The organism is Hominiventricola sp. (genome assembly GCF_057604405.1).
The window spans coordinates 1-52,737 of record NZ_DBLYVB010000017.1 but is presented as its reverse complement, the minus strand read 5'-3'; the positions used below and the strand labels follow the sequence as shown (position 1 = coordinate 52,737).

The window sequence follows — 52,737 nt, the reverse complement described above, 5'->3', positions numbered from 1 at the left end:
AAATACAGGAGGAGAAATCCATGAATATCATCGCAACTGAAAAAGCACCAGGTGCAATTGGTCCATATTCTCAGGGATACGAAGTAAATGGAATGATTTTTACATCTGGCCAGATCCCGGTAGATCCGGCAACCGGAAATATTGCAGAGGGAATTGCTGCTCAGGCTGAGCAGAGCTGTAAGAATGTAGGAGAGATTCTAAAAGCAGCAGGAAGCGGCTATGAAAAAGTTGTGAAGACAACTTGCTTTTTGGCAGAGATTGCAGATTTCGCAGCATTCAATGAAGTATATGCAAAATATTTTGTCTCTAAACCGGCAAGAAGCTGTGTGGCAGTGAAAGATCTTCCGAAGGGAGTTCTCTGTGAAGTAGAAGCGATTGCTGTTAAATAGGTGAAAAAATAAGGACCCTGCATTTTATGCAGGGTCTTTTCAGGTGTAAATTTATTTTACTTCGTTTGGAGATTCCTCACCTCGTTCGAAGCAGCGGATATTTTCCAGAGTGGTCTGTGCGATGGCTCCCAGTGCTTCGTGAGTAAAGAATCCCTGATGGGATGTGATCATCACGTTCGGGAAGGACAACAGTCTTGCAGTAACAGAATGTTCCAGGATTTCATCAGAACGATCCTCGAATACGTTCGGAGTCTCTTCCTCATATACATCAAGACCAACACCGAAGAATTTATGCGCACGGATACCTTCGATTAGATCCTCCGTTTTAACCAGAGCACCTCTGGAGGTATTAACCAGAATAACGCCATCTTTCATTTTCGCAATGGTCTCGCGATTAATCAGGTGATAGGTGTTGTCCATCAGCGGGCAATGAAGGGAGATCAGATCACTCTGAGCAAGCAGTTCATCCAGCGTTACATAGGTAGTGAAATCTTTGATGGACGGATTCTCAAACACATCATAAGCAATGATTTTCATTCCGAAACCATGGCAGATTCTTGCCATAGCAGCACCGATTTTACCGGTTCCGATAATACCGGCAGTTTTACCATGGAAATTAATTCCCATAAGACCGTTCAGACTGAAGTCATTTTCACGGACTTTTACATATGCTTTGTGCAGATGGCGGTTGACTGCCAGAGCCAGAGCCATGGCATGCTCAGCAACTGCTTCCGGAGAATACCCGGGTACACGGAAAACACGGATTCCGAATTTCTTTGCGGTTTCCATTTCAACATTGTTGAAACCAGCGCAGCGGAGAAGAATCAGTTTTACGCCGCACATATTCAGAACCTCGATGGTATCGTTGCTGATATCAGCACTCACGAAAGCACATACCGCGTCATATCCATGTGCCAGTTCGGCGGTGAATGGGGTCAGTTCAGTTTTTAAAAATTTTACTTCAATGTCAGGATAGTTTACCAGTTCTTTGGTAAAGGACTCTTTGTCATAGGCTTTGGAATCAAAAAAAATAACTTTCATGATGTATAACCTCCTTGGAGAAAATTAAGTTCTGTTTCATTTCTGATGTTAGTATATGCTATCGTTAAAAAAATATCAATTAACAAATTGTCAAAAAAATATCAATCCGAAAACTATTATTCGTCAAATTTATATTTTGAAATTTGAAAAAAGAAGACCGGAGCAGATTTTTCTCTGTTCCGGTCTGAAAATTGTCAGATGTGCTTAAAAATTCGTCATACCAATTTAGTATTCATTTTGCTCAATTTGCTCAGTCTGCTCAGTAGAACCGGCAGAAAGAGCGGCCCTGATGGGGACACCGTTTACTTCAATCTGGTCATCAATCTGAATGAGCAGGTAAGAATGCCCATCGATCACGCGGGTTTCCAGAAGAGCTGCTTTTTCCGGACTTACTTTTACGATGACATCCGGAGTTTTCACTTCCATGGTTTTGGAACTTGTCAGATTGGTAGCGAGAAACTCGGTTTTGTCGCCTGCAGTTTCATTGTAATGCTCCTCAAAATGCTCAAGAGATTCTTCCGATGCACCACTTCTGGAAAGCAATTCGCGAACTTCAGGTTTGCTTAAAGTCGGTGGCTCCGGAAGATCTTTTTTCTCTTCGATTAATTCGTTGAGATTTTCGTGGATATTAACGACGGTTTCATAATCACAGGTGTTTCCGAGGGTTTCAGTTACTAATTCCTGAAATGTTTCTTTCTGGCCTTTGGCTGACAGAGGAGTCTGACAGCCAAAGACTTCTTCTAAAAGTGCCGGCTGAAGAATTTCCGGGTTCCGAGTATAGTAGAGCATACTATGCAGGTCAGTGTTCCGATCGTTAAAGGCAGGAAACAGGAATCCGGCATCAGGAGCCTGTACGATCCAGTCCCGGGAACGATCTTCAATACTGTTTTTTTCTGCATTGTAGCAGAGTCCGGCTTTGTCCAGTTTGACCGGACAGATACTGCACATAAGATATTCATAGGTATCGTCGGAAGCATCAAACATTTCCATGCCGTCTTCTGCTTTTTTCGGAATATCATAAGCGGCATGAATGAGGATGATATAGTAGTTTTCTCCATAAGCATAATGATTAATGATTTTCTCATAGAATTCTTCCAGCATGACATCGTCAGTGAGACGGCTGTCACGAAGCTTTAGAAGCCAGCTTTGGGTTCCGTCCGGCATTTCCTGAGCCAGCGGAAAATCCATATTTAGAAGATTTTTACCGATCGTTCCGGATAAAGTTTTACGGAAAATTTCAAAATATTTGAAAATCTCTTCTTCCGGGAGGGAGAGAAAGGCTTCTTTTAGTTCGGTACGGATCTGCTTTTCAGCATCTACATAGCATCCGCAGATACGGGTAATAGCGCAGTTCTCGTTCGTGAACTGTTTTCGGATTTCAAGGGTTTCTTTTTTATTCATAGACGTTACTCACTTTTCTTCAGACTTATTTTTCCTGCTTACTACCATACCATAAATCCGAAAATGCGACAAGTACACGGTTTTTTCGATATTTTTCTTGCAGGGGCAGTCGTGGGATGGTATTCTTTTGTATAGAAAAAAGGATGTATGTCTATAAGGATAGAGTTAGGAGGAACATTATGATTTCGAATCGATTACTTCAGGGCTGCCTGGAAGATTTTTCTGATATTGTGCGTCTGAATATGGCATTATACGATCGCAATGGCGCCTGTATAGCTGGTGAAGAGGATGAAGCACCGGAGGCGGGAGTGATCACGACTTTTTGCGGATCTGCAGCTGATATGCAGGCACTGGGAAGCAGGTATCTGTTCAAAGTAGGGGGACAGGAGAACGAATATGTGTTATCAGTCAGCGGAGACAGCAAGGATATTTATCCCATGGGTCAGCTGGCAGTGAGACAGCTGGAGCGGATTTTGGAGATTGGCTATAACCGTGAGGATCGAAATCAGTTCATCCATAATCTACTGCTGGATAATCTGCTCCCGGTTGATATTTTAAGCTATGCAAAACAAATGCATATTGGACCGGAATGCCGCTGGGCAGTGCTGCTGGTAGAAGGAAAGGAATGCGAGGTGTTCCGGATTCAGAGCATTGTAAAGAACCTGCTGTCAAACCGGAGTCTGGATTTTATTGTTCCTATGGAAGAAGATTCTGTTGTTGTGGTACGAAGACTGGAAGAGCATGAAGCAGAAAAAGATATTGAAGAGCTGGCGCGGCTGCTGTCTGATACTGTGGGAGCAGAGACCGGCTGCCGCATTCGCAGTGCGTGCGGAACCATTGCGCTTTCTTTGAAAGAGGTTTCACGTTCCTATAAGGAAGCTAAAATGGCGTTGGCAGTGGCAGAGATCTTTTTCGATACCAAAAACGTGATTGTCTATGAGGAACTGGGAATTGGCCGTTTGATTTATCAGCTGCCTATTCCACTCTGCGAGATGTTTTTGAAGGAAGTGTTTGGTGACTACAATCCGGAGAGCCTGGATGAAGAAGTGTTGACGACGGTTTATCAGTTTATGGAGAATGACCTGAATCTGTCAGAGACCAGCCGTCAGCTGTTTGTCCATAGAAATACACTGGTATATCGCCTGGAAAAACTGCAAAAGACCATTGGTCTTGATATTCGGAAATTTGAGGATGCCATGACCTTTAAGATTGCCATGATGGTATTTGATTATATGAAATATCTGAGAGAAAAACAGGGGTGACATAATTGAAGGGGAAAAGGAGAAGGCAAACGGAAAAAACGAAAGTTTTGCTAGCCTCCTTATGCTTGACGCTGCTGGCAGTGGTTATTCTGCTGGTGGCGTTCTGGCTTTTTTTCGGAGGAAGTGCACATACCGGGCAGCAGGATAGGGAGACTCCCGGAACGATAGATGCAGAACAGTATCCGGCAGAGACTTCAGGTGACGGAACGGATCCGGAAACACTTTATCAGCCGGAAGAAGACGGCGCGAAAGTAACGGTTAGTACGGTGAAGGAGATTGCCGGGGAGACAGATGAGATTACAGTCGGAATGGATGTGTCTGAGTTTCAGGGAACCATTGATTGGGAAAAGGTGGCAGAGTCCGGCATTGATTTTGTGATGGTCCGTGTAGGCTATCGTTCTCTGGGAAACGGAGAGATCCGGGAGGATGCCTGTGCCAGATATAATTTGCAGGAAGCAGATGCCAACGGAATCAAACTTGGCGCTTATTTTTTCTCAACAGCTGTGACGGAAGAGGAAGCCCGGGAAGAGGCGGCATGGACTGCGAATTTACTGGGGGGATATCCGATTACGTACCCGGTGGCCTACAACTGTGAAGGTTTTCAAAATGCGGGCAGCAGGCAGTATGGCTTGAGTATAGAGGAACGGTCAAATTTGGCGCAGACATTTCTGGATGAGTTGGAAGCGCAGGGATATACAGGAATGTTTTATGCGGCAAAAAATGAACTGGCAGAGAATAGCCTGTGGCTGACGGATGAGCTGGAATTGAAATACCGGATCTGGGTAGCCAGATATGGACTGACCGGTGCCGACCGGCCAGATTATGACGGATCCTATGTCATGTGGCAGTATACCAATCAGGGAAGTGTTCCGGGAGTAGATGCTTACGTGGATCTGGATATGGCCTACTTTGGATACAGCAATACAGCATTCGCACAGCAGGAGGGGGCTGCGGAACATGTGGAAGCGGATCCGGAGGTGGGCGTGACGTTTGAAGAAGTAGAGGAACAGGTGACTTCCAAGGACGTAACGAATCTACGCAGTACTATGGAGCAGACGGATGACAGTAATGTGGTAGTAAAACTGCAGAACGGAGAGACAGCTACCCGGACGGGAATTGGCAATAATGGCTGGTCCCGTGTGGAATACGATGGACAGCGTCTGTATGCGGTGTCCAGTTATTTGACAACAGATTTATCCTACAAGACGCCGGCGAAAGCGGCAGATGATGGATTTAAAACAAAATTTACTGCGGTCAGTGAGCAGGTGACAGCGAAAGATGTAACGAACCTTAGAAACAGACCTAGTGTGGAAGAACCGTCAGAAGTGATTGTTCAACTCCACAATGGTGAGATGATTGTAAGGACGGGCATATCTGACATGGGCTGGTCCCGTGTGGAATACAATGGCCAGACATTGTATTGTATCAGCAGTTATCTGCAGATTGTAGAATGAGGAGAGTAACAAAAGATGGAATTAACTTGGAGTATGTTTCTGATTGTATGCCCGCTGGTATTTTTGGCGGGCTTTGTAGATGCCATTGGAGGAGGCGGTGGACTGATTTCCCTTCCGGCCTATTTTCTGGCAGGGGTTCCGGTACACCATGCACTGGCAACGAATAAAATGTCTTCTGCGTCCGGCACATTGATTTCAACTATCCGGCTGTGCCACAATACGGTAATCCGCTGGAAACTGGCAATTCCGGCAGTACTTTGTGCACTGACAGGCTCCTATATCGGAACCAGACTGACCATGCTGACGGATGAGCGGATTTTGAAACATGTACTGATGATTGTGCTTCCGGTCGTTGCCTTTTTTGTATTTCGGAAAAATTCTCTGATCACCGAAAAAGAGAATCGATTGGAAGAACGGAAAGAAATGATCATTACCTGGATCGGTTCACTTTTTATAGGATGTTATGACGGATTTTACGGACCGGGAACCGGAACTTTTTTGATTCTGGTATTTATGGGGCTTGCGCATATGACATCCATGGAAGCGGCAGCCTATACAAAGATTGTGAATCTGAGTTCTAATATTGCTTCTCTTGTGACCTTCCTCTATGGTGGACAGGTAGTGCTTGTTCTGGGACTGGCAGCTTCGGCATTCAGTATTGCTGGACATTATACAGGAGCAGGTATGGTGCTGAAAAATGGATCCAAAATTATCAGGCCTATTATTCTTGTGGTGCTGATGCTGTTGTTTATTAAAATTGTGACCGACTTATAAATAAGAAATAATAAGACCGGGGCAGACGTTTTGTCTGTCCCGGTTTTGTGTACGTATAGAAATTTGTCATCGATCCCATTTGTCGCAGAGAGAATTGATCTGACTGATAAATTTGGCGAGATCCTTGTTGGCTCCGCCTTCGTTGTGGTAAATGACCTGCATAAGCCGTTTGCCTGCTTCGATAAGCCTTGTGTACATATCAGATTTGCGTCTGGCAGCAGGTTTCTCGGCAGATACTGGAATCTTCAGACCTTCCTTGATCCATAAGCCGGTGGCAAGGTCGAACAGGGCACCGGAGAAGGGAGCGAAAGCAGGAATCTGGTATTCTTCATTGAGGCATGTGGTAAAATCATCACAAACCGTATCTTCGCCGTGTACGACGAATACCATTTCTGGTTTGGGTGAAAATGCCTTAACCCAATTTAACAGACCGTTTTTGTCGGCGTGGCCACTGATACCCTGAAGCTGTTTGATCTCGGCTCTGATTTCGATCGTCTCACCGAAGAGCTTGCAGTATTCGGCTCCTTCAATGAGGGAACGTCCTAGCGTATTGTAGGCCTGATACCCTACAATCAGGACGGTACATTCCGGACGCCACAGATTATGTTTCAGGTGGTGTTTGATACGGCCGGCTTCGCACATACCGGAAGCGGAAATAATGACCTTCGGCTCAGCATTAAAATTGATGGCCTTGGACTCATCACTGGAGACTGCCAGATGAAGGTTCGGGAACCTGATCGGGCTGATACCGGCATTGATGAGTGCCATGGCATCATCGTCAAAGCAGGACTGAAAGTTCTTATTAAAAATAGAAGTCGCTTCAATGGCCAGAGGACTGTCCACATAAACAGGAAAATCAAAATCCAGAAGCTTCCGCTCTTTGATATCACGGATAAAATACAGGAGCTCCTGGGTTCTGCCGACTGCAAATGCCGGGATGACCAGATTGCCTCCGCGCTTCAGTGTGGTATTGATGACAGAAGCCAGTTCTGCTGCATAATCAGGTGGTGCATCGTGATAACGGTCGCCATAAGTGGATTCCATGACCACATAGTCTGCAGTGTCCGTAGGAATCGGGTCCTTGATGAGTGGTTGATTGATATTTCCAATATCACCGGAGAAAACAATCTTTTTTGACACTCCATCTTCTTCAATCCACACTTCGATGGAGGAGGAACCGAGAAGATGGCCGACATCGCGAAATCTTACATGGATACCTGGGCAAAGTTCGATTTTCTGCTCGTAATCGCAGGGATGGAAGAGACCGATGGCACCGAGAGCATCAGCCATGGTGTAGAGGGGTACATATTCTTCCAAACCGGCACGTTTTCCTTTCCGGTTACGCCATTCTGCCTCAAATTCCTGAATGTGGGCACTGTCGCGGAGCATGATACTGCACAGATCGCTGGTGGCGAAGGTGGAAATAATATCTCCGTGAAATCCGTTCTTATATAAAAGTGGTAAACGGCCCGAATGATCGATGTGGGCATGTGTCAGCAGAACATAATCAATCTGGTTGATGGGTACTGGGATATCCTGATTCACGTAGATATCTTTGCCCTGTTCCAGACCACAGTCTACAAGGATATGTTTTCCACACGCTTCCAGATAGTGACAGCTTCCGGTGACCTCATGGTCTGCGCCTACAAAACCTAGTCTCATAAAACAACCCCCTTACAATTTTTCTTATCAATATGATATCAAGTTATGTGTGCAGATGCAACAAACAGAAGAGAAATATTTGTAAAAATATGTAATAAAAAACGGAATAATACAAAAAAAGTATACAATATGCATAAAATCTCGGAATTTTTAGTGCTGTCTTGTGCTGAGGAGGCAAAGCAGATATAATTATTTATATTATATATAAGGAAGAGAAAGGTTTTAAATATATGTTCATAGCAGATAACTGGAAAGATTACGAAGTCATTGACTGTTCCGCAGGTGAGAAGCTGGAAAGCTGGGGAGGCTATCTCCTGGTGCGCCCGGATCCTCAGGTCATCTGGGATACGCCGAAGAAACATAAGGGTTGGAGAAAGATGAATGGACATTATCATCGCAGTGCCAAAGGCGGTGGTGAGTGGGAGTTCTTTGATCTGCCGAAGCAGTGGGAGATTGGATACGCCCTTCCATCCGGAAAGAAGCTCACCTTTAACCTGAAGCCCTTCAGCTTTAAGCATACAGGACTGTTCCCGGAGCAGGCGGCAAACTGGGACTGGTTCTCTGAGAAGATTCGGAATGCAGGGCGGCCGGTCAAAGTGTTGAACTTGTTTGCTTATACGGGTGGTGCAACATTGGCAGCAGCGGCAGCAGGTGCTTCGGTTACCCATGTGGATGCTTCTAAAGGAATGGTGGCATGGGCGAAGGAAAATGCGAAGAGCTCAGGATTGGAAGATGCACCGATCCGCTGGCTGGTGGATGACTGCCAGAAATTCGTAGAGAGGGAGATCCGCCGCGGCAATCATTATGACGCGATTATTATGGATCCACCTTCTTATGGAAGAGGACCGAAAGGTGAGATCTGGAAGATTGAGGATGCGATTCATCCACTGGTGAAACTGTGTACCCAGATTTTAAGTGATGATCCGCTTTTCTTCCTTATTAATTCCTACACAACCGGTCTTCAGCCTGCGGTACTGTCTTATATGCTGGGAACAGAACTCAAAAAGTTTGGCGGCCATGTAGATTCCCAGGAAGTGGGCCTCCCGGTAACCGAGAGCGGACTGGTACTGCCCTGCGGTGCCAGCGGACGGTGGGAAGCATAGAAGAAAGATATACAGGAGAAGAACGATGGGATACTTAATTGCAGAAACAACGCGAGAAGAACGCGAAAAAATCGTGGCAGAGTCTCTTGGCAACATCGAAGCGAATTGTGATGGATGCATGTCTGGACTTGCAGAAATGTATCAGGATTATATTGATGGAAAAAAAGAACTCCGTGAGATTAACATGGAGTTTAACGCCAGATATACAAAAGAAGATATCCGTCCGGAAAGAATGGGTTGCTTCTATAAATAAGGCTGCTAGGAAGGAAAAAACGGCGCAACTGGGTTGTGTACAAGTTGCACAATTCAGATGCGCATATTTCATTAAATTTCATAAAAAAATATTTCGCATATATTTCAAAAAAGTCTTGCCAAATCGAGCATTTTCCTATATACTAATTCATGTTGTGACATGATAGCAATGAAGCGCGAGGTTGCCACATAGCAATATACATGTGGGTTTTCCGTGGAGCGAATGTCAAGTTAGCAAACTGGCGACAAGTCACTGTACAAGTAAAGAACTTCTTGTGTAAGAGGTAAAATCGTGTGAGTATCCACGTGATACGCACGGATGAGTGTACAGTCACCGCTTGTCGTACTGGTAGTCTAAAGTACGAATAAGGAGGCGACTTTTTTTATGGCAAGTCAAGTAATGAGAATCACAATGAAAGCATATGATCATCAGCTGATCGATGCATCCGCCAAGAAAATTATCGAGACGGTAAAGAAAACGGGATCTAAGGTGAGCGGACCGGTGCCGCTGCCGACTAAGAAGGAAGTAGTAACTATTCTTCGTGCAGTACACAAATACAAAGATTCCAGAGAGCAGTTCGAGCAGAGAACTCACAAGAGACTGATCGACATCATCGCACCGACGCAGAAGACGGTTGACGCACTGTCCCGCCTTGAGATGCCTGCAGGTGTGTATGTTGATATTAAAATGAAAAACAAATAATTCCTGCGGCTAGAATGAATTCCTTAAAAGAAGGTATTCCGCTGTAGAGAGAACAGGAGGAAACGTAAGAATGAAGAAAGCTATCTTAGCTACAAAAGTCGGAATGACTCAGATCTTCAACGAAGACGGAGTGCTCACTCCGGTTACCGTGCTTCAGGCCGGACCGTGTGTTGTAACTCAGGTTAAAACCGTAGAGAACGACGGATATGCCGCTGTTCAGGTTGGTTTCGTTGATACCAGAGAAAAACTGGTGAACAAAGCAGAGAAAGGACACTTTGACAAAGCAGGCGTTGCTTACAAGAAATTTGTCAGAGAGTTTAGATTAGAGAATGCTGCTGAGTACGCACCGGCACAGGAGATCAAAGCAGACATCTTCGCTGCAGGCGATAAGATCGATGCAACTGCTGTATCCAAAGGAAAAGGTTTCCAGGGTGCTATTAAGAGACTTGGCCAGCACAGAGGACCGATGGCTCATGGTTCCAAATTCCATCGTCATCAGGGTTCCAACGGCGCTTGCTCCGATCCGAGTAAGGTATTCAAAGGAAAAGGAATGCCTGGACACATGGGCGCTAAACAGATTACTATCCAGAATCTGGAAGTAGTCAAAGTTGACGCAGAGAACAACTTACTGTTGGTAAAAGGTGCGGTACCAGGACCTAAGAAAGCCTTAGTTACCATCAAAGAGACCGTTAAGAGCGGTAAATAAGGTTTAGGGAAAGGAGGAACACATAAATGGCAAACGTATCTGTTTATAATATGGAAGGCAAAGAAGTTGGCGCAATCGAGTTAAATGATGCAGTATTTGGTGTTGAAGTAAACGAACATCTGGTACACATGGCAGTCGTTGCACAGCTTGCAAATAAAAGACAGGGAACTCAGAAAGCAAAAACCCGTTCCGAAGTTTCCGGTGGTGGAAGAAAACCGTGGAGACAGAAAGGAACCGGACATGCTCGTCAGGGTTCAACAAGAGCTCCGCAGTGGACTGGCGGTGGCGTAGTATTCGCTCCGACTCCGAGAGATTACACGATCCGTCTGAACAAGAAAGAGAAGAGACTTGCTCTGAAATCTGTTCTGACCAACTGTGTAAATGAGAATAAATTCATCGTTCTCGATGAACTGAAATTCGACGAGATCAAAACTAAAAAAATGCAGGCAGTTCTGGATGCACTGAACGTATCCAAAGCGCTGGTAGTTCTCAACGAGAACGACACTAACGTTGTTAAGTCTGCAAGCAACATCGCAAACATTCAGACAGCTCTGACCAACACCATCAATGTGTATGACATTCTGAAATACAACACGGTTGTTGTTACCAAGGATGCTGTTAAGACCATCGAGGAGGTATATGCATAATGGCTGATATCAAATACTATGATGTAATCCTCAAACCGGTTATCACTGAGAAGAGTATGGCAGCTATGAGCGAGAAAAAATACACTTTCCTTGTTCATACCGAGGCTACCAAATCTCAGGTGAAAGAAGCAGTAGAGAAAATGTTCGCTGGTACTAAAGTACAGAGCGTAAACACCATGAACTGCGACGGAAAGAATAAGAGACGTGGCATGGTTGTCGGCAAAACCGCAAAAACCAAAAAAGCCATCGTTCAGCTGACTGCAGACAGCAAAGACATCGAGATCTTTGAGGGACTGTAAGTCGTAAGCGATTTAAAACTATGTGCATACGAGCACGACAATTTCGTAGATATTGAAAGGAGATAAAGTAATGGGAATCAAAACATACCGCCCATATACACCTTCCAGAAGACATATGTCCGGTTATGATTTCGCGGAGATCACCAAAAGCACTCCGGAGAAATCTCTGGTCGTTTCTCTTAAGAAAAACGCAGGACGTAATGCTCAGGGTAAAATCACTGTGAGACACCGTGGAGGTGGATCCAGAAGAAAATATAGAATCATCGATTTCAAGAGAAGAAAAGATGGAGTTCCGGCAACTGTTGTTGGTATCGAGTACGATCCGAACAGAACTGCTAACATTGCACTGATCTGCTACGCAGACGGTGAGAAAGCTTACATCCTTGCTCCGCAGGGACTGAAAGTTGGAATGGTTATTATGAATGGACCGGAGGCAGAGGTTCATGTAGGAAACTGCCTGCCGCTGGAGAATATTCCGGTTGGTACTATGGTTCATAACGTAGAGTTATACGCTGGTAAGGGCGGACAGCTGGTTCGTTCTGCTGGTAACAGCGCTCAGCTGATGGCTAAGGAAGGCAAATATGCTACCTTGAGAATGCCGTCCGGCGAGATGAGAATGGTTCCGCTGAACTGCCGTGCAACCGTTGGTGTTGTAGGTAATGGCGAGCACAACCTGATCAACGTTGGTAAAGCTGGTCGTAAACGTCACATGGGAATTAGACCTACTGTCCGTGGTTCCGTCATGAACCCGAACGATCATCCGCATGGTGGTGGAGAAGGAAAGACTGGTATCGGTCGTCCGGGTCCGTGCACACCTTGGGGTAAACCGGCTCTTGGTCTTAAGACTAGAAAGAAGAACAAGCAGTCCAACAAGCTGATCGTTAGAAGAAGAGATGGCAGAACATTCAAATAAGGAATAGGAGGTTTCACAATGGCTCGTTCATTAAAAAAAGGACCATTTGCAGATGCTAGCCTGCTTAAGAAAGTAGACGCTATGAACGCAAGCGGAAGTAAGGCCGTGATCAAGACCTGGTCTCGCCGTTCCACCATTTTCCCGCAGATGGTTTCACATACAATCGCAGTACACGATGGAAGAAAACATGTTCCGGTATATGTTACTGAGGATATGGTAGGACACAAACTCGGAGAGTTCGTTCCGACCAGAACTTACAGAGGACATGGAAAAGACGAGAAGAAGTCCAGACGTTAGTCGTTGATATATTGGAAGGAGGTTACATCGAATGGCAAAGGGATCCAGAAGTCAGATTAAGAGAGAAAGAAATGCCCAGAAGGATACCAGACCGTCTGCTAAGTTATCTTATGCACACGTTTCTGTCCAGAAGGCTTGCTTCGTTTTAGATGCCATCAGAGGTAAAGACGTGGAAACTGCACTTGGTATTGTTGCTTACAATCCGAGATATGCATCCACACTGATTGAGAAATTATTAAAGTCCGCAATCGCAAATGCGGAGAACAATAACGGAATGCACGCTGAGAATCTTTATGTAGCTGCCTGCTATGCAGACAAGGGACCGACCATGAAGAGAATCAGACCGAGAGCACAGGGCCGCGCTTATCGTATCGAGAAGAGAATGAGCCACATCACGATCGTGCTTGACGAGAAGAAATAAGGAGGACAATCATGGGACAGAAAGTTAACCCGCACGGCCTTAGAGTCGGTGTTATTAAAGACTGGGATTCCAAATGGTATGCGGAAGCAGATTTCGCAGACTGCCTGGTTGAAGATTATCAGATCAGAAAGTTCCTGAAAAAGAAACTGTACAGCGCTGGAGTTTCCAAGATTGAGATCGAGAGAACCTCCGACCGCGTTAAAATTATCATCTCTACTGCAAAACCGGGTATGATCATCGGTAAAGGCGGAGCAGAGATCGAAAAAGTAAGAGCTGAATTACAGAAGATGACTACTAAGAAAGTAGTTGTAGATATTAAAGAAGTTAAGAGACCGGACCGTGAGGCTCAGCTCGTTGCAGAGAACATTGCACAGCAGCTGGAGAATCGTATCTCCTTCCGTCGTGCTATGAAATCCTGCATGGGACGTGCTATGAAGTCTGGTGCAAAGGGAATTAAAGTTACCTGTTCAGGTCGTCTTGGCGGCGCTGATATGGCTCGTACCGAGACTTATTCAGATGGTACAATCCCGCTGCATACTCTGAGAGCAGATATTGACTATGGTTTCGCAGAAGCAGATACTACCTACGGCAAAACTGGCGTAAAGGTATGGATCTACAGAGGCGAGATTCTTCCAACAAAGGCAGCAAAGGAAGGGAGCGATAAATAATGTTAATGCCAAAGAGAGTAAAGCGCCGTAAACAGTTCCGCGGTACTATGACCGGTAAGGCGCTTAGAGGTAATAAGATTACAAATGGTGAATATGGTATTGTTGCTCTTGAGCCGTGCTGGATCAAATCCAATCAGATCGAGGCAGCCCGTATCGCTATGACCCGTTACATCAAACGTGGTGGTAAAGTTTGGATCAAAATTTTCCCGGATAAACCCGTAACCAACAAGCCGGCTGAGACCCGTATGGGTTCCGGTAAAGGAACGCTGGAGTACTGGGTGGCAGTTGTTAAACCGGGCCGTGTTATGTTTGAGATTTCCGGAGTATCCGAAGAGATCGCAAAAGAGGCACTGCGTCTGGCTACCCACAAGTTACCCTGCAAATGTAAAGTCGTTTCTCGCGCAGACTTAGAAGGCGGTGATAACAGTGAAAATGAATAAATATGTTGAAGATTTAAAAGCAAAATCAGCTGCAGAACTGAACAATGAGTTAGTAGCTGCAAAGAAGGAACTTTTCAACCTGAGATTCCAGAATGCAACCAATCAGCTGGATAACACGGCAAGAATCAAAGAGGTTCGTAAGAATATTGCCCGTATTCAGACTGTTATCGCACAGAAGAATGCGTAAGCCTGGAAGCTGCAGTTTGAGAAAGGAGAACAATCGTGGAAAGAAATCTGAGAAAAACCCGTGTCGGTAAAGTGGTTAGCAATAAAATGGATAAGACCATCGTAGTTGCTGTAGAGAACCATGTAAAACATCCGCTCTACGGAAAGATCGTTAAGAAGACTTATAAATTAAAAGCGCACGATGAGAATAATGAGTGCGGAATCGGTGATACCGTAAAAGTTATGGAGACCAGACCGCTGTCTAAAGACAAGAGATGGAGACTGGTTAGCATTATTGAGAAAGCCAGATAGGAGGATGCCGCAATGGTACAGCAGGAAACAAGACTGAAAGTTGCTGATAACACCGGTGCAAAAGAATTACTCTGCATCCGCGTTATGGGCGGCTCTACAAGAAGATATGCAAACATCGGCGATGTGATCGTTGCCAGCGTTAAAGATGCAACACCAGGCGGTGTTGTTAAAAAGGGCGATGTAGTGAAGGCTGTTGTAGTCCGCACTGTTAAAGGCGCTCGCCGTAAAGACGGCTCCTACATCAAATTTGATGAGAATGCCGCAGTTATTATCAAAGAGGATAAGAACCCGAGAGGAACTCGTATCTTTGGGCCGGTAGCGAGAGAGCTTCGTGAGAAACAGTTCATGAAGATCGTATCCCTTGCTCCGGAAGTATTATAGGAGGTATCGGAATATGTCTACAATGAAAATTAAAAAAGGCGACACCGTCAGAGTCATTGCCGGTACTGACAAAGGAAGCGAAGGCAAGGTTATCGCTGTAAATCATAAAAACAACACCGTTCTTGTTGAAGGTGTAAACATGATTACAAAACACACCAAACCGTCACCGGCTAATCAGGAAGGCGGAATCATTCATCAGGAAGGACCGATCGACGCTTCTAACGTTATGTTCGTAAGCGATGGAAAAGTTTCCAGAATCGGTTTCAAGATGGACGGAGACAAGAAAGTCCGCGTTGCAAAAGCAACCGGTAAGGTTATCGACTAATATTTGAGGAAGGAGGTCTGGAGAAGTTGAGTAGACTCAGTGAGCAGTACAAAAATGAGATCGTAGACGCTATGATCAAAAAATTTGAATATAAAAACATTATGGAAGTGCCGAAGCTTGACAAAGTTGTTATCAACATGGGTGTCGGCGAGGCTAAAGAGAATGCTAAAGTGCTGGATTCTGCAGTAAAAGATCTGGAGACCATCACCGGTCAGAAAGTAGTTCTGACCAGAGCAAAGAATTCCGTAGCAAACTTCAAAATCCGTGAGGGTATGCCGATCGGATGCAAAGTTACCCTGCGTGGTGAGAAAATGTACGAGTTCGTGGATCGTCTGGTAAACCTGGCGCTCCCGCGTGTACGTGACTTCCGTGGTGTAAATCCGAACGCTTTCGATGGCAGAGGAAACTATGCACTCGGAATCAAAGAACAGCTGATTTTCCCGGAAATTGAATATGATAAAGTGGACAAAGTAAGAGGTATGGATATTATCTTCGTTACTACCGCTAAGACAGACGAGGAGGCTCGTTATCTGTTAAGCTTATTCAATATGCCATTCGCTAAATAGGAGGGAATTTCATGGCTAAGACATCGATGAAAATCAAACAGCAGCGCAAACAGAAATTCTCCACCAGAGAATACAGCCGCTGCAGAATTTGCGGTCGTCCGCATGCTTACCTTAGAAAATATGGAATCTGCAGAATTTGCTTCCGTGAGCTGGCTTATGCAGGCCAGATCCCGGGCGTAAAGAAAGCAAGCTGGTAGAAAGGAGACGTCAAAATGACAACGAACGATCCAATCGCAGATATGCTCACTAGAATCCGCAATGCGAACACTGCAAAGCATGACACTGTAGATGTTCCGGCATCCAAGATGAAACTTGCAATCGCAGACATCCTGGTTGATGAGGGATATGTTGAGAAATACGATCTGGTAGATAACGGAAACTTCAAAGATATCCGTATCACCTTAAAATATGGAAAAGACAAAAACGATAAAATTATCGCTGGTCTGAAGAGAATTTCCAAACCGGGTCTGCGTGTATACGCAGCAAAGGATGAGCTTCCGAAAGTTCTCGGTGGCCTTGGAATCGCTATCATCTCCACCAATAAAGGTGTGATGACTGACAAGAAAGCTAGACAGCTGAATGTTGGTGGCGAAGTTCTTGCATTTGTTTGGTAGTAAATATTTATTTACCATATAACTCACTGAAAACAGAAGGGACAAAGTTGTCCCTTCCGAAAATCTAAGTAAGGAGGATTTGAATTATGTCCCGTATCGGAAGATTACCGGTAGCGATCCCGGACGGAGTAACCGTGACCGTAGCCGAGGGAAACAAAGTGACCGTAAAAGGCCCGAAGGGAACTCTGGAAAGAGTACTTCCCGCAGAAATGACAATCAAAGTTGAGGATGGACACGTAGTAGTGACCAGACCGAACGATCTGAAGAAGATGAAATCTTTACACGGATTAACCAGAACTCTGATTTCTAACATGGTAACTGGTGTTCACACTGGTTATGAGAAAGTTCTTGAGGTAAACGGTGTTGGTTATCGTTGCTCCAAATCTGGAAAGAACCTGACTCTTCATCTTGGATACTCTCATCCGGTTGAGATGACTGATCCGGAAGGTCTTGAGGCTGTTGTAGACGGCAACAAGATCACCGTTAAGGGAATCGACAAGGAAAAAGTTGGCCAGTACGCTGCTGAGATTCGCGATAAGAGAAGACCTGAGCCGTATAAGGGCAAAGGTATCAAGTATGAGACCGAAGTTATCAGACGTAAAGTTGGTAAGACTGGTAAGAAATAAATAAGGAGAGTGTAAAGATGGTTAGTAAGAAATCAAGAAGCGAAGTTCGCGCTAAAAAGCATTACAGACTGCGCAACCACATCAGCGGCACCGCTGAGAGACCCCGTCTGGCAGTGTTCAGAAGTAATAATCATATGTATGCTCAGATTATTGACGACACCGTTGGAAACACTCTGGTATCTGCTTCTACCCTTCAGAAGGATGTAAAAGCTGAGCTTGAGAAAACCAACAACGTTGATGCAGCAGCATATCTTGGAAAAGTTATCGCAGAGAAAGCCCTTGAAAAAGGAATCAAAGAGGTTGTATTTGACCGTGGCGGATTCATTTATCAGGGTAAGATTGCAGCACTGGCTGAGGCAGCCCGTGAAGCAGGACTGGAATTTTAGAGGAGGAGGAGACATAACATGAGACATGAGATCATTGATGCAAGTCAGTTAGAACTGACTGATAAAGTCGTGTCAATCAAGCGTGTTAGTAAGACCGTAAAAGGCGGACGTAGCATGCGTTTCACGGCTCTGGTAGTCGTTGGTGACGGAAATGGTCACGTAGGCGCTGGTCTTGGAAAAGCCACTGAAATTCCGGAAGCTATCCGCAAAGGAAAAGAAGATGCCGTTAAGAAACTGGTGACCGTCGCACTGGATGAGAATAAGAGTATTCCGCATGACAACTTTGGTAAGTTCGGAAGCGCTTCCGTGCTGCTGAAGAAATCCCCGGAAGGTACCGGTATCATCGCAGGAGGTCCTGCACGTGCCGTTGTAGAGCTTGCTGGTATCAAGAATATCCGTACCAAATCTCTTGGATCTAACAACAAACAGAACGTAGTTCTGGCTACTATCGATGGACTGGCAAAACTGACTTCTCCGGAGGAAGTTGCTAAGAAGCGTGGTAAATCTGTAGACGAGATCATGGCATAAGGAGGAGAATGAAAATGGCAGAGAAATTAAAAATCACATTAGTAAAATCTCCTATCGGCGCCATCCCGAAGCAGAAGGCTACGGTAGAAGCACTTGGTCTGAAGAAAGTAAACAAGACCGTTGAAATGCCGGATAACGAAGCAGTTCGTGGAATGATCTGGCATGTAAGACACTTAGTAAAAGTGGAAGAAATCTAATTATCAGAAAGTAAGGAGGTGTCACAATGGACTTATCTAATTTACAGTACGCTGAAGGCTCCAGACAGAGCAACAACTTCAGAAGAGGCCGTGGACATGGTTCAGGAAATGGTAAGACTGCAGGTAAGGGCCACAAAGGTCAGAAAGCTCGTTCAGGAGCTCCGAGACCGGGCTTTGAGGGTGGTCAGATGCCGTTATACAGAAGACTCCCGAAGAGAGGCTTTACCAATCGTAACAGCAGAGAGATCGTTGCGATCAACTTAAGCGCTCTGGAAGCTTTCGAGAATGATAGCGTTGTTTCTGTAGAGACTCTGATTGCAGAAGGAATCGTTAAGAACCCGAAAGACGGAGTAAAGATTCTTGGAAATGGAGAATTAACCAAGAAACTGACTGTACAGGCAAATGCTTTTTCTGCAAGTGCAGCAGCTAAAATTGAGGCTCTTGGTGGAAAAGCCGAGGTGATCTAATGTTCAAAACCTTGCGGAACGCATTAAAAATTGAAGATATTCGTAAAAAGTTAATCTTTACATTTTTTATGCTGATCGTTGTACGGTTCGGTTCACAGCTTCCGATTCCGGGTGTGAATAGAAGCTACTTCCAGCAATGGTTTGCACAGCAGACCGGTGACGCATTCAACTTCTTTGATGCGTTCACCGGTGGTTCTTTTACGAGCATGTCTCTCTTTGCGCTGGGTATTACGCCGTACATCACTTCTTCCATTATTGTCCAGCTTCTGACTATTGCTATTCCTAAACTGGAAGAGATGCAGAAAGATGGCGAGGACGGAAGAAAGAAAATACAGACCATTTCCCGTTATCTGACCGTTGCCTTGGCGCTGATCGAAGGTATTGCCATGACGATCGGATTCGGTGGAAGAGGATTGCTGGAATCTGCAACGATTCCGAATATGATTGTTGTCGTGGCTGCCATGACAGCAGGAAGTGCATTCCTTATGTGGATCGGTGAAGAGATTACACAGTATGGTGTTGGTAATGGTATTTCTATTGTATTGTTAATCAACATCGTATCCAGAATCCCGGACGATTTCGTAACACTGTTTGATCAGTTTATGAAAGGTAAGACGATTCTGAATGCAGTGCTTGCAGCTTTGATCATTATCGGGGTTGTACTTGTAACGGTTATTTTTGTTGTTATCCTGCAGGATGGAGAGCGCAGAATTCCGGTACAGTATGCAAAGAAAATGCAGGGCCGCAAGATGGTTGGCGGACAGTCCACCAACATACCTTTGAAGGTAAATACTGCAGGTGTAATTCCAGTCATCTTCGCATCTTCGCTGATGAGCTTCCCGGGAGTGATCGCATCACTTCTTGGAAAAACGGGTGGAACTGGAATTGGTTCCAAAATTCTGACTGGATTAAGTCAGTCCAGCTGGTGTGATCCCAGCCGGCCGATTTATTCGATCGGACTTTTGATTTACATTGTATTAGTTGTATTCTTTGCATACTTCTATACATCCATCACGTTTAATCCGATTGAGGTTTCCAATAATATGAAGCGCCAGGGTGGATTCATTCCAGGTATTCGTCCGGGTAAGCCGACTACGGAATATCTCAGCAAGATTTTAAATTACATTGTATTTATCGGTGCAGTAGGACTGATTATAGTATGTGTGATCCCGATTGTATTCAATGGCGTTTTCGGCGCTGATGTTTCCTTCGGCGGTACATCCATCATCATTATTGTCGGAGTTGTTCTGGAGACATTAAAGCAGATCGAATCTCAGATGCTGGTACGTTACTATAAAGGTTTTCTGAACGATTAGTCGATGAAGAAAAAAGCCTGTACGGAAATGCCAATCTGGTAATTTTGTACAGGCTATTTTAAAATGTATAAACTGGTATAAATTGGAGAAACTATTATGAAAATCATTATGTTGGGAGCTCCTGGTGCAGGAAAAGGAACTCAGGCAAAGAAAATTGCAGCGAAATGTGAAATCCCGCACATTTCTACAGGAGATATTTTCCGCGCAAACATTAAAAACGATACAGAGCTTGGAAAGAAAGCAAAGACATACATGGATCAGGGACTGCTGGTTCCGGATGAACTGGTATGTGACCTGGTAGTTGACAGAATTCAGCAGGATGACTGTAAGAAGGGATATATTCTGGATGGATTCCCACGTACGATCCCGCAGGCAGAGAGTCTTGATAAGGCGCTCGCAGCCATTGGTGAAAAAATGGATTATGCTATTGACGTGGAAGTACCAGATGAAAATATCGTAAAAAGAATGGGCGGACGCCGCGCATGCGTTGGCTGCGGAGCGACCTATCATCTGGTTTATGCACCGACAAAAAAAGAAGGTATTTGTGACGCGTGCGGAGGAGATCTGATTCTTCGTGACGATGACAAGCCGGAAACCGTACAGAAACGTCTGGGTGTTTATCATGAGCAGACCCAGCCGCTGATTGATTATTATAAGAAACAGGGTATCCTGAAAGAAGTAGACGGATCCGTTGATATGGAAGATGTCTTCAAGGAGATCCTGAAGATTCTGGGAGTATAAAAAGATGGCAGTTACGGTTAAATCTGCAAGAGAAATTGAATTGATGCGGGAAGCTGGAAGACTTCTGGAAATTGTTCATGACGAGATGGCAAAAATCATCCGTCCGGGGATTTCCACCATGGATATTAATGAGAGGGGAGACAAGGTGATCCGCGAACTTGGATGTAAACCGAATTTCCTGAATTACGGTGGTTTTCCGGCATCCATCTGTGTTTCCGTGAATGAAGAGGTTGTTCATGGAATTCCGCGCAGAGATCATTTCCTGAAAGAAGGAGACATTGTCAGCCTGGATGCAGGATTGATTTACAAAGGATATCATTCCGATGCAGCCAGAACTCATGCAGTGGGAGCCATCAGTCCGGAGGCACAGAAGCTTCTGGATGTGACGAAGCAGAGTTTCTTTGAAGGAATTAAGCAGGCGAAAGCAGGCAATCACCTTTTTGATATATCTGCAGCCATCGACGACTATGTGAGCGGTTTTGGATATGGAATCGTTCAGGATCTGGTCGGTCATGGAATTGGCACTAATCTCCATGAAGATCCCCAGATTCCGAATTTCCGTCAGAAACGCCACGGCATCAAACTGGTGCCGGGTATGACACTGGCCATTGAACCTATGGTCAATATGGGTACCTGGAAAGTAAAATGGCTGGATGATGAATGGACGGTAATATCCGAAGACCATTCGCTCTCTGCTCATTATGAGAATACCATTCTCATAACGGATGGAGAACCGGAGATCCTGACACTTCATATGTAGATTCGAGAGGAATCATATCTATGGTAAAAATGGAAGTGGGCATGCTGGCCAGAAGTAAGGCTGGACATGACAGGAACAGACTCTATGTCATAGACCGTATAGATGCAGAATATGTATGGTTATTAGATGGGGTTCACCACACAACGGAGAATCCGAAAAAGAAAAAACGCAGACATGTGCAGGTCATTCACCGGTATGTGTCGTCAGATAGCCAAAACTGGCAGGAGGATAAGAATGTCTAAAGCAGATGCAATTGAAATTGAAGGAACTGTAATCGAAAAGCTCCCGAATGCAACTTTCCAGGTAGAACTGGAAAATGGTCATAAAGTGCTTGCACATATCAGCGGAAAACTCCGTATGAATTTCATCCGTATATTACCGGGTGATAAAGTGACCATCGAGCTTTCTCCGTATGATCTTTCCAAGGGAAGAATTATTTGGAGAGATAAATAAGAAAGTTAATATGATTGTAAAAGACAGGTCTGTAACGGATCTGTCTTTTTTTGAAATTTTCAAAAAAACTCTTGCAATTTGAAAATTGATATGCTACTATACTCTAGTATGATTTTCACGGAGTCTTTGCGCCTGTTTTTGTGCGCTTTTCAATGATTTTTGTGGGGATCGGAAACAAGAAACGCCTTGTTTTCCTGATAGTTTCGCTTCAGAACCCAGTGGCGAGGCAAGAAGGAAAACGCAAGATGTGAAAGGAGGATTTTTACGATGAAAGTAAGATCATCTGTAAAGCCCATTTGCGAAAAATGCAAAATCATCAAAAGAAAAGGCAGTATCAGAGTAATTTGCGAGAATCCGAAGCATAAACAGCGTCAGGGCTAATTTCGCAAACTGTGATTCTTGTGAAAATTTTTTTGTGCGGCTGCATGAACGCATCTTTGATGATGTTGCATGATTACAAAATAGATTTGACCAGGATTATTCACAATGATATTGCTTAAAACGGAGAAATGCGGATGCAGAGTATCTGAAAGGTCGGGTATTTATCCGGCTGGATGTACCGAATGTGTATATCCCATTTAGGAAAGTGTCAGCGGGCACCTATTAAAAAACGCCCGGAACCCAATTTTTTATTAGGAGGAATAATCACAATGGCTCGTATTGCTGGTGTAGATTTACCGAGAGAGAAACGTGTAGAGATCGGTCTGACTTACATCTTCGGAATCGGAAGAGTAAGCTCCAACCGTATTCTTGCACAGGCTGGGGTTAACCCGGATACCCGTGTCAGAGATCTGACTGACGATGAGGTAAAGAGAATCAGTGCAGTTATCGACGAGACTCAGACCGTCGAGGGTGATCTGAAGAGACAGATCGCAATGGATATCAAGAGACTTCAGGAGATCGGATGCTATAGAGGTGTTCGTCATCGTAAGAGCCTTCCGGTTCGTGGTCAGAAAACTAAGACCAACGCAAGAACCAGAAAGGGTCCGAAGAAGACTGTTGCTAACAAGAAGAAATAAGTTTCCCGTTAATAGATAGAATTTAAGAAAGTAGGTTAGTTTAGAAATGGCTAAAGTTACGAAAAAAGTGACAAAAAAGCGTATCAAGAAAAACGTTGAACGCGGACAGGCACATATCCAGTCATCTTTCAATAACACAATCGTTACCCTGACCGATGCAGAAGGTAACGCACTGAGCTGGGCAAGTGCCGGTGGTCTTGGTTTTAGAGGTTCAAGGAAATCTACTCCCTATGCAGCTCAGACTGCTGCAGAGACAGCTACCAAAGCAGCTCTTATTCACGGTCTTAAGACTGTAGACGTATTCGTAAAAGGACCTGGTTCAGGAAGAGAGGCAGCTATCCGTGCGCTTCAGGCTTGCGGACTTGAGGTTGTCAGCATCACAGACGTGACTCCGGTACCGCACAATGGATGCCGGCCGCCGAAACGCAGAAGAGTTTAATAGGAGGGTATGAAAGATGGCAGTAAATAGAACACCTGTCCTTAAAAGATGCCGGTCCCTTGATCTGGACCCGATCTATTTAGGAATTGATAAAAAATCTAACAGACATTCTCAGAAAGGCAATAAGAAGATTTCCGAGTACGGACTTCAGCTGAGAGAAAAACAGAAAGCAAAATTCATTTACGGCGTACTTGAGAAACCTTTCCGTAACTACTACGAGAAGGCTGATCGTATGAAAGGTATGACCGGTGAGAACCTGATGGCTATGCTTGAGACCAGACTGGATAACGTAATTTTCCGTCTTGGATTCGCAAGAACCCGTAAAGAGGCTAGACAGATCGTTGATCACAAACACGTTCTCGTAAACGGCAAACAGGTAAATATTCCGTCTTACCTTGTTAAAGCTGGTGATACTGTAGAGATCAAAGAGTCCTGCAAAGGATCTGATCGTTACAAATCCGTACTTGAGACTACTGCTGGAAGACTTGTTCCGGAGTGGCTTGAGTCCGATCAGGAGAACCTGAAAGGTGTAGTTAAAGAGCTTCCGACCAGAGACATGATTGATGTCCCGGTTAACGAGATGCTTATCGTCGAGCTGTATTCTAAGTAATTTGTCGCCTAACACAGAACAGGAGGGGCTTTTCGTGGTGGTATTTAATAAACCCAAAATTGAAATAGCAGATATTTCAGAAGATAAAAAATATGGTAAGTTCGTAGTGGAACCATTGGAAAGAGGCTATGGTACGACCCTCGGCAACTCCCTGAGAAGAATTATGCTGTCCTCCCTGCCGGGTTCCGCTGTGAGCCAGGTAAAGATTGATGGCGTGCTTCACGAGTTCAGCTCTATCCCTGGCGTCAAAGAAGATGTAACTGAGATCATTATGAACATCAAGAGCCTGTCAATTAAGAACAACAGCGACTCTGACGAGCCGAAGGTTGCTTATATTGATTTCGAGGGCGAAGGTGTTGTAACCGCAGCTGATATTCAGTGCGATCCGGATGTAGAGATTCTGAATCCGGAAGTAGTGATTGCACATCTGAATGGCGGTGCAGACAGCAAACTTTACATGGAGCTGACCATTACCAAGGGCAGAGGCTATGTGAGCGCTGACAAGAATAAGAATGACGAGCTTCCTATCGGTGTGATTGCGGTGGATTCCATCTACACACCAGTGGAGCGTGTAAACCTTAAAGTAGAGAATACCCGTGTTGGGCAGATTACAGACTATGACAAACTGACTCTGGATGTGTACACCAATGGCACACTGGCTCCGGATGAGGCTGTCAGTCTTGCAGCAAAGGTTCTGAGCGAGCATTTAAGCCTGTTCATCGACCTTTCTGAAAATGCAAAATCTGCTGAAATTATGGTAGAGACTGAGAATGACGAGAAAGAGAAAGTTCTTGAGATGAATATTGATGAACTGGAACTGTCCGTACGTTCTTATAACTGCCTGAAGAGAGCGGGAATCAATACAGTAGAAGAGCTTTGCAACCGCACTTCTGAGGATATGATGAAGGTTCGTAATCTTGGTCGTAAGTCTCTGGAAGAGGTACTTGCAAAACTGAAAGAACTTGGTCTGGAGTTAAACCAGAGCGAGGAGTAAAGAATGATAACTGCCCGCATTAGTAAGTCCGATGAGCGTAATGCGGGTAGATGTATGTAAGTTGAAGCCAGACCCCTGGACAGTAAGTCCGATGAAGCGTGTGCAGGGGCGCAACCAAATGGAGGAAAATTAAAATGGCAAAATATAGAAAACTGAGCAGAACTGCTTCTCAGAGAAAAGCATTACTTAGAGGACAGGTAACCGCACTGCTGGCTAACGGCAAAATCGTTACCACCGAGGCTAAGGCTAAAGAGATCCGTAAAATCGCAGAGGGTATCATCGCTCTGGGCGTAAAAGAGAAAGATAACTTCGAGACTGTAAAAGTTACCGCTAAAGTTGCTCGTAAAGACAAAGATGGTAAGAGAGTCAAAGAAGTTGTTGATGGAAAGAAAGTAACTGTTTATGATGAAGTTGAGAAAGAGATCAAAAAAGATCTTCCGTCCAGACTTCATGCAAGAAGACAGATGCTAAAAGTTCTCTACACCGTTAAGACTCCGGTAGAGGGAAGCAAAAAGACCAAAGAAGTAGATATGGTTGCTAAGATCTTCGATGAGATCGCACCGAAATACGCTGGAAGAAACGGCGGATATACCCGTATCGTTAAAATCGGCCAGAGAAAAGGTGACGCAGCTATGGAAGTTCTTCTGGAGCTCGTTTAATTTAAGTTTGAACCTTTTGAACCGCAGGAATTTGTTCCTGCGGTTTTTTTATGATACAGGAATTGCCATCTAAGTAGAAATCTTCTATAATGGATACAAACAGGGAAAGGCAGGTATCTCATATGGATATTCTTTGGAGCGATCGGAAAAGATGGACGTTTTTAGGACTTCCGTGGACATTTACAAAATACACTTGTACGTCGGAAAAATTTATTGTAGAATCCGGAGTTTTTTCTAAAAAAGAGGAGGAGATCCGGCTGTACCGTATTATGGATCTGACACTGGAGCGGTCTTTCGTACAGAGACTGTTTGGAATGGGAACCATTACCTGCGATACGGTAGATAAATCTACCCCAAAACTGTGCATTATAAATGTAAAGGACTCCAGACGGGTCAAAGAACTGATTTCAGAGGCGGTAGAAAAAGAACGTGTGAAAAAACGGGTATCTTCCCGCGAATATATGACAGTGGATGATGATTGTGATTGCGACTGTGACTGTGATCACGATCATGAGGAGGATGAATCAAAATGATAAACGAGACCATGTATGGCCTTGGAAGTAAGAGCTCCGTGATTCGCGAGCTCTTTGCTTATGGTCTGGAGAGAAAAAAAGTTGTAGGAGAGGACAAGGTATATGATTTCAGTCTGGGAAATCCCAGCATTCCGGCACCCCATGAGGTAAAAGATGCATTACTGAAGCTTCTGGAAGAACCAGCAGAGGTGCTGCACAGTTATTCTCCGGCATCCGGTGATCCAAAAGCAAAGCAGATGCTGGCAGAATCTGTAAACCGCAGATTTGAAACCCATTTCAGCGGGGATAATTTCTATATGACAGTGGGTGCTGCGGCCTCTCTCAATATCAGCATTCATGCCATCACCAATCCAGGGGATGAGTTTATCACCTTTGCACCGTTTTTTCCGGAATACACGGTTTGGGTGGAAAATGCAGGGGCAAAGCTGCTCATTACTCCGGCTGATACAGAGAGTTTTCAGATAGATTTTGAAGCTTTTGAGAAACTTTTGAGCCCGAAGACGAAGGGCATTATTATTAATTCTCCGAATAATCCAAGCGGCGTCGTTTATTCGGAGGATACGATTATCAAATTGTCTAAAGTGCTTTGTAAGAAAGAAAAAGAGTATGGACATACTATTTATCTGATTGCCGATGAACCTTATCGTGAGATTGTGTATGATGGACTGAATGTACCATATATTCCGAAATATTATAATGACACATTTGTATGTTATTCTTACAGCAAATCCCTGTCTTTACCGGGTGAGCGCATTGGTTATATCATCGTGCCGGATGAGATGGCAGATTCCAAACGTGTGATGGCTGCGGTAAATGGTGCAGGACGTGCGCTGGGCTTTGTATGTGCGCCGGTGTTGTTCCAGAAAGCGGTTGCCATGTGTGCGGATGTACCAAGTGATATTGAGGCTTATGCTCGAAATAAAGATCTTCTTTACAATGGTCTGACAAGACTCGGCTATGACTGCGTACGGCCTCAGGGAGCATTCTATCTTTTTGTGAAATCTCCGGAGAAGAGCGGAGATGCAGGAGAGTTCTCTGAGCGCGCAAAGAAGCATGATGTACTGGTAGTTCCCAGTGACAGCTTCGGATGCCCCGGGTATGTAAGAATCTCTTACTGTGTGGCAGAGAAGACAATTCTGGATTCCCTGCCGGTATTTAAGGCGATTATGGAAGAACTGAAGGCAGAAAATTAGAGAATGATGGATGATACAGAAAAAAACCGGATTTGGCAGAAAATAACGGAATATGCAGAAGCTTCCGCATCAGAATTGTCAGAACTTCGGCGAGACTTTCATCGGCATCCGGAACCGGGCTGGATGGAATTTCGGACATCTGGCAGAATTGCGGATTTATTACATCTATATGGCTGCGATGAGGTGCTGACGGATCAACAGGTATGTAAAGCAGAAGCGCGTATGGGCGTACCGGAAGGCGGTGGCATGACAGGTGTGATCGGTATGCTGCATTGTGGAATGGGTCCCACGGTAGCGTTGCGATTTGATATAGATGCACTTCCTGTAAGGGAGTGTGAAGAACTGGATCATTTTCCTGCTCAGGAGGGCTTTCGATCTGAGCAGGCGGGGTATATGCATGCCTGCGGACATGATGGGCATATCACCGTAGGTTTAGGTACTGCGAAACTATTGTGTCAGATGAGAGAACAGCTTCACGGAACGGTAAAGTTTATTTTCCAGCCAGCAGAGGAAGGTGTTCGAGGAGCCCGGGCAATTGTGGAGAATGGTCACCTGGAGGATGTAGACTTTCTGCTTGGTGCTCATATGTATGGAGGGCCTGAGCAGCATCCGTGTGGTATCTGTATAACAGCGGGTCATGGACTGGCTACCACAAAGCTGGATGTGGATTTTCATGGGAAAGCATCCCATGCGGCGGCAGCGCCAGAACAGGGAAATAATGCATTGCTGGCAGCAGCGACCGCAGTATTGAATTTACAGGCCATTCCACGACATGGGAAGGCGGATACGAGAATCAATGTAGGAAAGCTGGTCGCGGGAAGCGGGCGAAATATTATCTGTGATGCTGCTCACATGGAATTGGAAGTAAGGGGAAAGACGTCGGAAGCCAATCAGTATATGCAGACCTATGCAGAGCGAATTGTCAAGTGTGCAGCGGAAATGCATGGTTGTACGGTAGAGACACATCTCATGGGTACAGCACTGAGCAGCAGTAATTCATCGGAGCTGAACGAACGATTGGAACAGGTATGTGCTGAGCAGCTGAAGATTCCGGTATGGCGCGACCCGGAAGCCTTCTCTAATGTGAGTGAAGATTTTTCCTGTATGTCGGAAGCGGTGAGATCCCATGGCGGACAGGCTTGTTATTTCCTGAATGTGAGCAGATGCTCAGCACCTCTTCACAATGACCGGTTTGATTTTCAGGAAGAAGCACTGGTAAATGGCGTGAAAGCGTTCTGCGGCGTGACAGCAGAACTGCTGAAAGCTTAATAGAACATAAAAAAGGCGATTTCCCCGATAAGAGGAAATCGCCTTTTTGAAAACATGATTATTTGGTTTCCGGTTCCGGATAATCCACGCCAAATGTCTCCACGGTGACAGTTTTCATCACCTGCGGAACGATGGGCTTGTCACGATAATCGGTGTCGCATTCTGCGATCTTATTTACCACATCCATGCCCTCGGTTACTTTACCGAAAGCAGCGTATGCGCCGTCCAGATGCGGAGCATCCTTATGCATAATGAAGAACTGGCTTCCTGCACTGTCCGGATGCATGGCTCTTGCCATGGAAAGGACGCCTGCGCTGTGCTTCAGGTCATTTTTGAAACGGTTCTGGTTGAACTCTCCTTTAATGGAGTATCCAGGACCACCCATGCCGGTTCCGTCCGGGCATCCGCCCTGGATCATGAAGCCTTCGATGACGCGATGGAAAATCAGACCGTTGTAGAAGCCTTTGTTTATCAGGCTGATAAAGTTATTCACGGTGTTCGGAGCGATCTCCGGATAAAGTTCTGCTTTGATGATATCACCATTTTCCATTTCGATGGTAATAACAGGATTCTGTGCCATATGAAAAATCTCCTTTAAAATAAATAGTCTCCGGCGGATTGAAAATCCTCACGGGTTCATTTAGTATTATTGTAACGGATTTTGAGCGGAAGGTAAAGGACAGATATGAAGGAAAATGAGAGCGACTGGGAACTGGACCCGGAATTTGAAAAAAGAGATGCACTTCGAAAAGCGGGAATTCCGGTGGAGATCGCAAGAACTGACCAGCTGCTGATCAGAGAAACCATCGATTCGGATATTTCGGAATTATATCGGATCGGGACAGATCAGGCTGTGAGAAAATATATTGCGCCCATGCAGCCGACACTGGAAGAGGAAATAGTCTATACAAAAGCTTATGTAAGGCATATGTATGCCTTTTATGACTTTGGCCTGTGGACGGTGCTGGAAAAGGATGTTTACGGACAGGAACGTGTCATTGGCCGGGCAGGACTTTTCCCATCAGAACGGCTGGCCGGGCAGATTGAGATGGGATATATGATTGCCCCCGAATGTCAGGGAAATGGATATGGAAAAGAAGCAGCGGAGATAGTGCTGCGCTATGCATTTAACGTGCTGGATCTGGAGGAAGTGCATCTCTTTGCGGAGAAAGAAAACAAAGCTTCTGTGAAACTGGCAGAAACCCTGCTTATCAAAGTCCCTGGCGGACAAAAGGAAAAGTGGCAGGATCTTGCGCATTTTTGGTGGGAGAATCAGAATTTTTCTTGAATTTTCAAGGTTTCTTGATATAATGTAATGAGCGCAAAAGAAAAGAAAGCACCACCGCAGGTGGTATTTTCTTTTCTTGCGCCATTAGCGAGTGAACCGCCTGCGTAGCAGGCAGCAAGCGCGACAGCGCGGGTTCACGAGGCTGTAAAAGAAGAATTTTATTGGGAGGCAGTATGATCAGGGCAGAGAACGTAACATTTGATTATGAGAGTATGGACGAAGAGGGCAACGTAGAGTCCAGAAAACGTGCGGTAAACCATGTGAATCTGGAAATACAGTCCGGGCAGTTCATCGCGGTACTGGGACATAACGGTTCCGGTAAGTCCACGTTTGCGAAGCATATCAATGCCCTGCTGACCCCGACAGAGGGAACGCTCTGGGTAGAAGGAATGAATACCAGGGATGAGAGTGAACTTTGGAACATTCGGCAGAATGCGGGAATGGTATTTCAGAATCCGGATAACCAGATTATCGGAACAATCGTAGAAGAAGACGTGGGATTTGGCCCGGAGAATCTGGGCGTGCCTACCGATGAGATCTGGCAGCGGGTGGAAGAAAGCTTAAAAGCAGTTGGTATGTATAAATACCGAAAACATTCTCCTAATAAACTGTCTGGTGGACAGAAGCAGCGTGTGGCAATTGCAGGCGTTATGGCCATGCATCCTCGCTGTATCGTGTTGGATGAGCCGACCGCTATGCTGGACCCCCACGGCAGAAAGAGTGTCATAGAGACCGTCAAAAAGTTAAATAAGGAAGAAGGCATCACGGTTATACTCATTACCCACTATATGGAAGAGGTCATTGAGGCAGACCATGTCTTTGTCATGGATGACGGAAATCTTGTCATGGATGGAACTCCAAGAGAAGTATTCTCACAGGTGGAGAAGCTGAAAGAACTTCGTTTGGATGTACCGCAGGCAACCTTGCTTGCATATGAATTGCAGAAGAAAGGATTCCCTCTGCGCGATGGCATTCTGAGTAATGAGGAACTGGTGGAAGAATTATGTCAATTAAAGTTAAAAATGTAAATTATACCTATTCCGAGGGAACTGCGTATGAGATGCATGCGCTCAAAAATATCAATCTGGAAATTCCGGATGGGCAGTTTGTGGGTCTCATTGGCCACACCGGTTCTGGAAAATCCACGTTGACACAACATTTGAATGGATTGACAAAGGCGACCAGCGGAAAGATTTATTTTAATGGAAAAGATATCTATGGAGAAAATTTTTCCATGAAGGAACTGCGCAGCAAAGTCGGACTGGTGTTCCAGTACCCGGAGCATCAGCTTTTCGAGATCGATGTGCTGACGGATGTGTGCTTTGGTCCGAAGAATTTGGGGTGCAGTAAAGAAGAGGCTGAGGAACGGGCGAAGAAAGCCCTCCGTATGGTTGGCATGGGAGAAGAATATGATAAATGTTCTCCTTTTGAACTGTCCGGCGGTCAGAAGCGTCGTGTGGCCATTGCCGGCGTACTGGCTATGGATCCGGAAGTGTTGATTCTGGACGAGCCGACGGCAGGACTTGACCCAAGAGGCCGGGATGAAATTCTGGATCAGATCAGTTATCTTCAGAAAGAGAGAGGAATCACGGTAATTCTGGTCTCCCATAGTATGGAAGATGTGGCCAGATATGTGGATCGCCTGATTGTTATGAACCAAGGAGAGGTACGTTTTGACGGGACACCCAAGGAAGTGTTTCGTCATTATAAAGAATTGGAGGAGATCGGACTTGCGGCGCCGCAGGTAACGTATCTCATGCAGGAGTTGAAGGAAAAAGGTGCGTCTGTGGATACGGAGGCAACCACAGTAGAGGAAGCTGCGGAGACCATTGAAAAATGGCTGCGACAGAGGTGAAAATAATATGATTCGAGATATAACATTAGGACAGTACTATCCGGCAAAATCCGTGATCCATCAGCTGGATCCACGGGTGAAGTTGGTAGCAACTATGCTGTATGTCATTTCCCTGTTTGTGGCGAAGGGAATCTTAGGCTATGTCATTGCCACGATTTTTCTGGCCATTGTGATCAAAACATCCAAAGTGCCATTTAAATTTATTACAAAGGGTCTGAAAGCAATCGTCATGCTGTTGATGATTACCGTGGTATTTAATCTGTTTTTGATTGATGGTGATGTAGTACTCTGGCATTTCGGTTTTTTAAAAATTACAGATAAAGGTCTGAAAACCGCCGTTTTTATGGCAATTCGTCTGATTTACCTGATCATCGGTTCTTCGATTATGACGTTGACGACCACGCCGAATGATCTGACAGACGGTCTGGAAAAATTACTGGGGCCGCTGAAAAAGGTCCATGTACCGGTGCATGAAGTGTCTATGATGATGTCCATCGCACTTCGTTTTATTCCGATTTTACTGGAAGAGACGGATAAGATTATGAAAGCGCAGATTGCCAGAGGAGCAGATTTTGAATCCGGTGGTCTGATTCAGAAAGCAAAGGCTATGATTCCGCTGCTGGTACCGCTGTTTATCTCCGCATTCCGCCGGGCAAATGATCTTGCCATGGCTATGGAAGCGCGCTGCTACCACGGAGGGGATGGGCGTACCAAGATGAAACCACTACATTATGAGAGCTGTGACAGGATGGCTTATGTGGCAGTCTGGGCTTACATGGCAGCCATGGTGGTATTTGGGAGACTGATCTATCACTATATTCCGTTTATATAGGAAAGGAATCCGTATGAAACGTGTGAAACTGGTGGTGGCCTATGACGGCACCAATTACCGGGGATGGCAGATTCAGAACAATGGTGAGACCATTGAGTCTATGCTGAATCGTGCTATCAGCAGTCTGACCGGGGAGGATATCCATGTGATGGGATCCAGCCGGACAGACTCCGGTGTTCATGCCATGGGAAATGTGGCAGTATTTGACACAGAGGCCAGAATGGCTGCAGACAAATTTTCTTATGCGTTGAATCAGCGCCTTCCGGAGGATATCCGGATTCAGAATTCCTGTGAAGTGCCTCTGGATTTTCATCCAAGATACCAAAAAACAGTGAAAACTTATGAATACCATATTCTGAACAGGGAGTTCCCGCTTCCTGCCTATCGATTGAATGCACATTTTACGTATCGGCCACTGGATATTGCACGGATGCAGGAGGCAGCGCGTTATCTGGAAGGAGAGCATGATTTTCAGAGTTTTTGTGCAGCAGGCGCCCAGGTGAAAACTACGGTTCGAACTATCTATGAATTAACTGTGGAAAAAGAGGGCGATCTGATTGTGATTCGAATTACGGGAAATGGATTTCTCTACAATATGGTTCGAATTATTGCAGGAACACTAATGAAAGTCGGTATGGGCGAATGGGAGCCGGAGCGGATGACTGAAATTCTGGAAGGCCGTGACCGGAAGCTGGCAGGACCGACGGCGCCGGCCAAAGGTCTGACGCTTATGGAGATACATTTTAAGGGAGAAAAAGAATAATGGAAGAAAATAAGATGGGCGTCATGCCCATAGGGAAACTGATTGTTACGATGTCCCTGCCTATCATGATATCCATGCTGGTGCAAGCATTGTATAATGTAGTGGACAGTGTTTTTGTGGCACGGATTGATGAATATGCCCTGACTGCAGTGTCCATGGCATTTCCAATTCAAAATCTGATGATTGCAGTCAGTGTAGGAACGGCAGTGGGTGTCAATGCACTGCTGGCTCGTTATCTTGGGGCGAAAGATTATGAAAAGGTAAATAAGATTGCAGAAAATGCTGTTTTTCTGGCAATCATGAGTTACCTGGTGTTTTTATTGATAGGACTGTTCCTGGCAGAGCCGTTTTACAGAAGCCAGACAGATATCGAAGAAATCGTGCAGTACGGCCGACAGTATATTTCCATCTGCTGTTCTCTGTCTTTTGGTGTCTTTATCCAGATTATGTTTGAACGTCTGCTTCAGGCAACAGGAAAGACGGTTTATACCATGTGTACGCAGGGAGTAGGAGCGCTTACCAATATTATTCTGGACCCGATCCTCATTTTTGGTATGTTTGGTCTGCCGCGTATGGGAGTGGCCGGAGCCGCCGCAGCAACAGTTGCAGGACAGATGGTGGCAGCAGTGCTGGCTGTGAGTTTGAATCATTTGAAAAATAAAGAAGTACGGATTCAGATGAAAGGTTTCCGTCCGAATCCGGAGATCATTGGACAGATCTATGAGATCGGGCTGCCGTCTATCGTCATGCAGGCAATTGGCTCAGCCATGAACTACGGTATGAACCGGATTCTCATCACGTTTTCCTCTACAGCAACAGCAGTCTTCGGCGTGTACTTCAAACTGCAGAGTTTTGTCTTTATGCCGGTATTCGGACTGAACAACGGAGTCACTCCAATTATTGCCTATAATTACGGTGCACAGAACAGAGAACGTGTGGTAAGTGCCATTCGTCATGTTGTGACTTATGCAGTAATTGTCATGCTGCTTGGACTGGCTGCCTTTCAGTTGTTACCGAGACAGCTTCTGTTCATGTTTGATGCGTCCGAGACGATGCTGGCTCTTGGTATTCCGGCCCTTCGGATTATCAGCCTGAGTTTTGTGCTGGCAAGCTTCGGTGTAGCAGCAAGTGGTGCATTCCAGGCACTTGGCAAATCCATCTACAGTATGTATGTATCTGTGGCCAGACAGCTGGTAGTATTGCTTCCGGCAGCATTCCTTCTGGCACAGACAGGAAGAGTGGAACTGGTGTGGTGGGCATTCCCCATCGCAGAACTTGTTTCCTTTGCAATGTCCGTAATTTTCATGGTGCATATTAACCGGAAAATCATCTCTAAAATTGGCAAAAAAAGCTGAAAAAACGGTTGACACAAGTCACGGTCTATCATATAATAATTAACTGTGACAACGCGAGAAAATATCTGATCCAATGCCCCGGTAAGATGTTTTTACGTATAAAAGCTACAAAACTTTGAATTTTAACAGGAGGTACACCTATGAACAGTTTCATGGCTAATCCAGCAAAAGTGGAAAGAAAATGGTACGTAGTTGACGCTACCGGATATACATTAGGCCGTCTGGCTTCTGAAGTAGCAAAAGTGCTGAGAGGAAAGAACAAACCGATCTTTACTCCGCATATCGATACTGGTGATTATGTAATCATCGTAAACGCAGAGAAAATCAAAGTGACCGGCAAAAAGCTGGATCAGAAGATTTACTATCATCATTCAGACTATGTAGGTGGTATGAAAGAGACCACTCTGAGAGAAATGCTTGCAAAGAAACCGGAGAAGGTTGTTGAGCTCGCAGTTAAAGGAATGCTTCCGAAAGGACCGCTCGGAAGAGAGATGTTCACCAAACTTCATGTTTATGCTGGTGCAGAGCATCCGCATACCGCTCAGAAACCGGAAGTTCTGACATTTTAATCAGGTAGGAAGAAGGAGGTAAATTATCATGGCTAAGACAAAATTCTATGGAACCGGAAGAAGAAAGAAATCCATCGCCAGAGTTTATCTGGTACCGGGAACCGGCAACATTACTGTAAATAAAAGAAGCATCGATGAGTATTTCGGACTGGAGACTCTGAAAGTTATCGTTCGTCAGCCGCTGGCAGCTACTGAGAACACCGAGAAATTCGACGTTCTGGTAAATGTTCGTGGTGGTGGTTACACCGGACAGGCAGGTGCTGTAAGACACGGTATCGCTCGTGCACTTGTACAGGCTGATCCGGAGTACAGACCGATCCTGAAAAAAGCAGGATTCCTGACTCGTGACCCGAGAATGAAAGAGCGTAAAAAATACGGTCTCAAAGCAGCTCGTCGCGCTCCGCAGTTCAGCAAGAGATAATTTGCAATTTTATAAGAATTTTTGGAAAGTCCTTAAAACCCAGTGTTTTAGGGACTTTTTTTATATCTAAGTTTTCTTAAATTTTTGAAAAAAGTAGTGAATTTTTAACGGTAGCACACACGTAGCACACAGGTAGCACACAAATCCGTTTGACAAATTTGGAAAAAGCTGATATTATGCGGACAATCTCATATTGTGCTTTTCTGTAGGGGCAACTAGGAAGGTTTAAGGGGCTAAAACCGGAGTAGATACAAAAGAGCAGACAATAAAAAGGGTACGCAGTCCGGCATACCCCTTGATGGTTGTACTCTTTTTCGAGTAGGTTCTAATTAGATCAAATTTAATTCTTTGAAATTGCGGTTGTAATCATAACCGAATACTGTAAATAATTCGTTATTGCATCTTAAATCAATTTCTAAACTTTTAAGAAGAAATAACAAACTATGTTCTCCGCCTAGTTCTGATAGTCTGATATTATGGTTTATATTTGCGTGAAAATCAATGATAGCATCAAGATTTTTAACTTGATTTTTTAATCTTTTGTATAGTTCTAATATTAGAGCATCTCTTACAATATGGTTTATAGATAGTAGTATTTGTTCGTGAGCATGTAACATTTATTTATAAATTTTATATCTAATTTTCGATTATCCGCATAAACACTATACTTTCAAGTATTTTGAAGTATAGAAAACCATTCATTTTACCACGAATTTACCACGATTGAATGAGCCTTGATATGATGATAAAACGACTAAGGGAGATAGCACAAATAACTGTGCCTCTCCCTATATTTTCTTTGTTTATTCCGTTGATTACTTCATTTGATTTCAAACTTTAACGCCTTTTTATATCTCGTTTTTTTATTCCTATTATATTCATACCTCAATTCTACTTTTTAAAGCTAATAAGTTTTCCGTTGTATTTTACAATGATGAATATGATATAAAACACTCCTACAACAATCAAAGTAAGCCCTATGTAGTAGCCTAATTCAGAATGAGAGATTAAATTGATAATCGGCATAGCAATAACGCCAATGCTAACCAGCAGAGAACCTATTCCTATTCTTTTTGTAAACGCTTTTTTATCTTTTGGGTTGAGATGTGTATAATGATAACTATGTAAGAAAGTAATATTTTCTTTTATACCCACTTGATAAGATAAAAATAATAAAAACAATCCCATAACTATTTCAACAACCACTTCTTCTATTTCCATAATCATACACTCCTTAATCAAAATAAAATAATTCCTCAAATTTTTTATCTAAAGCTATACAAAGCACTAATGCTAATTTTGCTGTTGGATTGAACTGTCCTGTTTCAATAGAACTTATTGTGTTACGGGAAACTCCAACCATTTCTGCTAATTCCGTTTGCGATAATTTTTTTTCTTTTCGCACCTCTTTTAATCTATTTTTTAAAATTAAATGTTCGTTCATATTACAAACCTGCTGTCAAAAATTTATAAAAGTAATACAACATAAATAGGACAAAGAATAGGGCAGTAACAAATTTAGGTTTACTTCTTGAAAGATATGCTTCATAACTCATATATCCAAATGCTACCGACCAAATAATTGTCATTATGTCATTGTAAGGTTCTTTACAAATAACCTTAATAACAAAGATTAAAATGCAGACAAGCAACACAAACATTAGCCCAAAAGATTTCCCTTTAAGTTTAATGTGTTTTTCATACTCATCAAGATATAAGTTATCTTTTTTGTTTTGTGACAGTATTTTTTCTTTATCCATTTATATTACCCCTTTCCAAAAATACCAAGTATACTTGTCATTTTTATTATAATACTCAATCTCTAAAAGTCAATGTTTTTATACTGTTTTCTTATTATTTTATGACGGCGTATTTTTTTCCATGAGATTATACGCCGTCAATAATTATGTTACAATTTTCCAGTTACTATCCTTATGGAGCATAAGCTCATACTGTGATACTTGCGTCGCCTTTGTCTGATTGTCGATAAACTCATGACACTACACCTTGTTTCCTCTTGTCTGCCAGAAACAGAAAAGAAAAAGCCCTGTCAAGAGCCTTGCCACCATTGGTGGTGCTTTGCACTCTTTACTGGGCTTTTTGTTTGCTGTATCTTCTACAAAGAGGAAAAAAGCTATTCGTCCTCATCATCAAAATGGTTATTTTTCAATACTTCCCGTAATAATTCCATATCTTCTTTTGAATTGGGGTTTATCATTTTTACGACTTGATATGGTGTCCTATATTTATGCCCCTCTATGCTTTCCCCGAACATATCCATGCTGTATAAATCATCATAGCGGTCTAACAGTTTTTGAAATTTCAAATGCTGGATAAATTCTTTGATTGGGTAAAGGTCGGACGCTACAATGCTTTTCCCGTTGATGTAGTCGGTAATATATTCCCGTAACTTCTCTAACTCATATTCCAGCCATTCTTCCTCGCTGTCAAAGAAATTGTCATAATGCCCATGTTTCAGTTCTGCATTTAGTCTTTCTTCAATTCTTAAAAACTGACAGACTTCCTTTTCGGCTTGATTAACATACTTCCATTCTCCCGATAATAATTCATTGGGCGTTACACCCAGCACGTCCATTATCTTTTCTAATGTATCAAAGGTAGGATAATTCACACCTCGTTCAATCTTGGAAAGGCTCTGCATATTGATACCGATTTTGTCCGCAAGTTCTTGTTGTTTCATTCCTCTGTGTTTTCTTATGGTCTGTATGTTCTCTCCTAAGAAACTGATTTTCTTTTCGTAATGCTCCATGACTTAGTATAAACACTCCTTTCATTGCTTTTATTGGTATTTATAAGCATATCATACTTAATATATATCTAAAAGTCAACAAAAACTTCTTGACAAGTAATTCTAATGGCGTTATTATCGTGTTAGATAGAGTGATTAAGCACGCTAGGGTTAATCACACGCTTGAGTAAGCATAGAAAAGATATATTTTCACTTTGATAGCATGAATAAGCATGGACTATCAGACCGAAAATAAGGTTTCTGACTGGGGCTGTTCCGTTTAGCCACGAGCCTTACAAGGCTCGTGAGCGTTAAGAACGGATCAGACACAGGAAGAAAGGGAACGCCTTTAGGCGTTCATAAAGGGCGTATATGTAACACCGCCCTGCGTATACATGTCATAGTACCTAGAAACTGTGATAAATAAAGGAAAAAATGCAATTTATACCCCGCAAAAAATCGGGGCATACGAAAGGAGTAATGAAGTATCGCAACACACGAAAATTTATCCGTTAAGATTGATTACATCAGCATTGTATTTGAAACCGCAACCGCAGAAGATGTCATCATGCACATTTTAGGTTTACCGACTGACATTTTCAATGTCTATCCGGCAAGCGTTAAATTCAAGACTTATCAAGCACGCTGGCAGATTGGAGATATTTATGTATCGGGGGACGCAAGAAAGACAGAGGACAACCCACAAGGGTTAGGCTGTTATCTTGTTATGACCGGCAGAGGTTGTGATGATATTTTCCGTATTCTCGACAGTAGGAATTATACCTTTGGGGATATGTTCAAACATTGTGAGCGAAGATACGGACTGGATAATTTCCATTTCACAAGGCTTGATATTGCCATTGATGATAAGAACGAAAAGCCATTCTTTACCATAGAGCAGATAAAGAAGAAATGCGAAAAAGAGGAATTTATCTCGAATAGTGAGGGCTACCACTTTGATGAAAGCAAGTTTGATGATTTCGACACCGCAAAGACTGTTTATATCGGTGCTGGTAAATCGGGATTGTCTTACCGCTTTTATGACAAGGATAAGGAAGTATGTTCAAAACATAATAAGACACTTAATGAAGTCGGCAGTTGGAAACGGACAGAAATGCAACTGCGTGATGATAAGGCTCATGTCTTTGCCATGACATTCAAAGACAGACCGCTGGAACTTGGGAAACTGGCTTTCGGGTTATTGGCAAACAACCTACGCTTTGTTGTGCCAAACAGAAACGAAAGTAATAAAAGCAGATGGAAAACGTGTCGGTTTTGGGAACGCTTTTTAGGGGCTGTGGAAGTCTTGAAACTGCAAGTACCAAAACAGCAAAATTCCCTTGAGGAAACACAGCAATGGCTCACAGAGGGTGGCGTGATTTCTGCTGTCAAAAGTTTCTATTTCTTGGAAGAACATGACGCATTAGGTGGACTGGAACGGGTGGGAACTATGCTTGATAAGGCAAGATACAGCACTTCCCTTTCCAGTAAACTGACCGCCCATTTACAGAGGATAAACCGCACCGACCTTATCCCCTATATCCAGTATGACACGAAACATGGGAAAGGGGGTATCTGATGAATAACAACGATATTCCCGTATGGGAAAAATACACCCTTACCATTGAAGAAGCGTCAAAATATTTCCGTATCGGAGAAAACAAGCTAAGACGCTTGGCAGAGGAAAACAAGGACGCTGGCTGGCTCATTATGAATGGCAACCGCATACAGATTAAACGCCGACAGTTTGAAAAGGTCATTGATAAATTGGACGCAATCTAATGCAAATGAGCCTTGTATGTGTTATGATGAACACAAGTCATATCAAGGCTCTTTCCAACAAGGAAAGGAGCAGACACCATGAAAGAAAAAAGACGGGATAGCAAAGGACGTATCCTGCATACTGGAGAGAGCCAACGAACAGACGGGAAATACTTATATAAATATGTGGACGCATTTGGAAACACAAAATATGTGTATGCCTGGAGATTGACACCCACAGACCCAACACCAAAGGGAAAACGGGATAAACCCTCACTTCGTGAACTGGAACAGCAGATAAGACGGGATATTGAGGACGGTATCGACAGCACAGGCAAGAAAATGACGCTTTGCCAACTTTACGCCAAACAGAACGCACAGAGGGCAAACGTGAAGAAAAGCACACAGAAACAACGGGAACAACTCATGCGGTTATTAAAAGAGGACAAGTTAGGTGCTAGGAGCATTGACACAATCAAGCTCTCTGACGCTAAGGAATGGGCGTTACGCATGAAAGACAAAGGCTTTTCCTACAATACCATTAACAATTATAAACGCTCATTAAAAGCGTCATTCTATATCGCTATACAAGACGATTGTGTAAGGAAAAATCCCTTTGATTTCAAGTTGAGTGAAGTCCTAGAAAATGATACCAAAGAGAAAGTCGCATTGACAGAAGAACAGGAACAAGCCTTACTGTCATTCATCAAGACGGACAACGTGTATCATAAGTATTACGATGATGTACTGATACTGTTAAAGACAGGACTTCGTATTTCGGAACTGTGCGGACTGACAGTAGCCGATATTGATTTCAAGAATGAGGTTGTGATTATCGACCACCAGTTACTAAAGAGCAAGGAACAGGGCTATTACATTGAAACGCCTAAGACAAAGAGCGGAACTAGGCAAGTGCCATTAAGCAAAGAAACGATACAGGCATTTCAACGGGTTATGAAGAAACGCCCAAAGACAGACCCATTTGTGATAGACGGACGGGGCAACTTCTTATTTGTCAATCCCAAAGGCAAGCCTAAAGTTGCGATTGATTACAGCACTTTATTTGTCCGTATGGTAAAGAAATACAACAAGCACCACATGGACAACCCTTTGCCACATATCACACCGCATACGCTACGCCATACGTTCTGCACAAGACTGGCAAGCAAGAACATGAACCCGAAAGATTTACAGTATATCATGGGGCATTCAAATATCAGTATCACAATGAACTGGTACGCTCATGCGTCCATAGATACCGCAAAATCAGAGGTTCAGCGTCTAATTGCATAGAAGTATTTACCACGATTTTAACCACGATTGACAGGGAAAATATAAGAAGATAAGCCTAGATATGTGAGGTTTACCACAAAGGCAAAATGCCCGTAGAGCCGATAAAATAAGGCTTTGCGGACATTTGAGAAGATATAAAAAGATAGTTAAAAAGACATATATAATTTCATGTAATAACATTATCGTTATTTATGACGGATTTATTTATTACAATCAATTTTTCTGATTGGTCATTATATCCGTCATAATCATTCTGTATGTTGGTCGATATTTCAAATCTATAGTGTTGCCCCATTAGAGATAATGAATCCGTTCCATTGTTTGTATCGTCAGAAAAATCATTAAAAGGCATTTTTGTATATTTTGCCATAATTGATTTCTTATCTAGCATCATATCATCAAAGTATCTTTCAAGCATAAGCACTCTTATTGTTAAATCATATACCTCCGCTGTTTGACTAGCAAACCATACATTGTATTTATTGGTTTGTATATCTGATGACAAAGCGGTGGTTTTGTAGATGTTCATTAAATCATATTCATTGTTTACACTATCAAGCATTTGTATAATTTCTTTTTTGTAGTCCATATTACGCTCTTTATATAAATTCTATGAGGGTGTCTGTAATATAGACACCCTTGCTTTTCTTATGTAGTGGTTATTCTGTTTTTGATATTTTATTTTCATCAAGCTCCATAAGAAGTTTGTAAATATTATCAACTTCCCTATCTATCATTTGTTCCAAAAAACATAGAGCACTATCTAAAGTTTCTGGAGTTGGTTTTACGTCTTCATTTCCTTTTACTGATATTCTTACACATGCTAAATTACTGACAGCAAATTTGATTTCTGATACGGATTCATAAATAGCGTTGTTAATTTCAATTATATCCATGGTTATTTTCTCCTTTTCTTTTCATCGGGAGAATGTTACAATAAACACGCTCCCTTTTAATTAGTGTAGTAACTTGTTATAGGGTTCTGGGCTTTATAGTATTTGCGGTACTATAAGGCCTTTTTTAATACAATCAAAATAAATCACTTCCTTCCCTAAATTTTGTCTATGGCATCAAGTAGGGCATCAATCTCAAAATGAGTATATACGGTTTGTGTAACGCCCTGTCCCTTGTGGCCTACGATTTTCTTTACCATTCTTTCATCAACTCCGGCAGCAGCCAGTAGTGAAATACAGGTGTGTCTGCAATCATGCGGCCTGTGGTTCAAGTGCATTTGATTCATAAATGGTTTCCAGTAACTATCATAATAATTGCGATATTCAAAATGTTTTCCCTCTGGGGTGCTTATGAGGTATTCACAATCATTTTTTGAGTACCAGACATGGAAGAAAGGTAGAATCTTCTGGTTGATAGGTACTTTCCGGATTCCGGCCTGCGTCTTTGAAGCTGTTACGTCAAACCAGCGTTCCGAGAGATTTATATTTTCTTTTTTGAGATCCAACAGCTCCGATACACGAACGCCAGTATATATCAACATGAGAATAACGCTTATATATTCATTAGCATCATTCCATTTCCATACAGTCTGTATTTCCTCGGTGCTGAATGGAGTTCGGCTGATTGCGTTAGGATTCCCAGCTTTTTTTATGTCAATATATTCCACTTTGTTTTTATCAGGCGGAATAATATCATGTATGACAGCCCATTTAAACATCATTCCTACTAATACCTTGTATTTCCGCAAGGTGGGGAAGTTCTTCCCGGAATTGTCAGCTATGTACTGCAGATCATCCAATGTCACATCAACAAAACGCTTCCGGGCGATATCCTGGCATAATAAATAGGATGCGCGGTATCCTTTTGCGTTGCTCTCTGATATTTTGGGAAAGTGTTCATCAGACCAGCGCTCATATACGTCCTCAAAGGTAATCTTTGAATTTTCCAGATCAAAGGGCGATTTATTGTATTCTGCAAGGGCTTCAAGTGCTAAAGATTTTGTTTCATAATAGCCAACCGTTTTCCGCTTTTGCTTCCAAGCTCCGGTTTCTTTATCCTGCTGCCACCGCTCTGTTACGATGGCGCGGTATGGACAGCGGCGTTTACCGGATAATTTATAAACAGAGCCGTAGCCATTGGGTAGTTTCATTTAATCACTCCTTATGTTGCTTTAGATAATTAAGTATGTTTTCAATGGCCTGCAGTGAATATGCTTCTTTTAATATAGAGATAGGAATTGTTTTAGTATGATATCCCCCAGTATTGTTGCAAAGTGATTGATCATATTTTCCAATGGCAACACGCTTTTCACTAATAGAAAGTATCGGGCTATTACTGATTCCATCATTTATAGGAGTATAACGGTTTCCATCAAATTGCATAGGTGTATCAAATCCTGTGTCAAAATATAGGTCTATAGCATCGATAAAACGAGCAAATAATGCGGCATCTTTACTGATGATATAGTTTAGAGTGTTAAAAAGTGTATCTGTATTATTACCTTCTTTGAGCTGAGACAGTGTTTTTATTGCATTATCGGAAAGACCAGTTGTTTTTGAAGCTATGGCTACGTTTCCATCTAAAAATTGAGTATTTACGCTAGAGTCAATGAGCCAATCAACAGAAACATGGAAGAAATTTTTATAAGCAAGCAGTAAAGCCGCATCTATTTTTACTCCCTCAGTGTCAGTCTCAAGTTTTTTGATTTTACTAGAGCTAATATAATAATTACATTTTTCTGAAAGTTCTTTACTTAATTTTTCTTGTGTGAATAATTCACATTTAGGATTTTTATCCCGTCTCCGATCGGATTCTTCTTCACGTAGTTGTTTAAAACGATTTTGGTTCATGTCGAACATCTCCCTTCAAAAACGAACCAAATTAAATAAAGTTCAAAATTCGATAAAAAACGAATTTTTTAGTAAATACGTATCTTTAGTGATACAATCTAAAACAACAACAAACGAACTAAATAATAAAAGTTCGATATTTGTTAATGGCATAATATCACTTGCAAGGGAAAAAGTCAACAACAACATTTTAGAAAGGGGGGTAATTATTATGCGAAATAAAGATGTTAGAGAATATGCCCAGAAAAGAAATGTAAAATTGTGGCAGATAGCAGCAGAATTAAACATCAATGACGGAAATTTCAGTAGAAAACTGAGATATGAACTGTTAGAAGAAACAAAGCAACAGATTTACAAGATCATTGATGAATTGGCAGAGAGCAACAGTTAAGGAGGTGAAATAATGGGAAAATATGTTGACCGCGGTAATGTTCCGGTAGCTGTAGCTGCTAAGGTTTTGAAAATGGATAATCAAACTTTAAGAATGTTGCTTCAAAATAAAATGGTAGATTTTGGAATTGCATACAAGAGACCCGGTTCAAAACAATTCAGCTACATAATTTATGCAGAGCCATTTTATAAATTAACTGGTTACAGATATAAAGAGAGAGAGGAGTGTAATCAATGAAAATAACAAGAGTATCACTAAAGCCGTTAAAGAAGCCATCTATGTTAAATAAATTTAGAGCATGCAATTGTGTATTCTGTGGATTTACTGACAATACGTTCACAATTACTTTTCAGATTAGTGATGATTTGGAAGAAAAAGAGGTTATGCAGGAATTAGTTATTGATTTTTCTAATATACGTTGTCCTAAAGCATATATCTCAAAGCCCTATACTTTCAACAATGCGGAAAGCGAGGATTATGACAACGAAGAAGAAAGCATTAATTAAGAAGCAAAAGAGCCTTATGCAAGAACGAGCTATGTTTGAAAATATGCAAACGGAGCATGGTGATGATGCCGAGTTTTATAGATATTGTCAGCATAATATGGATAGGCTGGAAGAAGAAGCGGACAGGATACGTATTGATTTAGAAATGGGGTGTTGTGAATGACAGATAGTGAAGTATATGAAAGCAATTTGCAGCATTTTAGCATATTTAAGCGGTATGGAGACAAAGCACAATGCAGATGCCCGGCACATGATGACAAGCAAGCATCACTCACAATAACCAGAGGGCGAAAATGTACGTTATTTCATTGCCATGCAGGATGCACGCTTGATAGTGTTCTGTCAGCGGCAGGACTCGAAAAGAACGATACTTTTTACAACACAGAACCACAACACGCTAATTGGAAGATATACGTTGAAAGCAGAGAAAAGCGCAAGATAGAAGCGGTTTATAACTACGTTTCTTGTAACGGTTCTTATGCTTTCACAAAAATCCGACTAGAGGGTAAAAAGATATTATATGGCAGATTAGAAAATAACCGTTTTTCCTACGGACTGCCAAGGGATAAACCTAGAAAGAGTTATAGGGCGATATATGGTGATTTAAACGCTATCCAGAAAGCAGTGCAAACCAGTCAACCGGTATTTGTTCCAGAGGGAGAAAAAGACGTTGATACGCTGATAAAGCAAGGATACATAGCTTTTACATATGGCGGTGTGAATGATTGGCAATCAGAATTTTCAGAGCTGTTAAAGGACGCTGACGTGATAATACTTGCAGATAATGATGAGCCGGGCAGAGCGGTAGCTAATACTATATTAAACGACATTCAACCGGTGACAAAAAGTGTAAAAATCATTGTGCCGGTACCGGATATTCCAAAGGCTGATATATCAGATTATTTCCAAGCAGGACACACTAAGCAGGAATTTGAGCAGCTTATAAATACCGTTACAAGAAACCGTATGGAGGGCAGTGCAGAGCAGCAGAAAGCCCAAAACAAGCCGTTAGAGGATGTGTTGAGAGATTTGCACGCTGAGCAGTTTGAAACGTCGGATAAAGGCTTTGGGCGGCTATTTGCTACAGTATTTAAGGATGTGCACCGGTATAACCCATCACGTCGAGATTTTATGCTATATGACGGCAGCAGGTGGAGAGATGATATTGAGGGACTTGCAGCCAGATCAGCAGCTAAAGACTTGTCAGATGCTCTTGTGAGGTATGCGGTAAGCGTTGATAAAGATGGAAAATATCTGAAAGCAGTGACACCATTATGCAATATACGGAATAGAAATAATATGCTGCAGGACAGCCGGGACGTGTACTATTTCAGCAATGAGCAACTGGATACCGAAGATTATTTACTTAATGTGAAAAATGGAACGTTGGATCTGACTGCGGATAAGCCGGTGTTCATGAGACACAATCCGGACATGCTGCTTTCTAAAATATGTAATGTAAATTATGATCCTGCTGCCATCTGCCCGGAATGGAACAAATTTCTTGAGCAGATCATGCAGGGGGACAAAGAAAAGATTCAGTATTTGCAGAAGATTGCTGGTTTATCATTGACAGGAAATACCCAGGAAGAAACCTGTTTTATTCTGTATGGCAGCTCAACAAGAAATGGAAAGTCTACACTTTGCGAAACATTGATACATCTTTTAGGTGATTACGCCTTAACGATGAAACCGGAGTCATTGGCTGTAAAGCAGAATTTGGACAGCCGGCAGGCTAGTGGAGATATTGCAAGATTAGCCGGATGCAGGTTCTGTAACGCGTCAGAACCGCCTAAAAGAATGTTATTTGACACTGCATTGCTTAAATCCTTGCTTGGACGGGATTCTATCACAGCAAGGCACTTACATCAAAGAGAATTTTCGTTTGTGCCAAAGTTTAAGTTAGTGATTAACACAAACTACCTTCCAACTATTACGGATGATACAGTTTTTGGATCAGGGCGAATCAATGTCATTTCCTTTGACCGACATTTTGAGCCGCATGAGCAGGACAAACATTTAAAGGATAAACTGAAACAGGAAAGCGAATTATCCGGGATTCTGAATTGGTGCATCAAAGGCCTGCAATTATATCGGCAAGAAGGTTTGAAGCCACCAGCAGCCGTACAACAGGCTACAGAGACATATAGAACGGATTCAGACAAGATTGGAAACTTTATAAAGGAATGCCTAACGAAGACCGGGAAAAATAGCTCTGTAAAGACTATTTATGAGGTATACGGCAGATGGTGTGAAGATAATGGCTTTGGGGTAGAAAATAAGGGAAATTTCATGGCAGAGTTGAAAAGCAAAGGAGTCTATGCATCAAGCGGAACAGTAGATGGGAAGACCGTTAAAAATATCGTAAAAGGGTATTCGGTAGAAGCTGAATTTGTTGAGAAGGCAGCAGAGGAACAGACGCCTTTTGATTAGAAAAATCTGGAATGTGCAAATTGTGCAAACTAAATGTAAATTCTCCATAGGGAAACATTAGAATATCTCATGGAAAATACACATTTTGCACAAATCCAGTAAAATCAAGGGTTTCAAGCACTTTAGTAACTAACATTGTGCATTTTTAATGTAAACAATTCAAACGGTTTTCTGTAACGGAGGTATACAGCATGGATTATTTTTCAATGTATCAAGATGTATGGAAATTTCATAAAAAATTCATTAAAGATATTCGTGAAGATCCGAAATTTTGGAAGTCAGTAGTAGATGAAAGCGGTTCTATTTGTGAGAAGTGGAATAATCATAGCTTTATTAAAAATCTGCTTATTGCAGAGCTGAAAGAGTTTGATCGATTATACCGATTGCAGAGAGAAACCGTGGAAGTTGAAGGAAGCACTTGAAAATAGCTTTTACTAAGTCAAGCGCGTAACTTTAACATCATAAAAAGAAAAATATTTTTTTAAAAAATGGGAAATTTTTCCCGGAAAGGATTTTATGGGTAGAAACAATTATCCGCAAGGCTCCCTGGATGAAATTGAACCGGGGGCTGTTCAACGATTGGTAGGGTCATTGCGGGAACTTCATGATAAAGGCCGGCCGGAGTCAGACATGGAAGTTAGAAACCGGATAGACGAATATTTCCAGTTGTGTCAGGATTCGAGTTTAAGGCCAGGCATTGAAACGATGTGTGCTGCGCTACATATCAGCAGAACGACGCTTTTCAATTGGGCGAAGGGGATTAACTGCAGTGACGAGCGAAAAGAAATAGTTGAGAGTGCAAAGGCTTTTATAGCTGCGTATATTGAGCAGGCCATGCTGAGCGGCAAGATTTCACCACCGTCAGGGATTTTTCTCATGAAGAACTGGTTAGGCTATAAAGATACAGTTTCGATTGAAGAAAATATACCCAATACGGATAAAAAGCCAACTTTAACTGCTGACGATCTTCCTAAGTTGGGCGTTATTAATAAAGACAGAACTTGAAAGAATCCGTTCATTTTCGAGCTAATTTAATTTTATAGAAAGTAGGTATAAAAAATGAGAGTGAAAACATATTTAGAAAAAACAATGGTAGAGCTTAAAGCTTACAAAGAAAAAATTGATTCAATTATTCCGGTATATCGGGCTGAAATTAGTGCCCATGAAGTATATCTGAAAAATATGGAAGGAAAATATACTCCAGAGTATATTGCAGAGGAAAGGGAAAAATGGAAGCCTAAAACCGATTATTACGGAATAATCAATACAGAAAGAGAGAAAAGAAAAGCTGCTACCGACTTTTATTTAGAACTGATCCAGAAAAGTCTTGATAAATACTTTAATAGTCCTGTTAGTGCAGAATTTGCAAATAAAGTTACCGCCATTAAAATGATGGGGCTGCAGTTGTCGGATAGAGAGTTTAAGTTACTTCAAAATTCAGCGAATACATATATGGAGCGGAGGTTATTGAGTCAGCTTGCAAAAAGCAGAACTGTAAGTGAAGCGAGAACTGTGCTTGATCCGGAAAAAGCAAAAACAAACTATAACGTGTCTGAAGCACTTGAAAATAAGCAGATTGAAGTAAGTAAGCCATATTGGGGAGTTGAAGTTCCGGACATTGAAAAAGTATATAGTGCGTTTCAAAATGTGAAAAACAATGTTAATACCGTTTTTAGAGGGTATTGTGGCAGTAATATGGAGCTTAAGGAAATCGTTGGATGCGATGGAAATAACATTGGAGCAATAGTGGATGCAACTCATTCTTTGAATTGTTTTGATTTAGAGAAAGGAAGCTATAAGGAATTTTTAGAGATTATGGAAAAAGCAGCGGAAGTTTTGCCGTCGGCAAGGGTGAAAACAGCACTGACAGAATCAGAACGAAAGTTTATTGACGCGCTTATTCCTGCTGCTGATTATGAAAAATATCCTACATTAGCCAGAAAAAGAGCGGTAGAGTTAGCGAGAGCCAGTGCAGAAGTTGCAAGCTTGCTTATGTTCGATGGCCGGTATAAGGAAGATGTAGAAAAGGCATTGAATGAGTAGAAGATTTAACTAGAGCAAATATCTTGTTGTAAAGTAACGGAATAAGGAATGGTTACAAGGGGGCAGCATCTAGCTGCTCCCTTAATAGTATTAAAAATAATGTTATGTATAAAAGTATCAAAACTGATTGACAACAACAAGAATAATATATACAATGGAAGTATCAAAAATAATGAACGTCAAAATAAATACTTTTATTGGAGATGAAAACAATGTGTGTATATGGGTATTGTAGAATTAGCACAAAGCAGCAAAGCATTGAACGGCAGATAAGGAATATAAAGTCCTGTTATCCCGATGCGGTTATTGTAACGGAGATATATACGGGAACCCGGCAGGATAGGCCGGAATGGAATAAATTGCATAAACGGGTAAAAGTAGGGGATAGCATTGTATTTGATAGCGTGTCTCGAATGAGCAGAAATGCAGAAGAAGGTTTTAATCTGTATGATGAGTTATATAATAAGAATATAGAGCTTGTATTCTTAAAAGAGCCTCATATAAACACGAGTACATATAAGAAAGCGTTACAGAATAACATATCGCTTACAGGAACCAATGTAGATTATATCCTGGAGGGTGTTAATAAGTATCTTATGGCCTTAGCAAAAGAACAGATTCGGATAGCCTTTGAACAGTCAGAGAAAGAAGTACAGGATCTGCATCAGCGTACAAAAGAGGGAATTGAGACAGCGCGTTTGAATGGCAAGCAAATAGGTCAGAAGCAGGGCGCAAAGCTCATAACAAAGAAATCAATTGAAGCAAAGAAACAGATCGTGAAACATTGCAAGGATTTTGATGGGAGTTTGTCTGATATAGATTGTATGAAACTGACAGGATTAGCAAGGAATACTTATTATAAATATAAAAAAGAATTAAAACAGGAAGGACAGAGTTAAACAGACTCTGTCTTTTTATTATAGGTGGGAGGGGGTCTGACAGATCAGCGAAAACCGCCCTACTTAGTCCCTCAAATTTCCACAAAAAATAAAAAAGGATGTCAGTTAAAAAAGAATTGTTTGTATAGAAAGAGTACATATAATGATGGTTGTGAAAAGTATATGGTGTTCTTTCGTAACACACAAGTAGCACACAAAAAGGCTAAAAGCGTGAGAAAACTGGGGTTTTCAGTTCAGCAAGAGTAATTTGCAATTTTATAAGAATTTTTGTATATGGTAAATAACTCGTCCTCCCGAAAAAGATATGCCAGCCCGAAGGCTGGCACTGAGCTTTACCTTGATTTAGTTTTTCGACAGTGATCCGGCAGTTCTTCAGACCATGGCATTAAAGTTTTTAACACCTCTGTTGGAACATCGTTTCGTGGATACTTCACAAGTTCTGTCAACAGGTAGCAGAAGTACTCGTATGGTTTCAGGCTGTTTGCCTTGGCACTTTCTGCAATACTGTATAAGAGAGCACTCGCTTTGGCTCCTTTTGTAGAATCAATGATATGCCAGGAATGTTTTCCAACGCAGAAAGACTTGATACTACGCTCTGCATCGTTGTTATCCAGCGGAAGAAGCGGATCTTCCAGGAATCTTCGAAGGTATATTTCCTGATTGATCGAATAATTGATTGCTTCTTTTAACTTGGAGCTTGCGTTTGATTTTCCCTGTAATGTTTTCAGCCACGCAAAATAGGCATCGACAAGAGGCTTTACAGAGCGCTGTCTGTTATCTAATCTCTCTTTTGCCGATGATTCTTTATACATGTTGTCCAAATGATACATCGCGTCAATCCGTTTGACTGCTTCAGCAGCAACTGCCTGGCCTGGCGTGAGCGGCGTATTCTTCTTCACAGCTTTTATGATCTCTGTGAATTTACGTCTTGCATGAGCATAACATCCGGCCACCTGGATCCTATCACTTTTTTTCATAAGCGTATGATACGGCTGGTAACCATCGGTTACGAGTGTCCCTTGATATCCGGATAGATATTTTTCCAGGACTTCGCCGCTTCTGCCACCCAGATATTCATATAGGAAGAGTGGATGGGTATCGCTTCCACCAGGAGAATGGAACACCCACATATATTCCTTGCTGTGCTGAGGCATGATAAATGGTGTTTCATCACAATGGATATGGTGGGATTCCATAATCTCTGCTTTCATCAGATCATGAACCGGCTGCAGATAATACTCACTGAGACGGATCATCCATCCTGCCATATCCTGCCGCGGAATGTTGACATCATTTCGAAGGAATTCTTCAGAAAGACGGTTCAAAGGTACCGCATTTACATACTTTGCATTAAACACGGCAGCTGCCAGTTCCGGGGTAAGAATACTATGTGCCAGCAGACGTTCCGGTGCTTTTGCACGCAGAAAACTGCCGCAATCAGAATTCCCGGCATATACTTTGATATGATGTTCCAATACTTTAAATCTGGCTGGAATATACTGAAGTTCTTTATATACTTCATCTTCCATAGGATGCCATCCTTTTGGAAAGTGTTCCCGTAATTCGTCTTCGGAACAATCGTGGTTGATCACTTCAACTTCGATGTCCTGAAGATTCAGGTCACGTTTTCCTTTGGTTCTCTTTCTGCGGACAACGACTTTTTCAATGTCAGGTTCATCAGGAATACCGTTTTCTACAAGTGCCTCTGCTTCATTCAGGACACACATGTTTTCAAGAGAAAACGACAGTTGTCCCATAACCTGTTTGTCAGTTTCCGTTCTTTTTCCAAA

General features: G+C 42.8%; 74 protein-coding genes and 1 pseudogene. 61 read left to right on the top strand and 14 right to left on the bottom strand.

Annotation, left to right across the window (positions count from 1 at the left end):
- Window positions 1–20 precede the first annotated feature (20 nt).
- The gene (locus tag ACZMB2_RS10755) at window positions 21–389 is read left to right on the top strand and encodes a RidA family protein (protein WP_487596751.1); all 369 of its coding nucleotides are present in this window, start codon (window positions 21–23) and stop codon (window positions 387–389) included.
- Between the two features lie 51 nt (window positions 390–440).
- Here the strand turns inward: ACZMB2_RS10755 and ACZMB2_RS10750 are convergent, their stop codons facing one another.
- The gene (locus tag ACZMB2_RS10750; RefSeq protein ID WP_487596750.1) at window positions 441–1,430 is read right to left on the bottom strand and encodes a 2-hydroxyacid dehydrogenase; all 990 of its coding nucleotides are present in this window, start codon (window positions 1,428–1,430) and stop codon (window positions 441–443) included.
- A 225-nt stretch (window positions 1,431–1,655) separates the two neighbouring features.
- The gene (locus ACZMB2_RS10745) at window positions 1,656–2,831 is read right to left on the bottom strand and encodes a DUF4317 domain-containing protein (protein WP_487596749.1); all 1,176 of its coding nucleotides are present in this window, start codon (window positions 2,829–2,831) and stop codon (window positions 1,656–1,658) included.
- A 179-nt stretch (window positions 2,832–3,010) separates the two neighbouring features.
- Here ACZMB2_RS10745 and ACZMB2_RS10740 point away from each other — a divergent pair, with 179 nt between their 5' ends.
- From ACZMB2_RS10740 to ACZMB2_RS10730, 3 genes are all read left to right on the top strand, one after another.
- A complete protein-coding gene (locus ACZMB2_RS10740; protein WP_487596748.1) occupies window positions 3,011–4,093 on the top strand; it encodes a PucR family transcriptional regulator in 1,083 nt (360 codons plus the stop codon).
- Window positions 4,094–4,158: 65 nt separating this feature from the next.
- Window positions 4,159–5,547: a GH25 family lysozyme gene (locus ACZMB2_RS10735; protein ID WP_487596747.1), complete on the top strand. Its 1,389-nt coding sequence runs from the start codon at window positions 4,159–4,161 to the stop codon at window positions 5,545–5,547.
- A gap of 15 nt (window positions 5,548–5,562) precedes the next feature.
- Complete coding sequence (locus ACZMB2_RS10730) at window positions 5,563–6,321, top strand: sulfite exporter TauE/SafE family protein (protein ID WP_487596746.1); 759 nt, start codon at window positions 5,563–5,565, stop codon at window positions 6,319–6,321.
- A gap of 66 nt (window positions 6,322–6,387) precedes the next feature.
- On the opposite strand, the gene ACZMB2_RS10725 is transcribed toward ACZMB2_RS10730, so the two are convergent.
- Window positions 6,388–7,983 (bottom strand): MBL fold metallo-hydrolase RNA specificity domain-containing protein, encoded by a 1,596-nt coding sequence (locus ACZMB2_RS10725; RefSeq protein WP_487596745.1) that lies wholly within the window; start codon window positions 7,981–7,983, stop codon window positions 6,388–6,390.
- Between the two features lie 230 nt (window positions 7,984–8,213).
- On the opposite strand from ACZMB2_RS10725, the gene ACZMB2_RS10720 reads away from it, so the two are divergent.
- The 37 genes from ACZMB2_RS10720 to ACZMB2_RS10540 all read left to right on the top strand — a co-directional run bounded on the left by ACZMB2_RS10720 (window position 8,214) and on the right by ACZMB2_RS10540 (window position 28,985).
- The gene (locus tag ACZMB2_RS10720) at window positions 8,214–9,086 is read left to right on the top strand and encodes a class I SAM-dependent methyltransferase (protein WP_487596744.1); all 873 of its coding nucleotides are present in this window, start codon (window positions 8,214–8,216) and stop codon (window positions 9,084–9,086) included.
- Window positions 9,087–9,111: 25 nt separating this feature from the next.
- Window positions 9,112–9,339 (top strand): purine biosynthesis protein PurH, encoded by a 228-nt coding sequence (locus tag ACZMB2_RS10715; RefSeq protein WP_487596743.1) that lies wholly within the window; start codon window positions 9,112–9,114, stop codon window positions 9,337–9,339.
- 384 nt (window positions 9,340–9,723) lie between these two features.
- A complete protein-coding gene (gene rpsJ, locus ACZMB2_RS10710; protein WP_118770721.1) occupies window positions 9,724–10,041 on the top strand; it encodes a 30S ribosomal protein S10 in 318 nt (105 codons plus the stop codon).
- 70 nt (window positions 10,042–10,111) lie between these two features.
- The gene (gene rplC, locus ACZMB2_RS10705) at window positions 10,112–10,747 is read left to right on the top strand and encodes a 50S ribosomal protein L3 (RefSeq protein ID WP_118770720.1); all 636 of its coding nucleotides are present in this window, start codon (window positions 10,112–10,114) and stop codon (window positions 10,745–10,747) included.
- A 26-nt stretch (window positions 10,748–10,773) separates the two neighbouring features.
- Complete coding sequence (gene rplD / locus ACZMB2_RS10700) at window positions 10,774–11,394, top strand: 50S ribosomal protein L4 (RefSeq protein WP_487596742.1); 621 nt, start codon at window positions 10,774–10,776, stop codon at window positions 11,392–11,394.
- The gene (rplW, locus tag ACZMB2_RS10695; RefSeq protein ID WP_118770718.1) at window positions 11,394–11,693 is read left to right on the top strand and encodes a 50S ribosomal protein L23; all 300 of its coding nucleotides are present in this window, start codon (window positions 11,394–11,396) and stop codon (window positions 11,691–11,693) included. The genes rplD and rplW overlap by 1 nt, the downstream gene beginning before the upstream one ends.
- A 70-nt stretch (window positions 11,694–11,763) precedes the next feature.
- Complete coding sequence (gene rplB / locus ACZMB2_RS10690; RefSeq protein WP_118770717.1) at window positions 11,764–12,606, top strand: 50S ribosomal protein L2; 843 nt, start codon at window positions 11,764–11,766, stop codon at window positions 12,604–12,606.
- Window positions 12,607–12,624: 18 nt separating this feature from the next.
- Entirely contained in the window at window positions 12,625–12,903 is a 279-nt protein-coding gene (rpsS, locus tag ACZMB2_RS10685) for a 30S ribosomal protein S19 (RefSeq protein WP_117499418.1), read from the top strand.
- A 31-nt stretch (window positions 12,904–12,934) separates the two neighbouring features.
- A complete protein-coding gene (rplV, locus tag ACZMB2_RS10680) occupies window positions 12,935–13,324 on the top strand; it encodes a 50S ribosomal protein L22 (RefSeq protein ID WP_118770716.1) in 390 nt (129 codons plus the stop codon).
- Between the two features lie 11 nt (window positions 13,325–13,335).
- Window positions 13,336–13,992, top strand: a complete 657-nt coding sequence (gene rpsC / locus ACZMB2_RS10675) for a 30S ribosomal protein S3 (protein ID WP_118770715.1) — start codon at window positions 13,336–13,338, stop codon at window positions 13,990–13,992.
- The gene (rplP, locus tag ACZMB2_RS10670; protein ID WP_118770714.1) at window positions 13,992–14,432 is read left to right on the top strand and encodes a 50S ribosomal protein L16; all 441 of its coding nucleotides are present in this window, start codon (window positions 13,992–13,994) and stop codon (window positions 14,430–14,432) included. Before rpsC ends, rplP begins: the two co-directional genes overlap by 1 nt.
- On the top strand, window positions 14,419–14,619 hold the full coding sequence (gene rpmC / locus ACZMB2_RS10665) for a 50S ribosomal protein L29 (RefSeq protein WP_118770713.1): 201 nt from the start codon (window positions 14,419–14,421) through the stop codon (window positions 14,617–14,619). The genes rplP and rpmC overlap by 14 nt, the downstream gene beginning before the upstream one ends.
- Before the next feature lie 35 nt (window positions 14,620–14,654).
- Window positions 14,655–14,909 carry a 30S ribosomal protein S17 gene (gene rpsQ / locus ACZMB2_RS10660; protein ID WP_487596741.1) on the top strand — a complete coding sequence of 85 codons (255 nt, stop codon included), beginning with the start codon at window positions 14,655–14,657 and terminating at the stop codon, window positions 14,907–14,909.
- A 12-nt stretch (window positions 14,910–14,921) separates the two neighbouring features.
- Window positions 14,922–15,290 carry a 50S ribosomal protein L14 gene (gene rplN, locus ACZMB2_RS10655; protein WP_087153629.1) on the top strand — a complete coding sequence of 123 codons (369 nt, stop codon included), beginning with the start codon at window positions 14,922–14,924 and terminating at the stop codon, window positions 15,288–15,290.
- Between the two features lie 13 nt (window positions 15,291–15,303).
- Window positions 15,304–15,615 carry a 50S ribosomal protein L24 gene (rplX, locus tag ACZMB2_RS10650; RefSeq protein ID WP_487596740.1) on the top strand — a complete coding sequence of 104 codons (312 nt, stop codon included), beginning with the start codon at window positions 15,304–15,306 and terminating at the stop codon, window positions 15,613–15,615.
- A 26-nt stretch (window positions 15,616–15,641) separates the two neighbouring features.
- Window positions 15,642–16,181 carry a 50S ribosomal protein L5 gene (rplE, locus tag ACZMB2_RS10645; protein WP_118770710.1) on the top strand — a complete coding sequence of 180 codons (540 nt, stop codon included), beginning with the start codon at window positions 15,642–15,644 and terminating at the stop codon, window positions 16,179–16,181.
- 11 nt (window positions 16,182–16,192) lie between these two features.
- The gene (locus ACZMB2_RS10640) at window positions 16,193–16,378 is read left to right on the top strand and encodes a type Z 30S ribosomal protein S14 (RefSeq protein ID WP_117499434.1); all 186 of its coding nucleotides are present in this window, start codon (window positions 16,193–16,195) and stop codon (window positions 16,376–16,378) included.
- A 15-nt stretch (window positions 16,379–16,393) separates the two neighbouring features.
- Window positions 16,394–16,795: a 30S ribosomal protein S8 gene (gene rpsH, locus ACZMB2_RS10635; RefSeq protein ID WP_487596739.1), complete on the top strand. Its 402-nt coding sequence runs from the start codon at window positions 16,394–16,396 to the stop codon at window positions 16,793–16,795.
- Window positions 16,796–16,881: 86 nt separating this feature from the next.
- The gene (gene rplF, locus ACZMB2_RS10630; protein ID WP_118770708.1) at window positions 16,882–17,421 is read left to right on the top strand and encodes a 50S ribosomal protein L6; all 540 of its coding nucleotides are present in this window, start codon (window positions 16,882–16,884) and stop codon (window positions 17,419–17,421) included.
- A 17-nt stretch (window positions 17,422–17,438) separates the two neighbouring features.
- Entirely contained in the window at window positions 17,439–17,807 is a 369-nt protein-coding gene (gene rplR, locus ACZMB2_RS10625; RefSeq protein ID WP_117499439.1) for a 50S ribosomal protein L18, read from the top strand.
- 18 nt (window positions 17,808–17,825) lie between these two features.
- Window positions 17,826–18,335, top strand: a complete 510-nt coding sequence (gene rpsE / locus ACZMB2_RS10620; RefSeq protein WP_487596738.1) for a 30S ribosomal protein S5 — start codon at window positions 17,826–17,828, stop codon at window positions 18,333–18,335.
- A gap of 14 nt (window positions 18,336–18,349) precedes the next feature.
- Window positions 18,350–18,532 (top strand): 50S ribosomal protein L30, encoded by a 183-nt coding sequence (rpmD, locus tag ACZMB2_RS10615; RefSeq protein WP_487596737.1) that lies wholly within the window; start codon window positions 18,350–18,352, stop codon window positions 18,530–18,532.
- 26 nt (window positions 18,533–18,558) lie between these two features.
- Window positions 18,559–18,999, top strand: coding sequence for a 50S ribosomal protein L15 (rplO, locus tag ACZMB2_RS10610; RefSeq protein ID WP_487596736.1), 441 nt, complete (start codon window positions 18,559–18,561; stop codon window positions 18,997–18,999).
- Window positions 18,999–20,315: a preprotein translocase subunit SecY gene (gene secY / locus ACZMB2_RS10605; protein ID WP_487596735.1), complete on the top strand. Its 1,317-nt coding sequence runs from the start codon at window positions 18,999–19,001 to the stop codon at window positions 20,313–20,315. The genes rplO and secY overlap by 1 nt, the downstream gene beginning before the upstream one ends.
- A gap of 96 nt (window positions 20,316–20,411) precedes the next feature.
- A complete protein-coding gene (locus tag ACZMB2_RS10600) occupies window positions 20,412–21,056 on the top strand; it encodes an adenylate kinase (RefSeq protein WP_487596734.1) in 645 nt (214 codons plus the stop codon).
- Window positions 21,057–21,060: 4 nt separating this feature from the next.
- Window positions 21,061–21,816, top strand: a complete 756-nt coding sequence (gene map / locus ACZMB2_RS10595; RefSeq protein ID WP_487596733.1) for a type I methionyl aminopeptidase — start codon at window positions 21,061–21,063, stop codon at window positions 21,814–21,816.
- Window positions 21,817–21,836: 20 nt separating this feature from the next.
- Window positions 21,837–22,058: a KOW domain-containing RNA-binding protein gene (locus tag ACZMB2_RS10590; RefSeq protein ID WP_487596732.1), complete on the top strand. Its 222-nt coding sequence runs from the start codon at window positions 21,837–21,839 to the stop codon at window positions 22,056–22,058.
- On the top strand, window positions 22,051–22,269 hold the full coding sequence (infA, locus tag ACZMB2_RS10585) for a translation initiation factor IF-1 (protein WP_118770700.1): 219 nt from the start codon (window positions 22,051–22,053) through the stop codon (window positions 22,267–22,269). Before ACZMB2_RS10590 ends, infA begins: the two co-directional genes overlap by 8 nt.
- Window positions 22,270–22,536: 267 nt before the next feature.
- Entirely contained in the window at window positions 22,537–22,650 is a 114-nt protein-coding gene (gene rpmJ / locus ACZMB2_RS10580) for a 50S ribosomal protein L36 (protein WP_003497809.1), read from the top strand.
- Window positions 22,651–22,919: 269 nt separating this feature from the next.
- Window positions 22,920–23,288 (top strand): 30S ribosomal protein S13, encoded by a 369-nt coding sequence (rpsM, locus tag ACZMB2_RS10575; RefSeq protein WP_487596731.1) that lies wholly within the window; start codon window positions 22,920–22,922, stop codon window positions 23,286–23,288.
- A 46-nt stretch (window positions 23,289–23,334) separates the two neighbouring features.
- Window positions 23,335–23,727, top strand: a complete 393-nt coding sequence (rpsK, locus tag ACZMB2_RS10570) for a 30S ribosomal protein S11 (protein WP_118770697.1) — start codon at window positions 23,335–23,337, stop codon at window positions 23,725–23,727.
- 16 nt (window positions 23,728–23,743) lie between these two features.
- The gene (gene rpsD / locus ACZMB2_RS10565) at window positions 23,744–24,337 is read left to right on the top strand and encodes a 30S ribosomal protein S4 (RefSeq protein ID WP_487596730.1); all 594 of its coding nucleotides are present in this window, start codon (window positions 23,744–23,746) and stop codon (window positions 24,335–24,337) included.
- A gap of 34 nt (window positions 24,338–24,371) precedes the next feature.
- A complete protein-coding gene (locus tag ACZMB2_RS10560) occupies window positions 24,372–25,331 on the top strand; it encodes a DNA-directed RNA polymerase subunit alpha (RefSeq protein WP_487596729.1) in 960 nt (319 codons plus the stop codon).
- Window positions 25,332–25,465: 134 nt separating this feature from the next.
- A complete protein-coding gene (locus tag ACZMB2_RS10555) occupies window positions 25,466–25,990 on the top strand; it encodes a bL17 family ribosomal protein (RefSeq protein WP_487596728.1) in 525 nt (174 codons plus the stop codon).
- A 122-nt stretch (window positions 25,991–26,112) separates the two neighbouring features.
- A complete protein-coding gene (locus ACZMB2_RS10550) occupies window positions 26,113–26,523 on the top strand; it encodes a PH domain-containing protein (RefSeq protein ID WP_487596727.1) in 411 nt (136 codons plus the stop codon).
- Window positions 26,520–27,716, top strand: coding sequence for a pyridoxal phosphate-dependent aminotransferase (locus tag ACZMB2_RS10545; RefSeq protein ID WP_118770693.1), 1,197 nt, complete (start codon window positions 26,520–26,522; stop codon window positions 27,714–27,716). Before ACZMB2_RS10550 ends, ACZMB2_RS10545 begins: the two co-directional genes overlap by 4 nt.
- Before the next feature lie 3 nt (window positions 27,717–27,719).
- Window positions 27,720–28,985 (top strand): amidohydrolase, encoded by a 1,266-nt coding sequence (locus ACZMB2_RS10540; protein WP_487596726.1) that lies wholly within the window; start codon window positions 27,720–27,722, stop codon window positions 28,983–28,985.
- A gap of 58 nt (window positions 28,986–29,043) precedes the next feature.
- Here ACZMB2_RS10540 and ACZMB2_RS10535 read toward each other — a convergent pair whose 3' ends face one another.
- Window positions 29,044–29,565 carry a peptidylprolyl isomerase gene (locus ACZMB2_RS10535; RefSeq protein WP_487596725.1) on the bottom strand — a complete coding sequence of 174 codons (522 nt, stop codon included), beginning with the start codon at window positions 29,563–29,565 and terminating at the stop codon, window positions 29,044–29,046.
- 105 nt (window positions 29,566–29,670) lie between these two features.
- On the opposite strand from ACZMB2_RS10535, the gene ACZMB2_RS10530 reads away from it, so the two are divergent.
- The 8 genes from ACZMB2_RS10530 to rpsI all read left to right on the top strand — a co-directional run bounded on the left by ACZMB2_RS10530 (window position 29,671) and on the right by rpsI (window position 36,068).
- Window positions 29,671–30,273 (top strand): GNAT family N-acetyltransferase, encoded by a 603-nt coding sequence (locus ACZMB2_RS10530; protein ID WP_487596724.1) that lies wholly within the window; start codon window positions 29,671–29,673, stop codon window positions 30,271–30,273.
- 173 nt (window positions 30,274–30,446) lie between these two features.
- Window positions 30,447–31,301 (top strand): energy-coupling factor transporter ATPase, encoded by an 855-nt coding sequence (locus ACZMB2_RS10525; protein ID WP_118770690.1) that lies wholly within the window; start codon window positions 30,447–30,449, stop codon window positions 31,299–31,301.
- Window positions 31,277–32,128, top strand: coding sequence for an energy-coupling factor transporter ATPase (locus tag ACZMB2_RS10520; RefSeq protein ID WP_118770689.1), 852 nt, complete (start codon window positions 31,277–31,279; stop codon window positions 32,126–32,128). The genes ACZMB2_RS10525 and ACZMB2_RS10520 overlap by 25 nt, the downstream gene beginning before the upstream one ends.
- 7 nt (window positions 32,129–32,135) lie before the next feature.
- Window positions 32,136–32,960: an energy-coupling factor transporter transmembrane component T family protein gene (locus tag ACZMB2_RS10515; RefSeq protein ID WP_487596723.1), complete on the top strand. Its 825-nt coding sequence runs from the start codon at window positions 32,136–32,138 to the stop codon at window positions 32,958–32,960.
- 13 nt (window positions 32,961–32,973) lie between these two features.
- Window positions 32,974–33,723, top strand: a complete 750-nt coding sequence (gene truA, locus ACZMB2_RS10510) for a tRNA pseudouridine(38-40) synthase TruA (protein WP_487596722.1) — start codon at window positions 32,974–32,976, stop codon at window positions 33,721–33,723.
- A complete protein-coding gene (locus ACZMB2_RS10505) occupies window positions 33,723–35,078 on the top strand; it encodes an MATE family efflux transporter (RefSeq protein WP_487596721.1) in 1,356 nt (451 codons plus the stop codon). The genes truA and ACZMB2_RS10505 overlap by 1 nt, the downstream gene beginning before the upstream one ends.
- A 140-nt stretch (window positions 35,079–35,218) precedes the next feature.
- Window positions 35,219–35,647: a 50S ribosomal protein L13 gene (rplM, locus tag ACZMB2_RS10500; RefSeq protein WP_118770686.1), complete on the top strand. Its 429-nt coding sequence runs from the start codon at window positions 35,219–35,221 to the stop codon at window positions 35,645–35,647.
- 28 nt (window positions 35,648–35,675) lie between these two features.
- Window positions 35,676–36,068, top strand: a complete 393-nt coding sequence (gene rpsI, locus ACZMB2_RS10495) for a 30S ribosomal protein S9 (protein WP_118770685.1) — start codon at window positions 35,676–35,678, stop codon at window positions 36,066–36,068.
- Window positions 36,069–36,959: 891 nt separating this feature from the next.
- On the opposite strand, the gene ACZMB2_RS10490 is transcribed toward rpsI, so the two are convergent.
- The 5 genes and pseudogenes from ACZMB2_RS10490 to relB (ACZMB2_RS10470) form a co-directional block, all read right to left on the bottom strand.
- Window positions 36,960–37,289, bottom strand: a complete 330-nt coding sequence (locus ACZMB2_RS10490; RefSeq protein WP_003127052.1) for a hypothetical protein — start codon at window positions 37,287–37,289, stop codon at window positions 36,960–36,962.
- Between the two features lie 13 nt (window positions 37,290–37,302).
- A complete protein-coding gene (gene relB, locus ACZMB2_RS10485; protein ID WP_003127053.1) occupies window positions 37,303–37,512 on the bottom strand; it encodes a type II toxin-antitoxin system RelB family anti-toxin in 210 nt (69 codons plus the stop codon).
- Window position 37,513: 1 nt separating this feature from the next.
- The gene (locus ACZMB2_RS10480) at window positions 37,514–37,828 is read right to left on the bottom strand and encodes a DUF6442 family protein (RefSeq protein WP_003127054.1); all 315 of its coding nucleotides are present in this window, start codon (window positions 37,826–37,828) and stop codon (window positions 37,514–37,516) included.
- A 144-nt stretch (window positions 37,829–37,972) separates the two neighbouring features.
- A pseudogene (locus tag ACZMB2_RS10475) lies at window positions 37,973–38,062 on the bottom strand (conjugal transfer protein); the annotation flags it as partial.
- A gap of 140 nt (window positions 38,063–38,202) precedes the next feature.
- Window positions 38,203–38,838, bottom strand: a complete 636-nt coding sequence (gene relB, locus ACZMB2_RS10470) for a type II toxin-antitoxin system RelB family anti-toxin (protein ID WP_003127055.1) — start codon at window positions 38,836–38,838, stop codon at window positions 38,203–38,205.
- A 496-nt stretch (window positions 38,839–39,334) separates the two neighbouring features.
- Between relB (ACZMB2_RS10470) and ACZMB2_RS10465 the strand changes: the two genes are divergently transcribed.
- The 3 genes from ACZMB2_RS10465 (at window position 39,335) to ACZMB2_RS10455 (ending at window position 41,871) form a co-directional block, all read left to right on the top strand.
- Window positions 39,335–40,396, top strand: a complete 1,062-nt coding sequence (locus ACZMB2_RS10465; protein WP_256756141.1) for a replication initiation factor domain-containing protein — start codon at window positions 39,335–39,337, stop codon at window positions 40,394–40,396.
- Window positions 40,396–40,599, top strand: a complete 204-nt coding sequence (locus tag ACZMB2_RS10460) for an excisionase (RefSeq protein WP_002610247.1) — start codon at window positions 40,396–40,398, stop codon at window positions 40,597–40,599. The genes ACZMB2_RS10465 and ACZMB2_RS10460 overlap by 1 nt, the downstream gene beginning before the upstream one ends.
- Window positions 40,600–40,677: 78 nt before the next feature.
- Entirely contained in the window at window positions 40,678–41,871 is a 1,194-nt protein-coding gene (locus ACZMB2_RS10455) for a site-specific integrase (RefSeq protein ID WP_009274732.1), read from the top strand.
- Between the two features lie 166 nt (window positions 41,872–42,037).
- Here the strand turns inward: ACZMB2_RS10455 and ACZMB2_RS10450 are convergent, their stop codons facing one another.
- The 4 genes from ACZMB2_RS10450 to ACZMB2_RS10435 form a co-directional block, all read right to left on the bottom strand.
- On the bottom strand, window positions 42,038–42,460 hold the full coding sequence (locus ACZMB2_RS10450) for a hypothetical protein (protein WP_487596720.1): 423 nt from the start codon (window positions 42,458–42,460) through the stop codon (window positions 42,038–42,040).
- 70 nt (window positions 42,461–42,530) lie between these two features.
- Window positions 42,531–42,767, bottom strand: coding sequence for a hypothetical protein (locus tag ACZMB2_RS10445; RefSeq protein ID WP_487596719.1), 237 nt, complete (start codon window positions 42,765–42,767; stop codon window positions 42,531–42,533).
- Between the two features lie 155 nt (window positions 42,768–42,922).
- Window positions 42,923–43,975, bottom strand: a complete 1,053-nt coding sequence (locus tag ACZMB2_RS10440; RefSeq protein WP_487596718.1) for a tyrosine-type recombinase/integrase — start codon at window positions 43,973–43,975, stop codon at window positions 42,923–42,925.
- Between the two features lie 4 nt (window positions 43,976–43,979).
- On the bottom strand, window positions 43,980–44,675 hold the full coding sequence (locus ACZMB2_RS10435; protein ID WP_487596717.1) for a hypothetical protein: 696 nt from the start codon (window positions 44,673–44,675) through the stop codon (window positions 43,980–43,982).
- A 211-nt stretch (window positions 44,676–44,886) separates the two neighbouring features.
- Here ACZMB2_RS10435 and ACZMB2_RS10430 point away from each other — a divergent pair, with 211 nt between their 5' ends.
- The 9 genes from ACZMB2_RS10430 (at window position 44,887) to ACZMB2_RS10390 (ending at window position 50,947) form a co-directional block, all read left to right on the top strand.
- Window positions 44,887–45,066 (top strand): hypothetical protein, encoded by a 180-nt coding sequence (locus ACZMB2_RS10430; protein WP_487596716.1) that lies wholly within the window; start codon window positions 44,887–44,889, stop codon window positions 45,064–45,066.
- A gap of 12 nt (window positions 45,067–45,078) precedes the next feature.
- A complete protein-coding gene (locus ACZMB2_RS10425) occupies window positions 45,079–45,303 on the top strand; it encodes a hypothetical protein (RefSeq protein WP_487596715.1) in 225 nt (74 codons plus the stop codon).
- Window positions 45,300–45,572, top strand: a complete 273-nt coding sequence (locus ACZMB2_RS10420; protein WP_487596714.1) for a hypothetical protein — start codon at window positions 45,300–45,302, stop codon at window positions 45,570–45,572. The genes ACZMB2_RS10425 and ACZMB2_RS10420 overlap by 4 nt, the downstream gene beginning before the upstream one ends.
- The gene (locus tag ACZMB2_RS10415) at window positions 45,544–45,735 is read left to right on the top strand and encodes a hypothetical protein (RefSeq protein ID WP_487596713.1); all 192 of its coding nucleotides are present in this window, start codon (window positions 45,544–45,546) and stop codon (window positions 45,733–45,735) included. Before ACZMB2_RS10420 ends, ACZMB2_RS10415 begins: the two co-directional genes overlap by 29 nt.
- The gene (locus ACZMB2_RS10410) at window positions 45,732–48,005 is read left to right on the top strand and encodes a phage/plasmid primase, P4 family (RefSeq protein WP_487596712.1); all 2,274 of its coding nucleotides are present in this window, start codon (window positions 45,732–45,734) and stop codon (window positions 48,003–48,005) included. The genes ACZMB2_RS10415 and ACZMB2_RS10410 overlap by 4 nt, the downstream gene beginning before the upstream one ends.
- 191 nt (window positions 48,006–48,196) lie before the next feature.
- Window positions 48,197–48,427 carry a hypothetical protein gene (locus ACZMB2_RS10405; RefSeq protein ID WP_487596711.1) on the top strand — a complete coding sequence of 77 codons (231 nt, stop codon included), beginning with the start codon at window positions 48,197–48,199 and terminating at the stop codon, window positions 48,425–48,427.
- 94 nt (window positions 48,428–48,521) lie between these two features.
- Window positions 48,522–49,010, top strand: coding sequence for a hypothetical protein (locus ACZMB2_RS10400; RefSeq protein WP_487596710.1), 489 nt, complete (start codon window positions 48,522–48,524; stop codon window positions 49,008–49,010).
- Window positions 49,011–49,064: 54 nt separating this feature from the next.
- Window positions 49,065–50,048, top strand: coding sequence for a hypothetical protein (locus ACZMB2_RS10395; RefSeq protein ID WP_487596709.1), 984 nt, complete (start codon window positions 49,065–49,067; stop codon window positions 50,046–50,048).
- 203 nt (window positions 50,049–50,251) lie between these two features.
- The gene (locus tag ACZMB2_RS10390) at window positions 50,252–50,947 is read left to right on the top strand and encodes a recombinase family protein (RefSeq protein ID WP_487596708.1); all 696 of its coding nucleotides are present in this window, start codon (window positions 50,252–50,254) and stop codon (window positions 50,945–50,947) included.
- A 332-nt stretch (window positions 50,948–51,279) separates the two neighbouring features.
- Here the strand turns inward: ACZMB2_RS10390 and tnpC are convergent.
- Window positions 51,280–52,737: IS66 family transposase (gene tnpC, locus ACZMB2_RS10385; protein WP_487596707.1), on the bottom strand; the 1,458-nt coding region annotated here is incomplete at its 5' end.

What these genes read in the sequence shown, in the direction of transcription:
- ACZMB2_RS10755 (WP_487596751.1), top strand. Translation starts at nt 21, where the DNA reads ATGAATATCATCGCAACTGAAAAAGCACCAGGTGCAATTGGTCCATAT.
- ACZMB2_RS10750 (WP_487596750.1), bottom strand. Translation starts at nt 1,430, where the DNA reads ATGAAAGTTATTTTTTTTGATTCCAAAGCCTATGACAAAGAGTCCTTT.
- ACZMB2_RS10745 (WP_487596749.1), bottom strand. Translation starts at nt 2,831, where the DNA reads ATGAATAAAAAAGAAACCCTTGAAATCCGAAAACAGTTCACGAACGAG.
- ACZMB2_RS10740 (WP_487596748.1), top strand. Translation starts at nt 3,011, where the DNA reads ATGATTTCGAATCGATTACTTCAGGGCTGCCTGGAAGATTTTTCTGAT.
- ACZMB2_RS10730 (WP_487596746.1), top strand. Translation starts at nt 5,563, where the DNA reads ATGGAATTAACTTGGAGTATGTTTCTGATTGTATGCCCGCTGGTATTT.
- ACZMB2_RS10725 (WP_487596745.1), bottom strand. Translation starts at nt 7,983, where the DNA reads ATGAGACTAGGTTTTGTAGGCGCAGACCATGAGGTCACCGGAAGCTGT.
- ACZMB2_RS10720 (WP_487596744.1), top strand. Translation starts at nt 8,214, where the DNA reads ATGTTCATAGCAGATAACTGGAAAGATTACGAAGTCATTGACTGTTCC.
- ACZMB2_RS10715 (WP_487596743.1), top strand. Translation starts at nt 9,112, where the DNA reads ATGGGATACTTAATTGCAGAAACAACGCGAGAAGAACGCGAAAAAATC.
- rpsJ (WP_118770721.1), top strand. Translation starts at nt 9,724, where the DNA reads ATGGCAAGTCAAGTAATGAGAATCACAATGAAAGCATATGATCATCAG.
- rplC (WP_118770720.1), top strand. Translation starts at nt 10,112, where the DNA reads ATGAAGAAAGCTATCTTAGCTACAAAAGTCGGAATGACTCAGATCTTC.
- rplD (WP_487596742.1), top strand. Translation starts at nt 10,774, where the DNA reads ATGGCAAACGTATCTGTTTATAATATGGAAGGCAAAGAAGTTGGCGCA.
- rplW (WP_118770718.1), top strand. Translation starts at nt 11,394, where the DNA reads ATGGCTGATATCAAATACTATGATGTAATCCTCAAACCGGTTATCACT.
- rplB (WP_118770717.1), top strand. Translation starts at nt 11,764, where the DNA reads ATGGGAATCAAAACATACCGCCCATATACACCTTCCAGAAGACATATG.
- rpsS (WP_117499418.1), top strand. Translation starts at nt 12,625, where the DNA reads ATGGCTCGTTCATTAAAAAAAGGACCATTTGCAGATGCTAGCCTGCTT.
- rplV (WP_118770716.1), top strand. Translation starts at nt 12,935, where the DNA reads ATGGCAAAGGGATCCAGAAGTCAGATTAAGAGAGAAAGAAATGCCCAG.
- rpsC (WP_118770715.1), top strand. Translation starts at nt 13,336, where the DNA reads ATGGGACAGAAAGTTAACCCGCACGGCCTTAGAGTCGGTGTTATTAAA.
- rplP (WP_118770714.1), top strand. Translation starts at nt 13,992, where the DNA reads ATGTTAATGCCAAAGAGAGTAAAGCGCCGTAAACAGTTCCGCGGTACT.
- rplN (WP_087153629.1), top strand. Translation starts at nt 14,922, where the DNA reads ATGGTACAGCAGGAAACAAGACTGAAAGTTGCTGATAACACCGGTGCA.
- rplX (WP_487596740.1), top strand. Translation starts at nt 15,304, where the DNA reads ATGTCTACAATGAAAATTAAAAAAGGCGACACCGTCAGAGTCATTGCC.
- ACZMB2_RS10640 (WP_117499434.1), top strand. Translation starts at nt 16,193, where the DNA reads ATGGCTAAGACATCGATGAAAATCAAACAGCAGCGCAAACAGAAATTC.
- rpsH (WP_487596739.1), top strand. Translation starts at nt 16,394, where the DNA reads ATGACAACGAACGATCCAATCGCAGATATGCTCACTAGAATCCGCAAT.
- rplF (WP_118770708.1), top strand. Translation starts at nt 16,882, where the DNA reads ATGTCCCGTATCGGAAGATTACCGGTAGCGATCCCGGACGGAGTAACC.
- rplR (WP_117499439.1), top strand. Translation starts at nt 17,439, where the DNA reads ATGGTTAGTAAGAAATCAAGAAGCGAAGTTCGCGCTAAAAAGCATTAC.
- rpsE (WP_487596738.1), top strand. Translation starts at nt 17,826, where the DNA reads ATGAGACATGAGATCATTGATGCAAGTCAGTTAGAACTGACTGATAAA.
- rpmD (WP_487596737.1), top strand. Translation starts at nt 18,350, where the DNA reads ATGGCAGAGAAATTAAAAATCACATTAGTAAAATCTCCTATCGGCGCC.
- rplO (WP_487596736.1), top strand. Translation starts at nt 18,559, where the DNA reads ATGGACTTATCTAATTTACAGTACGCTGAAGGCTCCAGACAGAGCAAC.
- secY (WP_487596735.1), top strand. Translation starts at nt 18,999, where the DNA reads ATGTTCAAAACCTTGCGGAACGCATTAAAAATTGAAGATATTCGTAAA.
- ACZMB2_RS10600 (WP_487596734.1), top strand. Translation starts at nt 20,412, where the DNA reads ATGAAAATCATTATGTTGGGAGCTCCTGGTGCAGGAAAAGGAACTCAG.
- map (WP_487596733.1), top strand. Translation starts at nt 21,061, where the DNA reads ATGGCAGTTACGGTTAAATCTGCAAGAGAAATTGAATTGATGCGGGAA.
- ACZMB2_RS10590 (WP_487596732.1), top strand. Translation starts at nt 21,837, where the DNA reads ATGGTAAAAATGGAAGTGGGCATGCTGGCCAGAAGTAAGGCTGGACAT.
- infA (WP_118770700.1), top strand. Translation starts at nt 22,051, where the DNA reads ATGTCTAAAGCAGATGCAATTGAAATTGAAGGAACTGTAATCGAAAAG.
- rpmJ (WP_003497809.1), top strand. Translation starts at nt 22,537, where the DNA reads ATGAAAGTAAGATCATCTGTAAAGCCCATTTGCGAAAAATGCAAAATC.
- rpsM (WP_487596731.1), top strand. Translation starts at nt 22,920, where the DNA reads ATGGCTCGTATTGCTGGTGTAGATTTACCGAGAGAGAAACGTGTAGAG.
- rpsK (WP_118770697.1), top strand. Translation starts at nt 23,335, where the DNA reads ATGGCTAAAGTTACGAAAAAAGTGACAAAAAAGCGTATCAAGAAAAAC.
- rpsD (WP_487596730.1), top strand. Translation starts at nt 23,744, where the DNA reads ATGGCAGTAAATAGAACACCTGTCCTTAAAAGATGCCGGTCCCTTGAT.
- ACZMB2_RS10555 (WP_487596728.1), top strand. Translation starts at nt 25,466, where the DNA reads ATGGCAAAATATAGAAAACTGAGCAGAACTGCTTCTCAGAGAAAAGCA.
- ACZMB2_RS10550 (WP_487596727.1), top strand. Translation starts at nt 26,113, where the DNA reads ATGGATATTCTTTGGAGCGATCGGAAAAGATGGACGTTTTTAGGACTT.
- ACZMB2_RS10545 (WP_118770693.1), top strand. Translation starts at nt 26,520, where the DNA reads ATGATAAACGAGACCATGTATGGCCTTGGAAGTAAGAGCTCCGTGATT.
- ACZMB2_RS10540 (WP_487596726.1), top strand. Translation starts at nt 27,720, where the DNA reads ATGATGGATGATACAGAAAAAAACCGGATTTGGCAGAAAATAACGGAA.
- ACZMB2_RS10535 (WP_487596725.1), bottom strand. Translation starts at nt 29,565, where the DNA reads ATGGCACAGAATCCTGTTATTACCATCGAAATGGAAAATGGTGATATC.
- ACZMB2_RS10530 (WP_487596724.1), top strand. Translation starts at nt 29,671, where the DNA reads ATGAAGGAAAATGAGAGCGACTGGGAACTGGACCCGGAATTTGAAAAA.
- ACZMB2_RS10525 (WP_118770690.1), top strand. Translation starts at nt 30,447, where the DNA reads ATGATCAGGGCAGAGAACGTAACATTTGATTATGAGAGTATGGACGAA.
- ACZMB2_RS10520 (WP_118770689.1), top strand. Translation starts at nt 31,277, where the DNA reads ATGTCAATTAAAGTTAAAAATGTAAATTATACCTATTCCGAGGGAACT.
- ACZMB2_RS10515 (WP_487596723.1), top strand. Translation starts at nt 32,136, where the DNA reads ATGATTCGAGATATAACATTAGGACAGTACTATCCGGCAAAATCCGTG.
- truA (WP_487596722.1), top strand. Translation starts at nt 32,974, where the DNA reads ATGAAACGTGTGAAACTGGTGGTGGCCTATGACGGCACCAATTACCGG.
- ACZMB2_RS10505 (WP_487596721.1), top strand. Translation starts at nt 33,723, where the DNA reads ATGGAAGAAAATAAGATGGGCGTCATGCCCATAGGGAAACTGATTGTT.
- rplM (WP_118770686.1), top strand. Translation starts at nt 35,219, where the DNA reads ATGAACAGTTTCATGGCTAATCCAGCAAAAGTGGAAAGAAAATGGTAC.
- rpsI (WP_118770685.1), top strand. Translation starts at nt 35,676, where the DNA reads ATGGCTAAGACAAAATTCTATGGAACCGGAAGAAGAAAGAAATCCATC.
- ACZMB2_RS10490 (WP_003127052.1), bottom strand. Translation starts at nt 37,289, where the DNA reads ATGGAAATAGAAGAAGTGGTTGTTGAAATAGTTATGGGATTGTTTTTA.
- relB (WP_003127053.1), bottom strand. Translation starts at nt 37,512, where the DNA reads ATGAACGAACATTTAATTTTAAAAAATAGATTAAAAGAGGTGCGAAAA.
- ACZMB2_RS10480 (WP_003127054.1), bottom strand. Translation starts at nt 37,828, where the DNA reads ATGGATAAAGAAAAAATACTGTCACAAAACAAAAAAGATAACTTATAT.
- relB (WP_003127055.1), bottom strand. Translation starts at nt 38,838, where the DNA reads ATGGAGCATTACGAAAAGAAAATCAGTTTCTTAGGAGAGAACATACAG.
- ACZMB2_RS10460 (WP_002610247.1), top strand. Translation starts at nt 40,396, where the DNA reads ATGAATAACAACGATATTCCCGTATGGGAAAAATACACCCTTACCATT.
- ACZMB2_RS10455 (WP_009274732.1), top strand. Translation starts at nt 40,678, where the DNA reads ATGAAAGAAAAAAGACGGGATAGCAAAGGACGTATCCTGCATACTGGA.
- ACZMB2_RS10450 (WP_487596720.1), bottom strand. Translation starts at nt 42,460, where the DNA reads ATGGACTACAAAAAAGAAATTATACAAATGCTTGATAGTGTAAACAAT.
- ACZMB2_RS10445 (WP_487596719.1), bottom strand. Translation starts at nt 42,767, where the DNA reads ATGGATATAATTGAAATTAACAACGCTATTTATGAATCCGTATCAGAA.
- ACZMB2_RS10440 (WP_487596718.1), bottom strand. Translation starts at nt 43,975, where the DNA reads ATGAAACTACCCAATGGCTACGGCTCTGTTTATAAATTATCCGGTAAA.
- ACZMB2_RS10435 (WP_487596717.1), bottom strand. Translation starts at nt 44,675, where the DNA reads ATGAACCAAAATCGTTTTAAACAACTACGTGAAGAAGAATCCGATCGG.
- ACZMB2_RS10430 (WP_487596716.1), top strand. Translation starts at nt 44,887, where the DNA reads ATGCGAAATAAAGATGTTAGAGAATATGCCCAGAAAAGAAATGTAAAA.
- ACZMB2_RS10425 (WP_487596715.1), top strand. Translation starts at nt 45,079, where the DNA reads ATGGGAAAATATGTTGACCGCGGTAATGTTCCGGTAGCTGTAGCTGCT.
- ACZMB2_RS10420 (WP_487596714.1), top strand. Translation starts at nt 45,300, where the DNA reads ATGAAAATAACAAGAGTATCACTAAAGCCGTTAAAGAAGCCATCTATG.
- ACZMB2_RS10415 (WP_487596713.1), top strand. Translation starts at nt 45,544, where the DNA reads ATGACAACGAAGAAGAAAGCATTAATTAAGAAGCAAAAGAGCCTTATG.
- ACZMB2_RS10410 (WP_487596712.1), top strand. Translation starts at nt 45,732, where the DNA reads ATGACAGATAGTGAAGTATATGAAAGCAATTTGCAGCATTTTAGCATA.
- ACZMB2_RS10405 (WP_487596711.1), top strand. Translation starts at nt 48,197, where the DNA reads ATGGATTATTTTTCAATGTATCAAGATGTATGGAAATTTCATAAAAAA.
- ACZMB2_RS10400 (WP_487596710.1), top strand. Translation starts at nt 48,522, where the DNA reads ATGGGTAGAAACAATTATCCGCAAGGCTCCCTGGATGAAATTGAACCG.
- ACZMB2_RS10395 (WP_487596709.1), top strand. Translation starts at nt 49,065, where the DNA reads ATGAGAGTGAAAACATATTTAGAAAAAACAATGGTAGAGCTTAAAGCT.
- ACZMB2_RS10390 (WP_487596708.1), top strand. Translation starts at nt 50,252, where the DNA reads ATGAAAACAATGTGTGTATATGGGTATTGTAGAATTAGCACAAAGCAG.